The following is a 57,315-nucleotide window of genomic DNA, read 5'->3' as shown; positions in this document are numbered from 1 at the left end:
CCTGGCGAGCCTTCCACGAATGGATGCCCCTGGAGCCCAGCGAGGCAGTGGACGGCCGCCTGCATCGCGCAATCGCATACGGACCTCTGCTCGATGTCTTCGTGCTGGACATGCGTACGAACAAGGACGCCAACAACGCCAACGACGCCCCCGACGGCCGCGTCTTGGGCCCGGCACAAACGGCCTGGCTGATCGACGGCCTGCGGGCGTCGCGGGCCACCTGGAAGATCATTGCCAACAGTATGCCGCTGGGCCTCGTCGTCCCGGACGGGGAGCAGAAGCACACCTCGGCCTACGAAGGGCCCGCCAACGGCGACCCCGGCGCGCCGTCCGGTCGGGAAAACGAGATCGCCCGGGTGCTGTCGTCGATCAAGGCGAACCGAATTGCCAATGTGGTGTGGCTCACCGCGGATGTGCACTACACCGCGGCGCACCACTACTCGCCAGAGCGTGCGGCGTTCACCGATTTCGACGAGTTCTGGGAGTTCGTCTCCGGTCCCCTGAACGCGGGTGGCTTCGGCCCGAACGATCTGGATGCCACCTTCGGCCCGGAAGCGGTATTCGTCCACGCTCCGCCGGTGAAGAACAGCTCGCCACTGGACGGATTCCAACATTTCGGCGAGGTACGCATCGACGGCGCATCCGGCGAATTGACCGTGGACCTGTGCGATGCCAGCGGATCCGTGCTGTTCAGCAAGCGCCTCGCACCCGCGCCGACGTAACCGTCGAATTCGAGCGCGCGGCGCAGGCCCGGCTGTGGTTAGCTTCGTGCCATGAGCACGCCGCACACCGTCTTCAACACCCCGGAATACGTCCCACGCGACACCGCCGATGTCGTTCGTACAGTGAGGGATTCACGCGGGCGAGCAGAAAATTTGAAAGTGCACGGCGGCGAACCGGTCGACGAAGGCCTCGCCGTACCGGCGCAGCCGGCAGTGGTGTCACTGCGCCGAATGAACCACGTGCTGGACATCAATCTCGGCCGCCGCACGGTTCGGGTACAAGCGGGCGCCAAACTCGCCGACATCGATCGCACGCTCGGTGCGCATGGGCTCGGTCTGCCCATCGTCGGTGATCACCGCGATATCACCGCAGGCGGCTTCGCCTCGGTGGGCGGGGTCAGCACGGCGTCGCACAAACACGGCTTGTTCATCGACCACGTCGTCGACCTGGAGTACGTGGATGTCGACGGACGCATCGGGACCTGCGGGCGCTCACACCACGCCGAGCGCTTCCATCGCATCCTGGGCGCCGGCGGACGCGCGGGCATCATCACCGCACTGACCCTCGACACGATCGAGGTCGACAAGGACCATACCTGGCTGACCACCGCAGCCCACCGGTTCCTGGAATTCGACCTGTTCGTCGATCACGCACATGCCGAGATCGCCCGGCCGGGCAGCGCGGAGCTCCAGGTCGGTCGGTGGGTCGACACCGCGCCGCTGAAAGTCGCCCGGCCGGTCGGTACCGGTCACGTTCAGCTGGGCACCGTGCGTTTCGGCCAATGGTCGAGCCTGTCTCCCAGTTCGCCCACCCGATCGTTACGTGCCCGCCGCGAGGTGGGGTCGCGCGCGCGCAAGTCACTGGGCGCCATCGCCTCTGCCGCGGGAGGCAAAGCCGGCACCCCGGTGCGCAATGCGGCCGCCGGCGCGGTGTTGTTCACACCGAAAGTGCAGACGCTGCGTGACGCCGAATACTTGGCCGATACGGCCCTGAGCTCCTCCGAGCGTGGCCCGGCCTACCGGATGGGTGTTTTCGCGCCGTTGTCGAGCTACACGTCGGTGTTCCACCGCCTGCACGATCTGTTCGCCGGGCACCGGGAACGGACGGGCTGTTTCACCGTCATCACCGCGATGACCTACGGCGTACGATCGCGCTACCTGCAGGCCGAATCTGCTGCGCGTGGGCTACCTGCCGAAGATCACGGGCTGATCACGTTCACCTGTCGGCTGCGCCCCACGGCATTGCCCTCGGAATTGCTGCGCGACATCGTTTCCGGAGTCGAGGAGATCTGCCGCTCGGAGAACGCGCTGCGCTACACCGCCGAATAGCTCGCCGGCGCACCTCGGAGAGGCGTTCGGTCACCCGACGCCTCTCCTGCCGCTACCTCGCACACCTGGGACAGACGAGCGCCCCGCCGGATTCGGCGAGGCGCTCGAGAACTGCGGTACGAACCCTGTACGGTCAGTGCTTCTCCGGGCCGAGATGATACTCGAACACCAGACCGGAGGCGGCGACCAGCACGAGCACCACGCCGACCCCGATCAACCAGAACTGGAAGAACGCCGCACCGAGTGCGGCCACCGAAGCCGCGCCGGCCAGGCAGATGGGCCAGATGCTTCCGGGCGAGAAGAAGCCCAGGTCACCCGCACCATCGACGATCTCGGCATCCGCATAGTCCTCGGGACGCAAGTCGAGTCGACGCGCGACGAAACGGAAGTAGGTGCCGATGATCAGCGACAAGCCCGCGGTGAGGACCAACGCTGTGATACCTGCCCATTCGACGCCGGTGCGCGACTGTGCGGTGAAGTAGCCGTACACGATCGAAATAACGATGAAGAACAGCGTGAGCAGTTCGAAAATCCGCGCTTCGACCTTCATGTCAGATCATGTCCTCACTTGCTCGCGGCCGCGCTCTTGATGTCGCGCCTGGTCTCGAAAGGCGTAGTGGATGTCGCGACCGGCGATTCCCCGATGGCCGCGAGCGCCTCGGCATTGGTCTTGCCATCGCGGCGCGCATCCAGATACTCGGTGAACTTCTCCGGCGCGACCGCCCGAACCTCGAAGTTCATCATCGCGTGGTACGTACCACACATCTCCGCACATCGGCCGACGAACGCGCCTTCTTTCTCGATCTTGGTGATCTGGAAGACGTTGTCGGAATGATTTTCCTTCGGGTTCGGCATCACATCGCGCTTGAACAGGAACTCCGGCACCCAGAAGGCGTGCACCACATCCGCCGCGGCGAGTTGGAACTCGATCACCTTTCCGGTCGGCAACACCAACACCGGGATCTCGTTGCTGGAACCGACCGTTTCGACCTTGTTGTAGTGCAGGAAGGACAACACGTCGTTTTCCGGCTTGCCGTGGACCGGACCCGGCTGCGGGTGACCGTCCTCGCTCTGGCGCTCCTTGTATTGCTCGAGCTGCTCCTCGTTCAGCGCCTCACGCTCGGTATCGATGCCGTCGTATTGGTAGCCGCCGTCCTTGAAGTCGACGTTGCGGTAGCCGAACTTCCAGTTCCACTGGAAAGCGGTTACATCGACCGTGACGTCGGGATCGTCCACCTTTTCGTGCACATAGTTCTGCACGAGGACGGTCGACCAGAACAGACCCACGACGATGAGAACCGGGATGAACGTATAGACCAGCTCGAGCGGCACGTTGTAGCCGGTCTGCTTGGGGAACTCCGGCGAGTCGGGCTTCTTGCGGTGGAAGGTGACCGTCCAGAAGGTCAGGCCCCACACCAGCACGCCGATCGCGAGCGCCGCGATAACCGATCCGGTCCACAGTTCCCGCATGCGCGTGGCCTGCGGCGTAACCCCCGAGGGCCATCCGAATCGCAGCCACTCGTTGTCGATGGAGCAGCCCGAGACGAGCAGCGCGGTGATCCCCAACGATACCGCCAGCCCGGCCCGCCGAAGGATGCGGCCTTGCAGACCCGCTACGGGTCGTGCTCCGATCTCTTCGCTCGCCTTGTGCGCCACGCTCACGCCTTCCTGGTCGCCACACATTCCGACAGTGCACCGTCTGGGCTGCGATGGGCCCCGACGATACGTCCTAAGCTCGTTTCAGAACCCCTCCGGGCCGCCGCGTTCGCGTACGAACCGCCTGAGAGAGACCTGAGTACTACCCTGAGTACTACGCAGCGTAGACCAAACGAACGCCTCGGTTGTCGTCGGGTCGGCTTCGACCCGCCCCCGGCGCGCCCAGATCACCGTCACCAGCGCGTCCAATCCTGCACTGGAGACCCGTCGCCTCGGCGATCGCGGCGCCCGTGTGCGCGGCACACGGGCGCGGGCGTACGGCATACTCGGACACGAGTTTTCATCCCCGCGCGCTCCGTTCGATGGACGCGTACCCACCTATGAGAAACGAGGTTGCCTGCGCCGTGTGTGGACTGCTCGGATTCCTGGCATCGAACAAGGCCGCGCCCGACACGGTGGACCAGGTCTACAACGCGTTGCATTGTGTACGCCACCGCGGACCGGACGAGCGCGGCACCTGGCACGACCAGCACCTGGTCGTCGGCTTCAACCGTCTGTCGATCATCGATATCGAACACTCGCATCAGCCGCTGCGCTGGGGTCCACCCGAGGCCCCCGAGCGCTACGCCCTCACCTTCAACGGTGAGATCTACAACTATGTCGAGTTGCGCGCGCAGATCGAGCAGGCGCACGCCGCCGAGTTCGACGACCAACGAATTTTCCGGACCGAAGGTGACGGCGAAGCGATCGTCGCCGCGTTCCACTACTGGGGGCCAGCAGCCGTGCAGCGGTTGCGCGGCATGTTCGCCTTCGCCATTTGGGACACCGAGACTCGCGAACTGTTCCTCGCTCGCGATCCCTTCGGTATCAAGCCTTTGTTCCTGGCCACCGGTCCCGGCGGAACCGCGTTCGGCAGTGAAAAGAAGAGCCTGCTCGAACTGCTGCCCGCAGTGGGGCTGAACGATTCGTTGGACCCCCGGGCACTCGAGCACTACACGGTTCTGCAGTACGTACCGGAGCCGGAAACGCTGCACCGAGACATCGTCCGGCTCGAATCGGGCAGCTACGCCACGGTACGGCCCGGCGCCGAGCCGGCGACCATCCGCTACTTCACCCCGACGTTCCCAGTGCGTCCCTTCACTCCAGGCTCGGCGGCGAGCCGCTATCGCGAGATCGCGGCCGCCCTCGAGGACTCCGTCGCCAAACACATGCGCGCCGATGTGACGGTCGGCTCGTTCCTGTCCGGCGGGATCGATTCCACCGCGGTCGCAGCGCTGGCCATGCGGCACAACCCGAAGCTGATCACGTTCACCACCGGGTTCGAACGGGCGGGGTACTCCGAGGTCGACGTGGCCGCCGAGAGCGCCGCGGCGATCGGCGCACGGCATGTGGTGAAGGTGGTCTCCCCATCCGAGTTCATCCAAGCGATTCCCGAGATCGTCTGGTATCTCGACGACCCGGTCGCCGACCCGGCACTGGTCCCGCTGTACTTCGTCGCCAAGGAGGCGCGTAAACACGTCAAAGTGGTGCTCTCGGGCGAAGGCGCCGACGAGCTGTTCGGCGGCTATACCATCTACCGAGAGCCGCTGTCGTTGAAGCCGTTCGAAAAATTGCCCCGGCGACTGCGTGCGCTGGCCGGCGCACTGTCGGAGCGGATTCCGGAGGGCACCAGGGGCAAGAGTTTGTTGCATCGCGGTTCACTCACCTTGGAGCAGCGCTACTACGGAAACGCTCGCAGCTTCAGCGACGCCCAGCTGCGCGCGGTCCTGCGCGATTTCCGGCCGGAGTGGACACACCAGGATGTCACGGCACCGCTGTACGACCGCTCGCGCGGCTGGGACCCGGTGACGCGCATGCAGCACCTGGACCTGTTCACCTGGTTGCGGGGCGACATCTTGGTCAAGGCGGACAAAATGACAATGGCCAACTCACTGGAGCTGCGCGTACCGTTCCTGGACGCCGAGGTGTTGGCGGTTGCCGAGCGCCTGCCGTTCGATCAGAAGATCACCAAGGAGACCACGAAATACGCTCTCCGTCAGGCCTTGGGACAGATCGTCCCTCCGCATGTGCTCAACCGTGCCAAGCTGGGTTTCCCGGTCCCGCTTCGGCATTGGCTGCGCGGTACGGAACTGTACGACTGGGCCCAGCAACAGATCGTCGAATCGCGGACCGATCATCTTCTCGACAAGTCCGCGATCAGCGAGATGCTGGTAGCCCACCGGGCCGGTACCTCCGACCACAGCCGCAGGCTGTGGACGCTGCTGATGTTCATGGTGTGGCACGGCATCTTCGTCGAAGATCGGATCAAGCCCGACATCCAGGAACCCGTATACCCAGTTTCGCTGTAGCTGTGCGGCCGACCCCAGGTCGGCCGCACAGATCGGCTCAGAGCAACAGCTTGACCTCGGCGGCGGCCTCTGGCCCATAGGCCTCGGTCAGCCGCTGCAACGCCGCTTCCTTGTTCAACGTCCACTCCTGGGTGCCTGTCGTCTCCAGAACGAGCACCGCGATCAGCGAACCGAGTTGCGCCGACCGCGTCAAACTCAATCCGCCGGTATGGCCGGTGAGGAAGCCTGCGCGAAAAGCGTCACCGACACCAGTGGGTTCCACCTTCTGTGTCTCGGGGACCACCCCGACGGTCACCTCCGTGCCATCGGCATCGACGATCTGTACCCCGTCCGCACCCAGTGTGGTGACCCGAACGCCGACCTTCTGGGCGATCTCTTCCTCACTCAGACCGGTCTTCTGTAGCAACAGTGCCCATTCGTACTTGTTCGTGAAGAGGTAGGCGGCACCCTCGATCAACTGCACACATTGGTCACCGTCGAGACGCACGAGTTGCTGTGAAGGGTCCGCCGCGAACGGAATGCCCAACTCCCGGCACTCGGCAGTATGACGCAGCATCGCCTCGGGGTCGTTGGCGCCGATGAGCACCAGATCGAACGGGTGCGTTTCGGTCAGTTCGCATATCGAAATGTCTCGGGCTTCGACCATCGCGCCCGGATAGAAGGAGGCGATCTGTGCCATGTCGTCATCGGTGGTGCAGACGAACCGTGCGGTGTGTGCACTCTCGGAGACCAGCACCGCGGAGCAGTCGACTCCGTGCGACTCCAGCCATGCGCGGTAGTCGGCGAAATCGGCGCCGACGGCTCCGATCAACAGGGGCGCTTGATCGAGCAGACCCATCGCATAGCTGATGTTTCCACCGACACCACCCCGACGGACCTGCAGATCATCGACGAGGAAGCTCAGGGATACGTGATCGAGTTGATCGGCCAACAGCACATCGGCGAACCGGCCAGGGAAACGCATGAGGTGGTCGGTCGCGATCGAGGCGGAAATGGCGAGAGACACGTAACTGAGCCCTTCAACTGTAGGCGGCGGGCGGTGTGGGCCGGACCACGACCCCGATCTCACCGTAGCAATCTCGGCCCGAGAATCACTACGAAGTGTGCAGCCGCAACGGCCCCGTGCCCCGGCCGAAGGCCCGAGTCGGTTGGCCGGAAGCTCGAGTCAGTTGAAGGAATCACCGCACGCGCACGACCCCGTGGCATTCGGGTTGTCGATGGTGAAGCCCTGCTTTTCGATGGTGTCGACGAAGTCGATCGAGGCGCCCTGCACGTAGGGCGCACTCATCCGGTCGACGGCCAATGTCACGCCACCGAAGTCACCGGTCAGATCACCATCCAACGTGCGATCGTCGAAGAACAGCTGGTAGCGCAAGCCGGCACAGCCGCCCGGCTGTACTGCGATGCGCAGGGCCAAGTCGTCACGGCCCTCTTGGTCCAGCAGGGCCTTCGCCTTCGTGGCGGCAGCATCGGTCAGAGTCACACCGTGGGTGGCGGTCTCGTTCTGCACAGTCATGAACTCTCCTCCAGGAAGCCGTGGTCGACCCGTGAACCGGGCACGCGCCCGTGTCGATCAACACCACTCGGTGGGCCGCTATTCCCCATCTTGCCACCACCGGACCTCTGTGGGTATCCGGCATGCGCGACCTGCAACGTGGCGGGCGAACCGGACCGCGTTTCCCGGCCTATGGTGCATCGAATAGCCTGGTCGGTGTGAAGTTGTTCCGTCGCGGCGAGTCCAGTAGCACCGACGCGGCCGCCGAATCGACGGTGGCCACCGACGGTGGCTCGGCCGCAAACGCCCGCGCCACGGCGCCGACCGCCACCGCAGGTAAGGGGCGTCCCACCCCCAAACGCCGTGACGCGCAAGGCAAACGCCGCGGACCGGTGGCGCCTGCACCGATGACCGCCAAAGAAGCCCGAGCCCGGCGGCGGGCCGCACGTGGCAACAGACAGGATCGCAAGACGGCCGCGGCCGAGCGGCGCGCCGAGGCACAAGAGCGGCGCGCCCGCATGCTCGCCGGTGAAGACAAGTATCTGTTGCCGCGCGACAAGGGGCCGTTGCGCGCCTTCGTCCGCGACATCGTGGATGCACGACGCAATCTGGTCGGTCTGTTCATGCCGATGGCATTGGTGGTGATCCTGGTGTCGTTCGCCATGCCCGGGCTGCAGATCATCGCCACGCTGGTGATGCTGGTGATGCTGGTGTTCATGATCATCGAGGGCGTCCTGTTGGGCCGAATCGTGAACAACCGGGTCAGGGAACGATTCCCCGACACCACCGACACGGGGTACCGGCTGGGGTGGTATGCCTTCGTCCGCGCCTCGCAGATCCGGAAGATGCGGGCTCCCAAGCCACGAGTCGGCCCCGGCGACGCAGTCTGAATCCCTGGGGTGAGCTGCGAATGCTCCGGGCCGAGAGCACTCATGGCAGCAAGTGTCATCCACGCAATTTGCCGCCAATAATGTCATCGAGGCCGGTGTTCGCAAAAATTCGGCCAGTAGACTGGCTCCATGGTGTCGAAGGTCGCGGTGGTGCTGTCCGAGCGAATGGCCATGTTCGAATTCGGGGTCGTCTGTGAGGTTTTCGGCCTCGACCGCACCGCCGACGGACTGCCTGGATTCGACTTCCGGGTGTGCGGCGCCGAGCCAGGCGTCCCGTTGCGGACCACCAGCCCGGGAATCACGGTGACACCGGAGCATGGGCTCGCCGAGCTGACCCGGGCAGATCTGGTCGCCATTCCCGCGGCCGCGACCGACGGCGAATTCGATCCGCGGGTCGTCGCCGCCGTTCGTGCCGCCGCGGCGGACGCCACTGTGCTCACGGTCTGCTCCGGAGCGTTCCTCGCCGGCGAGGCGGGGCTACTCGACGGGCGCATGTGCACCACCCACTGGCGCTACGTGGCCGAACTCGCCGCCGCCTATCCGGAGGCGACCGTCGATCCGGACGTCTTGTTCGTCGACGAAGGTGACCTGATCACCAGCGCGGGAACCGCGGCGGGCATCGACGCCTGTCTGCACTTCGTTCGACGCGAACTCGGCCCCGCGGTCGCCAACGCGATCGCCCGGCGAATGGTGGTACCGCCACAACGTGACGGCGGGCAGCGGCAATTCATCGAACGTCCCGTGGTCGCCTGCGCCTCCGACAGCCTCCTGCCGATCCTGGAGTGGATGACCGACCATCTCGATCGCCCGCACACCATCGAGGAACTGGCCGCCCGGGCGACCATGTCCACCCGGACCTTCGCGCGCCGCTTCGCTGCCGAAACCGGAACCACCCCGATGAAATGGCTCACCAACCAGCGCATTCTGTATGCCGAACAACTGCTCGAGGAGACCGACCTCGGGCTCGAACCGATCGCCGCACGTTCGGGCTTCGGCTCCGGCGCGCTCCTGCGCCACCACTTCCAACGTCTGGTGGGCATCGCTCCCACCGAGTACCGTCGCCGCTTCGGCGCCGGACAGGATGCCACCCTGCAGACATCGGTCTGACTCGCGGACGTCGCAGTCCGTATCCCACCCCTGGCACACCTGCCCCGCCGAGGCGACCATCGCCCGACGATGCGACCGTATGCCGGCGCGACGTCGCCAGCGTCAACCGGCCGATTGATACCGTGCATTCGTGCCGCACAGCTCATCGCCCGCCACCCACCGCCGCACTCTCGTCCTCGGTGGCGCACGGTCCGGCAAGTCGGCGTTCGCAGAGGAACTGGCCGCCCGCGACGGCGGCGCCGTGCGATACGTGGCCACCGCGATACCCGACCCGGACGACCATGATTTCACAGCGCGAATCACCGAGCACCGCGACCGCCGACCGGTCGAATGGTCGACCATCGAAAGCGCCGATCTCGCGACTGTTCTCATCGAGTCACCGCAACCGCCGAACGAACCGGCCCTCACATTGGTCGACGACATCGGCACCTGGCTGACGGCGCGTCTCGACGCGCGCGAGGCATGGCAGGCGCCGCGTGGAACCATCGGCACGGATACCGACGCTCTGGTCGCAGCGGTCGGCGCCTACTGCGGCCCGCTGGTGATCGTGACGTCCGAAGTCGGCATGGGCGTCGTTCCCGCCACACGGTCGGGCCGCTTGTTCCGCGACGAGATAGGGCTGCTCAATCAGCGGCTGGCTCGAGTCTGCGACGAAGCCATCCTCGTTGTGGCCGGTTTGCCACAACGACTGAAGTAGCCGGGCCGACAGCGGGGCGCAACGGTGGCAAGATGAGACGGCGGCACCGTGCGGCGGCAGCACGATGGGACGAGCGAAAGCCGCCGTGCGACGACGTCGTCGGTTCCGTCGATACCGGAAAGGCTCGAGAGTGACGCACGAATTCGGACCAGTGGCGCCGCCGGACGCACAGCTTCGCGCTGCGGCCGAGCAGCGGCAGAGGCAACTGACCAAACCTGGTGGATCGCTGGGTCGATTGGAGCAACTCGGGAACTGGGTCACCGCCTGCCAGGGCGTATGCCCACCCAAACAGTTCGAACGCGCCCGAGTGGTGGTATTCGCCGGGGACCATGGTGTCGCACACCGCGGAGTGTCCGCATACCCGAGCGCGGTCACCGCACAGATGGTCGCCAACTTTCTCGATGGCGGTGCCGCGGTGAACGCGCTTGCCGCTGTCGCCGGTGCGACCGTGCGCGTGGCCGACATCTCCGTCGATGCCGACACCGACCCACAGGTGTCCAAGCACAAGGTGCGACGCTCCAGCGGGGCGATCGATCGCGAAGACGCGCTGACCGCCGCGGAGGTGCACGCCGCGCTCGACGCCGGCCGCGCGATCGCGGACGAGGAAATCGACGCCGGCGCCGATCTGTTGATCGCCGGTGATATGGGGATCGGTAACACCACACCCGCTGCCGTGCTCGTCGCGACCCTGACCAATACCGAGCCGGTCGCCGCCGTCGGCCGCGGCACCGGCATCGACGACGCGGGATGGGTGCGCAAGGTGGCCGCCATTCGAGACGCGATGTATCGCGCCCGCCCGGTGGTGAAGGACCCGGTCGAACTTCTCCGAGTCGCGGCCGGCGCCGACTTCGCTGCCGCGGCCGCGTTTCTGGCCCAGGCCGCCGCCCGCCGCACCCCGGTCATCTTGGATGGCGTGATCGTCACAGCAGCGGCGATGATCGCCGAGGATCTCGCGCAGGGCGCCAGCGCGTGGTGGTTGGCCGGTCACCGGTCGACCGAGCCAGCGCACGCCCTGGCACTGCGCCATCTACGCCTGGAACCATTGATCGACCTCGACCTGCGACTCGGCGAAGGCTCCGGCGCTCTCGCCGCACTACCCTTGCTTCGCTCGGCCGTGGCCACACTCACCGAGATGTCGACTTTCGCCGAAGCCGGCGTCAGTACCGTCGACGCCACACCGGCGGACCCGGCGCCGGAAACAGCCGACCCCGTGCCCGATTTGCGCAAGTGATCCGGACGCGCGCTGACCGGCTCGGCCTCCGCGATCCGGCCGCAGCGCTGACGGCCACCCCTCGAGGTCCCGGATGACCGGGATTCGGCTGGCGCTCTCGTGGCTGACGGTCCTGCCGGTCCACGGGCCGGCGCGCATCGACCGGAAGACCGCAGGTCGGGCGATCCAGTGGGCACCGGTGGTCGGCGCCCTGCTGGGCGCGTGGGCGACGGGTCTGCTGTGGCTACTCACCTGGGCGGGCGCGAGCCCTGGCGTGGCCGGGCTCTTGGTTGTCGGGGCATTGGCGTTGGCCACCAGAGGAATGCACCTCGATGGCCTGGCCGACACACTCGATGGACTCGGCAGCTACGGACCACCCGAGCACGCGCGCCGCATCATGAAGAGTGGCGCGGCCGGACCGTTCGGTGTCACGGGAATCGTATTCGCCGTAGGAGTGCAGGCCCTGGCGTTCGCCTCCTTGGCCGACTCGGGCCGGTGGCTCGCCGTGGCGCTCGCCGTGACGACCGGTCGGGTCGCCGCTGTGCTCGCCTGCCGGGGGATCGCCGCGGCCCCCGATACCGGGTTCGGTGTTCTGGTCGCGAACACCCAATCGGCACGCGGTGCGGCACTCTGGTCGATGGCGGCCGCCGCCGTGGCGGTCCTCGCCGTGCTCGACCGACCGTGGCTGGGTCCGGCTGCCATAGCTGCGGCACTCGTCGCCTCGGCGGTCCTGGTCCGCCACTGCGCACGCCGTTTCGGTGGACTCACCGGCGACGTTCTGGGCGCAGCGGTGGAAACCGCGGTGGGCACGACCGCAGTCGTCTTGTCGCTGTGCGACCACGTGTAGCGGGATTCACTGCTGCGTTGCGGGCACGTGGTGGCCGCGCGCGAGTCGCGCCGGTCGCGCAATAGGGTGGGCGGTATGTCTGAGCGCCTGTATTTCCGTCAACTGTTGTCGGGCCGCGACTACGCTGTGGGCGATCCGATCGCGACGCAGATGCGCAACTTCGCCTATCTGATCGGCGATCGGGAGACCGGCGAATGCGTCGTGGTCGATCCGGCGTACGCCGCGAGCGAACTGCTGGAGATCGCACAGCACGACGGCCTGCGGCTGTGTGGCGTACTCGCTACCCATCATCACCCCGACCACGTCGGTGGCACGATGCTCGGTTTCACCCTGCGAGGTGTACGCGAACTGTTGGAAAAGACAGATGTCCCGGTACATGTCAACACCATCGAGCTGCCCTGGGTGGCCAGCGTCACCGAGATCGGCGCCAGCGAGCTGACCGGGCACGAACACGGCGACACAGTCACCGTCGGCGCGTTCGACATCGAGCTGCTGCATACCCCCGGACACACCCCGGGCAGTCAGTGTTTCCTGTTCGACAACCGATTGATCGCCGGCGACACCCTGTTCGTCGACGGGTGCGGGCGCACCGACTTCCCCGGCGGCAATTCCGACGACATGTTCCGTAGCCTGCGCTACCTGGCCGGGCTACCCGGCGACCTGGTGGTCTATCCCGGCCACTGGTACTCCCAAGAACCCAGCGCGGCACTGTCGAGCATCCGGGACCAGAACTACGTCATGCGCCCACAAACCTTGCAGCAGTGGCACATGCTCATGCCGAGCTGACACTGCCTCGTTCCCGGCATCGGCCGGGGACGAGGCCTGCGCGGGCTCACATACGACGCATCCACCCGTGGATATCGGCGAAGGTGCCGCGTTGAATTCCGGTGAGCGTGTCGCGCAGGGCCATGGTGACCTCTCCCGGTTCGCCGCCACCGATGGTGAATTCGCCCGCCTCGGACCGGACCCAGCCGACCGGGGTGATCACCGCAGCAGTTCCACAACCGAAAACCTCGGTGATCTCGCCGGATTCGACACCCGTACGCCATTCCTCCACCGAGATCTTGCGCTCCTCGACCGGGAAACCGGAGTCGACGGCAAGGGAAAGCAACGAATCTCTGGTGATGCCCGGCAGCAGGGACCCGGACAGTTCCGGGGTGACCAGACGGGCTTCGGAACCGGACCCGAAGACGAAGAACAGATTGTTGGTGCCCATCTCCTCGACGTAGCGGCGCTCGCAGGCATCCAGCCAGACCACCTGATCACACTGCTCGCGGGAGGCCTCGGCCTGCGCCAACAGCGAGGCCGCGTAGTTGCCCGCCACCTTGGCTTCGCCGGTACCGCCGGGCGCAGCGCGGGTGTATTCGGTGGACAGCCAGACCCGCACCGGTTTCACACCACGCGGGAAGTACGCACCCGCAGGAGATCCCAGCAACAGGTAGGTGTAGGACATCGCGGGCCGCACACCCAGGCCTACCTCGGTAGCGAACATGAACGGACGCAGGTAGAGCGAATCCTCCCCACCCGCCGCAGGCACCCAGTCCCGATCGACATCGAGCAGTCGACGCACCGACTCGATGAACAATTCGTCCGGCAGTTCGGGCATCGCCATCCGTCGCGCCGACCGGCGAAACCGCGCGGCATTGGCGTCGATACGAAAGCAGGAGACGCTGCCGTCGTTCTGGCGGTAGGCCTTGAGGCCTTCGAAGATAACCTGGCCATAGTGGAACACCATCGTCGCGGGATCCAACGTCAACGACGCGTACGGCTGCACCGTGGCATTCGTCCAGGCGCCGTCGACGTAGTCGATCGAGACCATATGGTCGGTGAAGTGCCGTCCGAAACCCGGCGCCGCCAGAACATCGTGTCGCCGCTGCGCCGAAGTGGGCGCGGGGTGCGAAATATAGCTGAACTGAGCGGCAACGGTCATGCCGACGATCCTATCCACATCGATTGCGGCCATCCGCCCGCGGTGGACGCGACGCCGCTGCTGGCGGTGTACCGGGTGCAGGGCGGTCGAGCGGTCCGCGAACGCGGAAGACCTCCCACGAGACGCACCCGGCTACTTGGTGCTCGGCCGAACGAACGGAGGACGCAAGACCTCGCAACGAAGTCGTCGACCACGTACCTCCACCTCGACGTCGGCACCCGGCTCGATACCGGCCGCGGTGTCCAACAGTGCCAGCGCGATCCCGACCTCGAGGGTCGGCGAGAAGGTGCCGGAGGTGATTTCACCGATGTGCGCACCGGCATGGAACACTGCTTGCCCGGCACGGAGCACGCCACGATCGAGCGCTTTGAGTCCCAGCAGGATTCGGCGGAGTCCGGTCGACTTCTCCTGTTCCAGCGCGGTTTTGCCCCAGAAGTTCGGCTTCTTCCAACCGACCGCCCAGCCGCAGCGCGCCTGTAGCGGCGAGATGTCCACGGACAATTCGTGTCCGTGGAGTGGATAGCCCATCTCGGTGCGCAGGGTGTCGCGAGCACCCAGCCCGGCGACTCGACCGTCGGCAGCCTGCACACTCTCGACCAAAGCGCGAAACAGCGGCTCGGCATCGCCCCACCGGGGCAGCAGCTCGTAGCCATGCTCGCCGGTGTAGCCGGTGCGGCAAACCCGCACCGGGTTGCCCTGCCACTCGGCGTCGGTGTAGGCCATGTATTCCAGGTCCGTGGGCAGGCCCAGCGCGGTCAGTGTCTCGGTCGAGCGCGGCCCCTGCACGGCGAACACCGCGTGGTCGCGATGTTCGTCGGCGACAACCACTCCCTCGGGCGCGACCTTGCGCAGTTCCGTGACGACCGTCGCGGTATTGGCGGCGTTCGGAACCAAAAAGATCTCCTCGTCGCTCACATAGTAGGCGATGAGGTCGTCGAGCACGCCGCCATCGGGCGTGCAGCACAATGTGTATTGCGCCTTGCCCGGACGAATACGGGCGAGATCGTTGGTGAGCGCCGAGTTCACGAACGCCGCGGCTCCTGGCCCACGCACAGTGGCCTTGCCCAGGTGACTGACGTCGAATAGGCCGACCGTTGTGCGCACGGCACGATGCTCGGCCAGAGTCCCCGCGTAGGAGACCGGCATCTCCCAACCACTGAACGGCGCGAAGGCGGCACCCAGCTCCGCGTGCACGGCATGAATGGGTCCTCGCAACAGACTCGTCTCGGTCACCGATCGAGCTTATCCGGACCTGTACCCGCCCGCGGCAGCTCGGTCCGCGTCGGCCGCCTCGTTCTGTGCGCGGGCACGGTTCACCCAGAGGGTTCGGCGGCGAGTCCTCGTCCCGGCCGGTGGGGATCTGCAAACATCGCGGCGCAATCGCTGCACGACGTCGCGGTACACGCCTCGGATGCGACCGAATAGCCTGGGCCGATGACCGCAATTGCAGATCGCTCGCTCGGACCCGAACTGGCATGCACCGAAACCATCGGTGCGGACACCGATGTGCTCGTTGTCGGAGTGGCCGCCTCCGAGGATGGTCCCACCCTCGTGCCCGAGGACCTGTTCGGCACCGTACTCACCGCAGAGGTCCGTACGGACCTGCTCGACCAGCTCGGCGCGGTGGGCGCTCGGGGCAAGGCCGAAGAAGTGCGGCGAATCCCGGCCCCGGCCGGGTTGGACGACGTGTCCAGCGTGCTGGCCGTGGGTCTGGGCACCCTCGACGACCTCGACGCCGAGCAGATCCGCCGCTCGGCGGGGGTGGCTGCGCGCGCATTGACCGGCGCCGCGCGCGTGGTCACCACCTTGTCCGGACTCGACCTCGCCGCCACGGCCGAGGGCTTCTACCTGGGCGCCTATTCGTTCACCTCGTTCCGGTCGAGCAAGTCCGCACCCAAACCCGACGAACTCCCCATCGCCCGAGTCGATTTACTGGTACCCGAGCCAGGGTTCGGCGAGGAAGCGCTGTCCCGGGCGAGGCTGACCGCCGAAGCGGTGGCCACCGCGCGGGACTTCGTGAATACCCCGCCCAGTCATCTGTTCCCCGCCGAGTTCGCATCCCGGGCACAAGAGCTCGCCGAGGCGGCGGGTCTCACCGTCGAAGTACTCGATGAAAAGGCGCTCGAGGCCGCCGGCTACGGCGGCGTGCTCGGGGTCGGCAAGGGCTCGTCCCGCCCGCCCCGGCTGATCCGGATCAGCTATCAGGGCGGGCCGAAGAAGGTCGCGCTGGTCGGCAAGGGCATCACCTTCGACACCGGCGGCATCTCCATCAAGCCGGCGCAGAACATGGAGAACATGACTTCCGATATGGCAGGAGCCGCGGCGGTGATCGCCACGACGCTGCTCGCGGCTCGGCTGAGCCTGCCGCTCACCGTCACCGCCACGGTCCCGATGGCAGAGAACATGCCCTCGGCCACCGCTCAGCGCCCCGGTGACGTACTCACCCAATACGGCGGCACCACCGTCGAAGTGATCAACACCGATGCCGAAGGCCGCCTGATCCTGGCCGACGCCATGGTGCGGGCGGGCGAGGACGAGCCGGACTACCTCATCGACGTGGCCACGCTGACCGGCGCACAGATGTCTGCTCTGGGCACGCGCACGCCAGGGGTGATGGGTACCGAGGAGTTCCGCGACCGGGTCGCTCGGATCTCCCGGGAGGTCGGCGAGAACGGTTGGGCCATGCCACTTCCCAGCGAACTGCGAGCCGACCTGAACTCCAAGGTCGCCGACCTGGCCAACGTAGCGCCACATCGGTGGGGCGGCATGCTCTCGGCGGCATTGTTCCTGCGAGAATTCGTGCCCGAGAACGTGCAGTGGGCACACCTCGATGTCGCGGGCCCGGCATTCAACACCGGTGGCCCATTCGGCTATATCGGCAAGGGCGGCACCGGTGTCCCGGTGCGCACGCTGATCGCCGTCCTCGACGCCATCGCCACCGAGTGACGCCCCCGGGCGGCACGACCACCACCACCGAGTGACGCCCCCGGGCGGCACGACCACCACCACCGAGTGACGCCCCCGGGCGGCACGACCACCACCACCGAGTGACGGCCCCTGGGGCGGCACGACCACCGCGACAACGTCATCCCCGGGGCCGCACGGCGAGCAGTGCCCCGGGTTACAAGTCGCGCAAGTCTTGTTCGAATGCGCGACGCTGTTCTATGCGCTTGCGCGCGTCGTAATCGCGCATCCGCTGCGGGTACCCGGTCTTGTGCACGTCATAGACGGGAATACGCAAGTCCTTGGCCAACCGTTGCGCACCCCGTTCGCCAACGATCCGACGGGTCCATTCCCCGTCGGCGGCGATCAACACTACCGTGACATCTGTCACGGTAGTCTTCGGTTCGATATAACCCTCGACGCCCACGTGCGTACGCACCCACTCGCTCAGATAGCGAGCGACCTGCTTATCCGGCGAACCTCCATGTAGAGCGCCGACGCCACGGGTCGCGCCGCCACGGAAACGATCCAGCAATCCCAATGACGCCGACCTCCTTATCCCACACCGGAGAACGTTCACCACCGGTCTTTCCATAGTGCCAGCTCCGCGTTGTTCACTGCCCTGTGCTACACGACGGCCGGGCGAGTGCAAGGATGGACCACGGTACAAGAACCGCACGGATCTCCGGTGCCACGGACAATGATCAGTGGATTCCGGACGAGCGTCGCGACCGCGGCGGGCGTCCGCAGCGAGATCAACTGTTGTAGAACCCGTCGAGCAGTCAGAGGAGTCAACGGACATGGCCTTCTCCGTCCAGATGCCCGCTCTTGGTGAGAGCGTCACCGAGGGAACGGTGACCAGGTGGCTGAAGCAGGAAGGAGACATCGTAGAGGTCGACGAGCCGCTGCTCGAAGTCTCCACCGACAAGGTCGACACCGAAATCCCGTCGCCAGTGGCGGGTGTGCTGTCGAAGATCGTGGCTGCGGAAGACGATGTCATCGAGGTCGGTGGCGAGCTCGGCGTCATCGACGAGCCCGGAACGGTTGCCGCTTCCGCGCCGGCACCGGCGCCGGCAGCCGCTGTCCCCGCCCCCGAGCCGGAGGTCGTCGCGGCGCCGGCTGCGTCCGCACCACCGCCGGCCGCACAGGCCGCTCCGGTGGCGGCGGGCACTGCGGTGAACATGCCGGAGCTGGGCGAGTCGGTCACCGAAGGCACTGTCACCCGCTGGCTGAAGTCGGTCGGTGACCCGGTCGCACTCGACGAGCCACTGCTCGAGGTCTCCACCGACAAGGTCGACACGGAAATCCCGTCACCGGTTGCGGGCACCCTTCTCGGAATCACCGCGCAGGAAGACGACATCGTGCCGGTTGGCGGGCAACTCGGCGTGGTCGGTACCGCTTCCCCTGCAGCTGTCGCGCCGACACCTCCCCCGGCTCCGACTCCCGCGCCTCCTCCCGCTCCGGCCGCTGTTCCCACGCCTCCTCCCGCTCCAGCCGCTGCGGCAGCTTCGGCTCCGACTGTTCCCGCCCCCGCTGCTTCTGCCGCGGCCGAGTCGTCCAATGGTGCGACCCCGTACGTCACTCCGCTGGTCCGCAAGCTCGCCGAGGAGAACGGCGTCGATTTGACTGCGGTCACCGGGTCCGGCGTCGGCGGACGCATTCGTAAGCAAGACGTGCTCGCTGCTGCCGAAGCCAAGAAGGCTCCTGCACCGGCGCCAGCGCCGACCCAAGCGCCCTCCACACCCAGTGCTGCCCGCCCCCACTTGGCCCACCTGCGCGGTACTGTCCAGAAGGCCAACCGAATCCGGCAGATCACCGCGACCAAGACGCACGAATCGTTGCAGACCACCGCGCAACTCACTCAAGTGCACGAAGTCGACGTCACCAAGATCGCGGCGCTGCGCAGTCAGGCCAAGGCGGCGTTCAGCGAACGCGAGGGAGTCAAGCTGACCTTCCTGCCGTTCTTCGCGAAGGCGGTCGTCGAGGCGCTGGGAGTGCACCCGAACGTCAACGCCAGCTACGACGAGGCCACCAAGGAGATCACCTACCACGCGTCGGTACACCTCGGCATCGCCGTGGACACCGAGCAGGGATTGCTGTCTCCGGTGATCCACAACGCCAGCGATCTGTCGCTCACCGGCTTGGCGCGTGCTATCGCCGATATCGCCGATCGCGCGCGCAACGGCGGCCTCAAACCGGACGAGCTGGCCGGCGGCACGTTCACGATCACCAATATCGGCAGCGAAGGCGCCCTCCTGGACACCCCGATTCTGCTGCCCCCACAGGCGGCGATGCTCGGAACGGGCGCGATCGTCAAACGGCCGGTCGTGGTGACCGACGAAACCGGGAACGAGTCGATCGGCGTTCGGTCGATGTGCTATCTGCCACTCACCTACGACCACCGCCTGATCGATGGCGCGGATGCGGGCCGCTTCCTGACCACGATCCGCCACCGGCTCGAAGAGGCGGCATTCGAGGCAGATCTCGGCTTGTGAGGAAGGTGCCGCGGCGCATATGAAGGTCGTGATCGCCGGCTCGTCCGGGTTGATCGGGACGGCGCTTGTCGAGGCTTTGCGCCACGACGGGCACGAAGTCACTCGGCTGGTGCGTCGAAAGGCGACCCGGCCTGACGAATTCGCCTGGTATCCCGCCCGCGCCCATGTGGACGAGCGGGCACTGCACGGTGCCGATGCCCTGGTCAACCTCTGCGGCGCCAACGTCGGGCGCCGCCGGTGGACCGGCAGCTTCAAGCAGGAGTTGCGCGACAGCCGGATCACTCCCACCGACGTGTTGGCCAGCACGGTCGCTGCAGCGAACGTACCGGTACTGCTCAATGCCAGCGGCGTGCACTACTACGGCGGAGACACCGACGACCGGGTCGTCGACGAAACCTCGCCGGCGGGTTCGAGCTTCCTCGCTACCCTGTGCCGCGATTGGGAGGCTGCGACCGCGCCCGCGACCGAGGCAGGGGTACGCACCGTGCTCTTGCGCAGCGCCGCTGTCGTGTCGCGCGCTGGTGGCCTGCTCGCCGCCCTGCAGCCGTTGTATTCGGTCGGGTTGGGCGGACGACTGGGCAACGGCCGCCAGTATTTGCCGTGGATTTCGATGGCAGACGAGATCGGGGCAATACTGTTCGCACTCACCCACGACAGCATCTCCGGCCCGATCAATCTCGTCGGACCGGCGCCGGTGACCAACGCCGAGTTCAGTCGCGCGCTGGGGCGAGCGCTGCATCGCCCCACACCCTTCGTGGTGCCTGCGGTCGCGTTGCGCGTGCTGGCCGGCGAAATCGCGCAAGAGGCGATGTTGTCGGGCCCCAGGGCGATTCCTACAGCACTGGAGGCGGCCGGGTACCGGTTCCAGCACCCAACCATCGGGGCCGCGCTGACGGCGGCCGTGGCCCGCACCACTCGCTGAAGACCGACCCGTGATCCGCTGCTCACGAGCCGGGCGGGCGGCGGTCGCCATTTCGGGGTGATGGATCGGGTCGTGTCGGTGGGCGTAGCGTCGTGATTGTGAACAACACGCGCACGACCTCGTCCGCTCGATTCGATACTGCCCCGGTGGTAGTCGAAGATCTGGGGCTCATCGACTACCACGCGGCGTGGAACCTGCAGCGCACCATCGCTGCTGCGCGAGCCGAAGGCGATGGAGCCGATCACCTGCTGCTGCTCGAACATCCCGCGGTGTTCACCGCGGGCCGGCGAACCGACGCCGCGGACCTGCCGGTCGACGGCAGCCCGGTAGTACACGTGGACCGCGGCGGCAAGATCACCTGGCACGGCCCGGGGCAGCTGGTGGGGTATCCGATCGTGCGACTGGCCGAACCGATCGACGTCCTCGACTATGTGCGTCGCCTCGAAGAAGCGCTGATCACGGTGTGCTTGGGCCTCGGCCTCGACTGCGGGCGAGTCGAGGGCCGTTCGGGTGTCTGGTTACCCGCGACCGACATCGACCCCGAGCGCAAGATCGCCGCGATCGGCGTACGCGTGCAACGCGGCGTCGCCCTACACGGCATTTCGATCAACTGCGATTCCGCGATGGACGGCTTCCAAGCCATCGTCCCGTGCGGCATTCACGATGCGGGTGTGACCACAATGACTCGCGAACTCGGACGCCACGTGACAGTGTCCGAGATCAAGCCGCTGGTCGCCGATGCCATCGTTCGAGCGCTCGACGGCGATCTCGTGGTCACCGAGCGGGTCGCCTCACATCCCGCGGCCACGGGCAGCGCTCGACCCCGCTCGACCGCCACGGTCCGCTCCACCGCCACGGCGTAGAGTCGAGCACGTGACCTCAGTCGACACCCCGACGCCCCACAACGCGCCAGTACCCCACGGCCGCAAACTCCTCCGCATCGAAGCGCGCAATGCGCAAACTCCGATCGAGCGCAAGCCGAGGTGGATCCGCACCCGCGCCACAATGGGGCCCGAATACTCCGAGCTGAAGGGGTTGGTGAAACGCGAAGGCTTGCACACCGTCTGCGAGGAGGCAGGCTGCCCCAACATTTTCGAATGTTGGGAAGACCGTGAGGCCACCTTCCTGATCGGCGGCGAGCAGTGCACGCGCCGTTGCGATTTCTGCCAGATCGACACCGGCAAGCCCGCCGCGCTCGACCGCGACGAGCCGCGCCGAGTCGCAGAAAGCGTGCAGGCCATGGGCTTGCGCTACTCCACCATTACAGGTGTCGCCCGCGACGATCTCGCCGACGGCGGCGCCTGGCTGTACGCCGAAACGGTCCGCGCTATCAAGCGTTCCAATCCGAACACCGGCGTCGAACTGCTCATCCCGGACTTCAACGCCGACCCCGATCAGCTCGCCGAGGTCTTCGCCTCCCGCCCGGAAGTGCTGGCGCACAATCTCGAGACGGTGCCGCGGGTGTTCAAACGCATCCGCCCCGCATTCCGCTACGAGCGCTCCCTGGCGGTGCTCACCGCTGCCCGCGACGCGGGCTTGGTCACCAAATCCAACCTCATCCTAGGCATGGGCGAAACTCCTGAGGAAGTCACTCGGGCCATGCGTGACCTGCACGAGGCCGGGTGCGACATCCTCACCATCACGCAGTATCTTCGCCCCTCGCCGCGTCATCACCCCGTCGATCGCTGGGTGAAACCGGAGGAGTTCGTCGAACACTCCAGCATGGCGGAGGACATCGGCTTCGCAGGCGTCATGGCGGGTCCGCTGGTTCGTTCCTCGTATCGGGCCGGGCGCCTCTACGCCCAGGCCATGGCGCACCATGGTCGGGAAATACCTTCCGAGATGGCCCATCTCGGCGAGGAAGGCACCGCCTCGCAAGAGGCGAGTTCCGTCCTGGCTCGCTTCGGTTCCTGAGCCGAATCCTCCACCCCTACACTTTCGCGGCAACGTCGGAACGCGGCGAATGCTGTGCGGCGTCGGCTAATACATGAGTTGACACAGGCCGTACCCCTGTGGTGGGTGTCACCTACATATGCGAGTGCCCGCTGGCCAAAAGCAACAGGACGAGCGGAGCAATCACGATCACCGATCGGTGTGACAGAAACACCTCGTCTGCCCGAAAGTAACGACTGGCCTTCCATCCACGACGTCTTTGACGATCCCCGATTCACCGGGGCCGTCCACCACTCGTCGGCGAGAAACGGAAATCGGGACATGACACTTCGCGAGTACTTTGCGCGCCATCGCCTCGCTTCGGCACTTGTCGCGCCGGCCATACTGGGAGTGGCGGCGATCGTCGCCGGCTCGCTGGCCGTGACCACCGCGCCACGCACCGATGAGACACAGCTCACAACGTCGGTGACGGAATGCCGCGATATGGTCACCATCTCGGTGGCAGGCCGAGGCGACACACCCGCCGCGGAAACCACGAAGCTGCTCGTCGGAGCCAATGGCGAGGCCCTGCCCGCCGCGCTGTCGGATGACCATCACAGCGAGTGGGTCGACCCAGTGGTCGACGCGCCTGCCGCTGCTGTCGATCCCGACGCGTACGCGGCTGTCTACATCGCGTACCCGGCGAACATGGCCACCTACGAAGACGCCGTTACCACCGGTGTGGCCAATGCCGAGCAGGTGATGCGTGAAATCTCTGTGGCATGCCCGGACACCAGGTTCTCGATCGTCGGATACAGCGAAGGCGCTGATGTCGTCCGCCGTGTCGCGCAAAATATCGGACATCAGGAGTCCGACGACAGCGGTGGATACGGGATCGTCGACCCCGCCGATGTGGTCGGTGTCGTCATCCTCGCCGACGCGGGTCGTTCCGCGGGAGAAGGGCCGTTCCCCGGCGCGCAAGACCCGTTCAGCAATCCAGACGGCTTCGACCAGGCGTATCAGGACGGCGCGAATCCGGTACCGGGTCAGGGCGCACTGCCGGACACCAGTGGTGACTTCGGTGCACTGAACGGCAAGATCGCTTCGTTCTGTTCCGACGGCGATCTCACGTGCGCGGCGCCGGAAAACATCTCCTTGCTGCAATTGGTGGTCAATGTGGGCAGGCAGTTGAACGTCGACGCGCTCGAAAGCGAAGGACTCACCCCGGCAACAGGACAAGACGTCGCCGTCGTCCTGGGTCGGATCGCGGTGTCGGCGTTCTCGGACATTCGGTCGCAGCCGAACTGGATGCAGAGCGACGAGACCTTTCTCGAGGTGCTGCTCAGAGTGTCCGATCCGACATACACGCCCGGAGAAACACCGAACACACCGGTGAAGTCGGAGTCGATCGCCACCGACGACATGTCGCCGCTCGCCTATCTGCCGCAGAAGGTGTTGAACGAGGTCATCGGTCTCATCGTTACGAACCAGAACACGATCCCGGTGATCATGAGCGACCCCTACCAACTCACCCTCGGGCCGGACGGGTCCGGCAACCACTTCAATTACTGGCGTGATGCGGACCCGGACGAAGGCAAGCCGCTGACCTCCGCCGAATACGCGGCCGCTTGGCTCACTCACCTGGCGAAGCAGGCACAGGCGGGTGAGCCGGTCGACACATCCGCCCAGCCCGAAAAGGCGGACCTCGTTGCCGTTTACCAGGCCGTGGCGGCTTCCACGACGACGCCGACGAGCACACCGACCAGCAGTGTGGTCCCGTCCTCGAAGACCACCGCTCCCACCGAGGTCAGCGACTCCTCGACGACCCGGACATCGAAGACTTCGGTGCCGTCTTCGGTCGCCGCACCTACGGACACCACCACCGCGAAATCCGCGACACCCACCACGACCGAGTCCGCAACACCCAGCACAGCGGAGTCCACGACACCCACCACAGCGGAGTCCACGACACCCAGCACAGCAGAGTCCGCAACACCCACCACGACCAGCTCTGCAGCACCTACTACGACGGAACCCACAGAAACCGCAACGCCCACCACCGCAGTACCGACCACGACCGAACCCGCAGAGCCCGGTGCCACAGAACCCACTACCGGCACGAGTGCACCGACGTCGAGTAGCTGACCAGGTGGTTCGATCGTTGGGCTGCTCTGGAGCCAGGGAGGCGACAGCGGTGTAGCACCGGACCTGCAAGAGCGGTCGCGAAAACCACACCCGACCGGCGCGCCTCCGGGGAGTATTCACCCCACTGGACAACTCATCCTCGACCCAACGCGCCGGCCGACCAAAACGCCACTTACCATGGCGTACCGCCTGGCCTCACCTCGACTTCGGCCGTGACGATTCCGCACCACCTCGTTTCATTGGGGTCGATACATATCGTCGCCTCGAATCGAGGCGACGGACTCATGCACGAATCCCCTTGTGCCCATTGCTGCGGCCAATCGCAATCTTGCGCGGCTTGGCCTGGGCTAGTTTCCGGTCGGGGTGATCCGGCCCTACCGTGAGGTCGATGGCATCGATCCCTCGGGTCGAAGGTCGGTATACCGCGCTTGCCGAGATGGCGTGTTCAGCTGATGCGGGTGTCGTAGCTGTCGCGATTGGCGAGTACTTCGTTCATATGTGCCTCGGCCCAGTCTTTGATACCGCGCATCAGGTGGTGGAGCGAGAGACCGAGGTCGGTCAATGCGTAGGTGACCGTCGTCGGCACGGTCGGGGTTACGGTCCGGGTGAGCAGGCCGTCGCGTTCGAGGGAGCGCAGTGTCTGTGTGAGCATCTTCTGGCTGACCCCGGCGAGCCGACGCGATAGTTCGGAGTACCGCATCGACCGCGGCTCGCCGACACGGTCGCCGCCGGGATGGGGACCGTCGCTGCCGAGCGCGGCCAGGATCAGCGCGACCCACTTGTCGGAGATCCGGTCGAGCAGTTGACGGCTGGGGCAGCCCGCCAAGAACGCGTTGTAGTCAGCCTGCGCGTGTGCCCGCTTCTGGGCCGCTGTCTGAGTCGGCACGCACCGCTCCTTCCTACCAAGGGGTGGTCTGCGCGCCGACAATGCACGCTTGCGCACCGCGCCCAAACGCGCGCCTCGCACTGGATAGCCGGTTCCCATTCGCCGCCCCTGAGCCGTTCGCGGGCGGCTATACCGCCACACCTGCGCCGATGCGCCCCGCGCGGTCGCCGACTCCAGCGTGCTGCTCCGATTCACCGATTCGTGGACGCGAGGTGACGCCCAGTGGGAAGGTGGACATACCGCAGGTGTCGGCAAGGAAGCGAGACACATGGTGGACAAGGCCAATGGAGCAGCCGCGGGCAGCGGCACGTTAGCAGCGGACAGTCCCGAGCAGATCCGCAACGTCGTTCTGGTCGGCCACAGCGGATCGGGCAAGACCACGCTGGTCGATGCCATGGCGCTCACCGCACGGGCGGTGAACCGCGCCGGGCGCGTCGAAGACGGCACCTCGTTGTCGGACTTCGATGAGATCGAGCAACGCCAGCACCGCTCGGTGCAGCTGTCGGTGGTCCCGGTGGAGTGGGCGGGAACGAAGATCAACCTTCTGGACACGCCAGGGTATGCCGACTTCGTCGGCGAGTTGCGCGCGGGCCTGCGCGCCGCCGATGCGGCACTGTTCGTCATCTCGGCGGCCGAAGGAGCTGCCGGTATCGCCGGGGCAACCCGGGCGCTATGGGAAGAGTGCGCCGCGGTCGGGATGCCGCGCGCGATCGTGATCACCCACCTGGACACCGCGCGCGACGAGTTCGACGTGATGACCCAGACCTGTCAAGCCGTCCTGGGCGGCGCATCGCCCGACAACATCTTGCCGCTGCACCTTCCGGTGTACGGTCCGAGGAACCCGGACGGTCACCGACTCGTCACCGGAATGGTCGAGTTGCTGCCGCACTGTATCGGCGACTATTCCTCGGGCGAAGAGGTGCACAACGACCCCACACCCGACCAGATGCCCGCACTGGAACAAGCGCGCAATCGGCTGATCGAGGGCATCATCGCCGAGAGCGAGGACGAGACCCTGATGGAGCACTACTTGGAGGGCGGCGAGGTCGAACTGCCGACGCTCGTCGCCGACCTCGAGCAGGCCGTCGCCCGCGGCAGCTTCCATCCGGTACTGTTCGCCGCACCCGCTCCCGAAGGCGCCAAACAGGGCTTGGGGACCGTCGAACTACTCGAGCTCATCACCAACAGCTTCCCCACGCCCGCCGAACACATCGTCCTCGCCAGCAACGATTCCGAACCGCATCCACTGCGATGCGATCCGAACGGCGAGTTGGCCGCGGAGGTCATTCGCACGGCGTCCGATCCGTACGTGGGCCGGGTGTCACTGGTCCGGGTGTTCTCCGGCACGCTGCACGCTGACCAGACCGTGCATGTCAGCGGTCACGGCCTCGAGGATCGGGGGCACGCGAGTCACGAAGTGGACGAACGAATCGGCGCGATCTCCGCCCCCTTCGGCAAGCAGCAGCGTCCACTCGGCCACGCAATCGCGGGCGATATCGCCTACGTGACCAAACTCGGTCATGCGGAGACGGGCGACACGGTCTCCTCCACCGACAACCCGCTGCGGATCGACCCATGGCCGATGCCGGACCCACTGCTGCCGGTCGCTATTCGCGCGCACAGCAAGTCCGACGAGGACAAACTCTCTCAGAGCCTCGCTCGACTCGCCGCCGAAGACCCGACCCTGCGACTCGAACACAATGCGCAAACCCATCAGTTGGTTCTGTGGTGCTTGGGTGAAGCGCATCGTGACGTCGCCGTGGAGCGCCTGCGGACCCGGTTCGGTGTGCAGGTCGATGCGGTGGACCACAGGGTGGCGTTGCGAGAAACCTTCGCGGCGAAGGCGACTGGACGCGGCAGACATGTCAAGCAATCCGGCGGCCATGGACAGTTCGCCGTCTGCGAGATCGGCGTCGACCCGCTGCCGCAAGGGTCCGGGATCGAGTTCGTGGACAAGGTGGTCGGCGGAGTGGTTCCGCGACAATTCATTCCGTCTGTAGAGAAGGGGATTCGCGCGCAGGCAGCGCGTGGGCTGACTGCCGGATATCCGCTCGTGGACGTGCGAGTCACCTTGTTCGACGGCAAAGCCCATTCCGTCGACTCTTCCGATGCCGCGTTCCAGACCGCCGGCGCGCTCGCCCTCCGCGCGGCGGCGGCAACCGCGGGGACCAAAGTGTTGGAACCACTCGCCGAGGTCTGGGTGGTGATCGCCGACGACTACGTCGGTCCGGTGCTGAGCGACTTGTCCGGCCGACGCGGGCGCGTCCTCGGCACCGAACCACATGGCCTCGGTCGAACCCGGATCCATGCCGAAGTTCCCGAGTTGGAACTCAGCCGCTATGCCATCGACCTGCGCTCGCTGTCCCATGGAACCGGAGATTTCACTCGCACGTACGCGCGCCACGAGCCGATGCCGAATCAACTCGCCACCTCGATGCGAGGGGCGCCCACCGGCTCCTGAAACAGTCGGGTGGCCCATGGGTCACCCGATGGTGGGGTCCCCTCTGGCGCGTCGTCGAACTGCACCTCGAGCCATGTCGGTTGCCAGTGGCCGCGGCTGTGATCGCAGCAGCTGAGCGAGAGCGCCGATCCAACCCATCCCAGCGCCGTACGGCGGGCGGTCGGCGGCGAAGCCGCGGCCGGTACTGCCTCTGGAGACACCTCACGAGCGTGCTCTGATCGGCACCATGGTTGACATATTCCTTTATAGGAATACTATGTCTGCCATGGCACGAGCAGCAACCACGTCGGATGCGTTCAACGCGATCGCCGAGCCACAACGTCGAGACATCTTGGCGCTGCTGCGCGCGGGCGAGCGGCCGGTGACCGACCTGGCCGAGCACCTGGGTATGAGCCAGCCGCGCGCGTCCAAGCACCTACGAGTGCTCCGGGAGGTGGGGCTGGTGCGAGTCCGCGAGGCGGGCAAGCAGCGTCTCTACCGTCTGGACGCCCGCGGGCTGCGGCCGGTCCACGAGTGGCTCGGCGGATTCGAGCAGTTTTGGAATGAGAGTTTCGATCGGCTGGACGCCTACGTGCGAAACCTCGAGCAGACACAGCAGGAGGAGTGACCGATGACACAGGCAAGGTACAAAACGGGGACGGAGCCAGCGACGACCGACCGAGAGATCGTGATCTCGCGGGTCGTCGACGCTCCACGGGAGCTGGTGTTCGAGGCGTTCACCCACGTCCGACACCTGTCTCAGTGGTGGGGTCCGAACGGATTCACCACCACGACGCGGTCGTTCGAGTTCCGCAAAGACGGAGTCTGGGACTTCGTGATGCACGGGCCGGACGGGACCGACTACTCCGAGTGGATCACCTGGACCGAGATCGTCCCGCCCGAGTGGATCGCGTTGCTGCACGGCGAGTCCCGCGACGACCCGAACGCCTTCGAGACGACACTGACTTTCGTGCCGCACGGCGCCGCAACCCGGATCGTGATGCGCACGGTCTTCCCCACCAAACAACTTCGCGACCGTGCCGCAGAGCAGTATCACGCCATCGAGGGCGGCGAGCAGACGCTGAGCAACTTAGCAGCCCACGTCGCCGAGATCGCCCGGGAGAGGGAGGGCCGATGATGGCCGGGAAAGTGTTCTTCAGCGTGTCGATGTCGCTGGACGGCTTCAGCGCGCCCGAGTCGATGGAAGGCATACTCGCCACACCCGAGCAGCGGAAACAGGACCCGAGGCTGGAGCACTGGGTGGCGCAGTGGATGCAACTGCAGGCGTGGATCTTCCCACAGCGGCACTTCCGGGAGAACCTCCACCTCGGCGAAGGCGGCGAAGAAGGTCGCGACAACGACATCGTGCGAGAGACGTTCGAGCGCACCGGCGCGAGCATCATGGGCAAACGCATGTTCGAACTCGGCGAGAAGGCATGGCCAGAGGAACCACCCTTCCACACCCCGGTGTTCGTCGTCACCCACCAGCAGCGCGCCCCCTGGAAACGACTGGGCGGGACCACCTTCTACTTCGTCGATGACGGAATCCACAGCGCGCTGAGCCAAGCCCGCGAGGCCGCCGGCCACCGGGACGTCCGTATCGCCGGTGGCAGCGAAACGATCCTGCAGTACCTGAATGCCGGCCTGGTCGATGAGTTCTCGATCGCGCTTTCACCAGTGCTCTTCGGCGCTGGTACCCGCCTGTTCGACGGCGTGGACGCATCCCGGATCGCCCTGGAGCCGATTCGTTCGGAGCCGTCGCCGCGGGCAACTCACTTGACCTACACCGTGCACACACGGTAGCCGCGCCACCATTCCACCTGGACAACCCGAGCCCCACGGCGCATACGCTCGAATCGGTAAGCCATCGAGGCCAACTATGCACAACCGAGAAGTAGCAATCCGCGAACGCCGTGTCGGCTCGTCGACCACGACCGGAACACTGTCGAAAGATGTCCGCATTTCGGTGCCTGATCCGGATAGGGCTTCGCGAAGTCCTATCCGGAGTCATAGATAACTCCTCGAGTGTGCTGTAGGGTCGCCGCTGAAAACACATGTTTCTTTCTGTTGGAACAGGACCTGATGAAGACCTTGCTCACCACCGCGTTTGCCTGCGGTGTGGTTCTCCTCGGCACCGCCGGATGCAGTAGCGAAAGCGAATCACCGAACGACCCCAGCACGACGAACACCCCGGTGTCGTCGAGCGCTCCGGCGGTAGAGACCGAAGCCCCAACCCCGAGCGTAGCCCCGCCGCCGAGTCCAGCACCGGAGCCCGCACCCCTCCCAGCGGAGCAACCCGCGCCTGATGGAGCCGAACAACCCGCTCCGCTGACGGAAGACCCTCCGCCGCCCGCAGCTGTCCCCGCACCGCAACAGCCGGCACAACAGCCGCCACCAAAGATCGAGACGCCACCTGAGCCTGCGCCAACGCTCACCGATCCCGGATTCGAACCGCGCGCCGGCTACTGACAGACAGAAACATGTCGACCAACACACGCACTCGCTATTTCTCGTCGTGGATCGTGGCGGTAATGGCGACCGTTGCCGCCGCAATCGGAGTACCCCAGGCAACCGCGACGCCCACCCAGGTACACCCCGAGGGAAGCAAACTCGTCGTACTAGGAGATTCTTTCGCCGCCAACGGTTTCCGCTTCTGGGCGGATGCGGAGGAATGCCTGCACGGGCCCACCTCCTGGCCCACACAGTTGAGCGAATTGATGGGCGTCTCCGGTACCGCCGACTTCCGAGACGAGTCGTGCTCGGGCGCGGCGATCAATGCCACCGTCGGCTACTCATTGGTGCGAGAAGCGATCAATGCCGACAAGGCCGGTGCGTTCGGGCCACGCACCGAACTGGTCGCCGTGCAGATCGGACTCAACGACAGCTGGGGCGACCTTCACAACACGACCCTGTGGGGCTCACTGCTACCCTGCGTGTTCAATCTAACCGATGGGTGCGGACTCGAAGCAGCCGAACAAGGCCGCCTCACCGACTTCCGCGGTGTTTCCGGCGCTCACTACGCCGAACGGATCCGCGAGGTGGTTCAGTACATACGCTACTACGCGCCCCAGGCGCGGATCGTACTGGTCGGCTACCCCGAATTCTTTCCGCCCCAAAAGGATTCCGTCTGCGTAACCGTGCTCGGCGTCGGGGCCTACGTACAGCCGAGAGGCGAGGGGCTGATCGCGTATTTCGATCGCATCGACGCCGCCCAGCGAGAAGCCGCAGCGCTGCTCGACATCGAGTTCTTCGACACCAGAAGGAGTACGCGCGGACACGGGTTGTGTACGGACGATCCCTGGCTGAACGGCCTCGTCGACCCGCGGGCGGACGCGTTCGGGATTCCATTCCATCCATCGGCGCACGGCGATTCGGTGGTCGCTCAGGGATTGTACGAGCGGTTCGGCAGGTGAGCACGGGGGTCGATCTCCGTGCCACCTTGCCGGACCCGGCACGGGCCCGTCCTGCGCTGCCGTCACTGACCGGTGCGCGCTGGTGGGCGGCGTTCGCGGTATTTCTCCTGCACGCCTTGGTGTTTCTGCCGGTGTATCCGTTCCAGAAATCCGAGCTGTTTCGCTGGATTCACCACGTTGTGCCGATGCAACTGGGCGCGGCAGGAGTCACGTTCTTCTTCGTGTTGTCCGGGTTCATCATCTATTGGTCTTTCCGGCCCGGTAATTCGGTGGTGCGTTTCTACTGGCGCCGGGTACTGAAGATCTATCCGACCCATCTGGTCGCGGCACTGGCGTTCGTCGTCGTGGCGAGCGTGCCATTGTCACGCCTGGTGGTGTGGGTGCCGAACATCTTGCTGGTTCACACCTGGGTCCCGAAGTGGACAACGGTCGGCGGACTCAATGTGCCGTCCTGGTCACTCGGCGCGGAAGTGCTTTTCTACCTGTGTTTTCCACTCGCCTTACCCTTGGTGCGGCGGATTCGCGGGGATCGAGTGCTGCTGGCGATCGCCGTTGTGCTGGCTGCGATTCTGGTGCTGCACACCGTGTACTACCTGTGGGCGCCAGGGCCGAAAGGAATCGAGAATGCGTTCGCGCCTCGACTGGTGCCCGGCGACGTCTCGCCGTTCTTCGAGCTGCATGCTTCCCCGGCCTGGTTCGCGCAATCCGATATCCCGGTGGCCCTGTCCTATTGGCTCAGCTACACCTTCCCGGTCTCGCGGCTGCCCGAATTCTTCCTCGGGGTACTGGCGGCCCGGCTGGTGCTCGAGGGACGCTGGCGCACGACCCGCCTGCTGTGGCCGCTGCTGGCGCTGACCGTCAGCTTCGGGCTGACCTGGGTGGTACCGGTGAACTACAAGATGTCGGCGCTCATGGTGGCGCCGATGACCGCGGTCGTGGCCACACTCGCAGCCCGGGATCTTGCTGGGATTCGCGGACTGAACGCCTCGCCACGCATGGTCTGGCTCGGCAATATCTCCTTCGCCTTCTACCTGATCCAGTTTCCGGTGATGGTGCTGATCACACGCCTGTTCATCGGGGGGCGACAGTTCGGCCCGCTGGGCTGGCTCGGCTTCGCGGCGATGAGTCTGATCGTCGCGACAGCAGCTGCCGCGGTGATCTATCACTGGGTGGATGACCCGCTCATGCGCCGCTTCTCGGGGCGGCGCCGCGCCCCCGATGTCCCGGTGCCGACTACCTGATCGACATCGACCGACCCTGCCTCACGCCGTGGAACCGGGCGGCCGTACCGGCGCCTCGGGTTGCACCTCGGCAAGGACCAGATGCGAACCCCTGGGCATAGAGACCACCGCGACCACGGCGGCAGCCACATCGCTCGCGGGCACCATGTTCATATGCCTGAAGAATCCCCACGCGGTCCAGTCCTGCAGCAACGGGCCGAGGATCTGCGGATCGGTATCCGTACCCATCCCGGTGGCGGTAGGCCCGGGCCGGACCACGCAGGTGCGAATGCCGGTGCCCTCCAGTTCCATCCGCATTGCCTGGGCCATGGCCTCCAGCCCCGCTTTGGCCGCGCTATAGGCGCCCATCCACGGCCGCGGGGCCAGCGCACTATCCGAGCTGATCAGCACGACATCGCCCCGTTGCCTGCGCAACATGCCCGGTAGCACCTGGTGCACGAGGCGCTGGGCGCCACCGAGATGTAGCTGCACCTGCCGCAGAAAACGTTCCGGATCCATGGCATGCACCGGGGAGAACTCGATTTCACCGGCACTGGCCACCAAGATTTCGGCCGGGCCCAGCGCCCGTTCCGCGGCGCCGACGAATTCCTCGATCGAATCCGGTTCGGTGACATCGAGGGGATGGGCAAAGACCTCACCGCCTTTCGCACGGATCGTCTCTGCTATCGGCGCACATCGCTCGATTCGACGCGCTCCGATGGCCACCGGGTGACCGATGCCGGCCAACGCCTCGGCTGTGGCTGCGCCGATCCCCGATGATCCACCGGATACGAGTGCGAGGCGCCGGTCCTGATGAGGCGTGAATCCGTCCATCACCGGGTCTCCACCGCAACCGGAAGATGCGCGAAGCCACGCACGTTGGTCGAATGCACCCGGCGAATCCCCTCGGGCACGAGATCGTAGGCGTGGACACGGGCGACGAATTCGGTCAATGCGACGCGCGCTTCCATCCGCGCCAGATGTGCCCCGAGGCAGTAGTGCACGCCCGCACCGAAGCTCGCCAGGCCCGTGGTGGCGGACCGATCGATGCGGTAGCTGTCTGCGTCGTCGAACACCTGTGGATCGCGGTTGGCCGACCCGACCAGCAGCAGTACCTTCGACCCGGCCGGAATCGTTGCGTCGTGGTAGGCGAGATCGGTGGTCGCCGTGCGCGCAAGAATCTGCGTGGAGGTGTCGTATCGCAATGTTTCTTCCACCCAAGCGGGCACCAGACCGGGGTCGGCGCGCACTTTCGCATACTCCCCTGGGTTGCTAGCGCTCCAATACAGCGCATTGCCCAGCAGTTTGGCGGTGGTCTCGTTACCGGCCACCACCATCAGGAACAGGAAACCGACGATCTCTGCGTCGGTCAATCGGTCACCACCGGTGTCGGCGTCCAGCAGCGCCGAGGTCATGTCCTCCCGTCGCGTGCGTTTGCGATCGGCCACCAATTCGGTGTAGTAGTCGAACAGTTGGGCGGTCGCCTCCACGGCCGCGGGCGGGACATCGAGCACCCCGTCCTCGCGATGCACCACCAGATCCGCCAATCGGCGCACCTGCGCACGGTCTGCCTGCGGCACCCCGACCAGTTCCGAGATCACATCCATCGGCAGTTTGGCCGCGACGTTCTCGACCCAATCGAACACCCCGCCGGCCAGCAACGGCTCCAGATACGACAGCGTCAGTTCCCGGATCCAGTTCTCCATCGTCCCCACCCGCGCGGGCGTGAATGCTTTGAACACCAGCCGGCGCAACCGCATATGCTGCGGATCGTCCATGGCCAGAAACGACATCGCATGGTGGGCATGCGGACCCCACGCCACCGGATCCAGGGATACTCCGTTCGCGTTCGACAGTCTGTTGCTGTCACGGAACGCTCCGACTACATCCGCATGGCGCGACAGCGCCCAGAATTCCAGCGCCGGGCTGTAATACACCGGGGCTTCTTCGCGCAGGCGCCGATAGGTTGGATACGGGTCCTCGTGGAAGGTGTAGTCGTACGGATCGAACACCAAAGGTCCCGCAGCAACAGTCATCACCGACACCTCGGATTCGATAACGTGTTCTCATCGGAGCATCCCCGATGCCCACCTGCCCGATTCCGACGCCTGGACAGGTGTCTGGACTGTAACACCCCCTTCGCAATCTGACAATGTTTCCGCAGGAAACGGCCGTCGAAACCATCGCCGGAACGCACGAGTCCACAACGAAATGCCTGCCTGGATCCCATTCGCCCAACCGAAAGAAATTGCAACGCGTTCTTGCTTCAACCTTCGTCCAGGACTACATTTCTGTACAGATGTCCAGACACGAAGGGGTGAATGGTGACCACCCTGGTGCCCACCGAGGGATCCCGCCTGCTGATCGACGGCAAGATGACCGAGGGCGGCGGCGGTCTCTTCGCGACCATCACCCCCGCGACGGAGGAAGTCCTCGGCCAGGTTGCGAACGCGAACGCAGCCGATCTCGACGCGGCGATAGACGCCGCGCGCACAGCGTTCGACGAGACCGGCTGGTCACGGGAGCACGCCTTCCGTGCCCGCTGTCTGTTGCAGCTGCGCGACGCACTGCAGACGCATGTCGAGCAACTGCGCGAGGTGACCATTGCAGAAGCCGGCGCGCCCGCGATGCTCACCACAGGCCCGCAACTGGAAGGTCCGATCACCGATCTCGGCTATGCGGCCGGCCTGGCCGAAACATACACCTGGGAAACCGATCTCGGCATCGCGACGCCGATGGGGATCAGAACACACCGCACGCTCCGGCGCGAGCCGATCGGCGTGGTCGGCGCGATCACGCCGGGAAACTTCCCGCATCAGATCGGCTTCGCGAAGCTCGGTCCCGCGCTCGCAGCCGGAAACACCGTCGTGCTCAAACCCTCCCCGGACACTCCGTGGTGCGCCGCGGCGGTCGGGGAGATCATTGCCGCGGAAACCGACATACCACCCGGCGTGGTGAACATCGTCACCTCGGCCGACGCCACGCTCGGCAGCAGACTGACCGAGGACCCGCGGGTCGATATGATCAGCTTCACCGGTTCGACTGCCGTGGGCCGCAGGGTTATGGCGGCTGCCTCGGCCACCGTGAAGAAGACATTCCTGGAGCTGGGAGGCAAATCCGCGTTCATCGTTCTCGACGATGCCGATGTCGCCGCCGCCTGCTCGGTGGCGGCCTTCTCGGTATGCGTCCACGCCGGGCAAGGGTGCGCGCTCGCAACCAGGCTGCTGGTGCCGCGCGCCCGCTACGACGAAGCCGTGCATGCCGCCGCCACCACCCTCGGTGGGATCACACCGGGTGATCCTGCCGATCCCCGCACGGTGTGCGGACCGCTCATCTCCGGCGAGCACCGCGCCAGAGTCGAACGGTATCTCGACATGGCCCGCGCCGAAGGCGGCCGGATCGTCGTCGGCGGCAGCCGGCCAGCGCACCTCGAGCGCGGATTCTTCATCGAACCCACGCTGATCGCCGGACTGCCCGGCACTGCGGCACCGGTGCGGGAGGAGATCTTCGGGCCGGTTCTGGTGATCGTCCCGCACGACGGCGACGAGGATGCCGTCCGCATCGCCAACGACTCCCCCTATGGGTTGTCCGGCTCGGTGTGGGGCACAGATAGCCACCGCATCCGGCGGGTGACCGAGGGCGTGCGCACCGGAACCCTGAGCGTCAATGGCGGCATCTGGTACAGCTCCGACGCCCCCTTCGGCGGCTACAAACAATCGGGCATCGGCCGGGAGATGGGTGTCATGGGTTTCGAGGAGTACCTCGAAACCAAACTCATCGCCACCGCCGCATGACCGAGAGGAGATCCACACCATGGCTCGCTTCACCGGCAGATCCGCAATAGTCACCGGCGCCGCACGCGGCATCGGCGCGGCCTATGCCCGCGCTTTGGCCGCCGAAGGCGCCGCGGTGGTCGTCGCGGACCAGAACACCGAGGACGGTTCCGCAGTCGCTGCGAAGATCGTCGCCGATGGCGGCACAGCGAAATTCTCTCCCGTCGACGTCTCCGATCCCGAATCCGCCGCGGCACTGGCCGATTTCGTTGTGGCCGAATTCGGCGGAATCGATCATCTGGTCAACAATGCAGCGATCTATGGCGACATGAAGCTGAACCTGCTGTTGACCGTGCCCTGGGACTACTACCGAAAGTTCATGAGCGTGAACATGGATGGGGCGCTGATCATGACCCGCGCCGTCTGGCCGCATATGTCCGCACGCGGCAGCGGGTCGATCGTCAACCAATCATCCACCGCGGCATGGCTGTATTCCAGCTTCTACGGACTGGCCAAGGCCGGTGTCAATGGACTGACCCAGCAATTGGCTGCCGAACTCGGCGGATCCGGCATCCGGATCAATGCCATCGCTCCAGGGCCGATCGATACCGAAGCCACCAAGGCGGTGACTCCCGCGGCGATCGTCGACGAGATCGTCGCGCGCTTACCCCTCAAACGCATGGGTACACCAGCCGATCTCGTCGGTGCGTGCTTGTATCTGCTGTCGGACGAGGCGAGCTGGGTCACCGGGCAGATATTCAATATCGACGGCGGTCAGATCATCCGGTCATGAACGAACGAATCGGATTCCTCGGCCTCGGCAGCATCGGTGCGCCGATGGCTCGACGCCTGTTGCAATGGCCAGGCGCACTCACGGTGTGCGATATCCGGGCGACCGCGGTCGAGCCGTTCGCCGCCTCCGGCGCCGGTGTGGCCTGCTCCCCCGCCGAGCTGGCCGCGCAGGCAACGATCATTTCGGTCGCTGTCGTCGATGACGAACAGGTCCGCCGAGTGCTCACCGGACCGGACGGGCTGCTGCAGGCGGCCGTACCGGGAACTGTGGTGGCGGTGCATTCGACGATCGGCGATCGCACCGCCACCGAGCTGTCTGCGATCTGCGACCGGCAGGGGGTCGAATTCATGGACGCTCCGGTCAGTGGTGGCGCGCCGGGAGCGACGCGCGGCACGCTTGCGGTGATGGTGGGCGGCAGCATCGCGGCGTTCGAGCGGTCGCGTGCACCGTTCGGCTGTTTTGCCGATCTCATCGTGCATGCCGGACCGGTCGGTGCGGGCACGCGCATGAAACTGGCGCGCAACTTGGTGCACTTCGTCTCGTTCACCGCCGCCACCGAGGCACAACGGCTCGCCGAAGCAGCCGGCTTGGACATCACTACGCTCGGCACAGTGGTACGGCATTCCGATTCGGTCACCGGCGGCCCCGGCGCCATCATGCTGCGAGATTCCACAGCGCCGATCGCAGCGGACGACTTCTGGCTGTCGATCCTGCGGCATGTGCGCGATCTCGGAGAAAAAGACCTCGGCCTCGCCCTGGAACTGGGTGAACGGCTCGGCACCCCACTACCGCTGGCCGAACTCGCCTTGGGTCGACTCGGGCCCGGACTCGGAGTCGGAACGGGCGAAACTGCATCGGAAAGGGATTCCAGATGAGCGACGACGACTCCGCCGCGACCGTGCGGCAACGTGGACTGGCCAAAATGGCCGAGGTATACGGCACCGAGTTCCAGGACTACCCCAGTGCGCACTTCGCCGTCACCGCCGACCACCTCTTCGCCGAAATCTGGTCCCGACCTGGGCTCAGCATCCGTGACCGCAGGCTGCTGCTACTCGGCGCGCTCACTGCCCAAGGAGCCATCGATACCGCAGGAATCCAGATCGGGGCGGCACTACGCAACGGCGAACTCACCGAAGATCAACTGCACGAGATCGCAGTGTTCCTTTGTCACTATGTGGGCTGGCCCAACGGCACCAAGCTCGACCTGCTGGTGGGCACGATCGCAGCACAACAAAGGAAAGAGGCCGCCCGCGCCCAGCCAGCGCCCACCGAGCCTTGACCCACGGCGATTTCACCTGCCTCGCCGGCATCGTCTGGCTTTCAGCGGCAACTCCGTCAGCCGTGAAGCGCCGGCTACCCGTGCAGGGTAGCATCTAGACATATGTCCGAACCCGATTCCATGATGCTCGAGGCAACTCGGCGCAGGCTCTCCGGCAAACAAGCCAACACCGTGGACAGGCTGACCCGCGCCGCGGTACAGGTGCTCGCGCAGGAAGGGTTCGCTGGCCTGACCATCCGGATGGTCGCCGCGTCGGCAGGCGTCGGCACTGCCACCGCATATACCTACTTCTCTTCCAAAGAGCATCTGGTCGCCGAAATATTCTGGCGTCGGCTGGTTTCATCGCCGTCGCCGGCCAGCCAGAATCCGGACCCGGTGGTGCGCGTCGTCACCGAACTTCGGAATATTGCACTGCTGGTGGCCGACGAGCGCGAACTCTCCGGTGCGGTGACCAGCGCCCTGCTGGGGCGCGACCCCGATGTCGAGCATCTGCGCGATCGGATCGGGAGTGAGATCCGCCGGCGCATCGTGCACGCGCTCGGCCCGGAGCCGGACCCGGAGGTGGTCGAATCGTTGCAGCTGCTCTATGCAGGCGCCCTCGTCCGCGCGGGCATGGGCTATGCATCCTATGCCGAGATCGCCGACCGGATAGAGAAGTCCGCGCTACTCATCCTGCGCTAGGCAGCAGCCCGGCACGATTAATAGAAATCCGGGACGAGAGGGACGCCGCGGTCGGAGTGGATCACGCCGAACAGGTTCGCCAACGGTTGAATTATCGCCGCACGTGTGTCGTCGTAGTATCCGATGAGAATACCGACTGTCGCCATTCTGCGTTCATCGATCTTACGGTAGACGACACCACCCGAACCGAGACATATCAACTGACCCAACTGAGGGTTGGTATCGATCTCTTTGGCGTCGGCGATACCTGGGCCATGCGGAGGCATGAGCTGAGGGGCAGCGCCTGCTGAACCTCTGGGCGAGCTGGGAGGGTTCCGGCGGCCACTACCTCCCGCGTAATCGACGTCGTAACCGGCGCCCAGCACAGTAAGAGGTGGCTGATGCGAAGCATGCAGCAGCTACTGAAAACCCTTACGAAACTGGAGGTTCGAACGATGTCGCGCTACGAACGAGCGGCCGACCGATTCTTCGCCGCGTGGAACGCATCCGACGAGGACATTCGAGCGAAGGCGGTCGCTGCGGCGTGGACCGAGGACGCTGTGTACCTCGACCCGAAGATCGATACCAGCGGGCACGACCAGCTCGCAGCGGCCATTGGAGGAGTACTCGCCCAGCTTCCCGGCTACGAGTTTCGTCGGGTCGGTGCGGTCGACGGCCACCACGACGTGGCACGGTTCTCCTGGGAGTTGGTCTCGCTCGCCGATGGCAGTGCCCCGGCCGCGGGTACCGATGTGATCACTCTCGGTGACGACGACCGAATCACTCGCGTGGTCGGGTTCCTCGATCGAGAACTGGCGGCCTAAGACCCGCCACGGTGATCGTGCGTCCAGCGTGGTGCTGCCAGTGGCGGTACCACGCGCCACGGACCTCGTCGGTGTGATCGGGTCGCACTCCTGGCCCGGCGGCCTCGGCGCTGGACGCCGCTGTAGCCGATGACCTGGTCCACTTCGAAACTATGCTGATCCGACGTTCTCACGCATCGGCAGGACACAAGCCACTGATCATGGAGAAAGTCGTGAAGATAGCACGCAGTCTGCACGACCCGGATGTTCTCGATCATGCGCAGTACGACGGGGACAAGCCCGGTGGCCTATACGAGAGCTTCTACCAACGCGCCAATCATCCGACAAAGCCGCTCGCGTTCTGGATCCGCTACACCGTATTCGTTCCGAAAGGGCGGCCCGAAGCCGCGATCGGCGAACTCTGGTTCGTGTTCTTCGACGGCGAAACCGGTGAGCACACGGTGATGAAGGAGGAATTCCCGATCGCCGAGTGCTCGTTCTCGACGAACTCTTTCGACGTGCGAATCGGCGAGGCGGTGCTGACACCGGGCCGTTTGGTCGGCGGGGGCGAAGCGGCGGGCGGCCGGTCCACCTGGGATCTGTCGTACAAGTCGGCGCACCCACCGGTGTTGTTGCAACCACGGCTGGCGTACTCTCTGGAGTTTCCCAAGGCCAAGAGCCTGGTCGCGCACCCGCTAGCGGTGTTCGACGGCGTGCTGACGGTGGACGGTCGCGAGATCCCCATCCGGGACTGGGTGGGTAGCCAAAACCACAACTGGGGTTCCGCGCACACCGACAAATATGCGTTCGCCCAGGTCGCGGGCTTCAATGAGGATCCGGAAGGGTTCTTGGAGATCGCAACCGCTCAGGTCCGGCTGGCCGGCCCGGTCCACACACCGTGGGTCACCATGCTGGTGTTGCGTTCCCACGGCCGGGAATACGACATGTCCTCGTTGCTGCGCGCCTTCCGCCACCGAGCGAAGTACTCGTACTTCGAATGGACATTCACCGCCGAGAACGATCGGGCTCGGATCTCGGGGCGGATCTCCGCGCCACGCGAAGCGTTCGTGGGGCTCGTCTATTACAACCCCTCCGGCGGCATCAAGCATTGCCTGAACACCAAGATCGGCCGGTGTGAACTCCAGGTCGCCGACAAGACCGACGGCCGGGAATTCACCCTCACCACTGCTCATCGCGCCTTGTTCGAAATCCTGACAGACGACCGCCGCCACGGAATCACGATTCGCGCGTGACCGCCTGAGAGCAGGCCCCAGGATGCGATACGCGGCGGCAAGGCGATGCTCGACACGTAGGCGCATCCACAACTGGATACGGGCGAGTCCACCCGCCTCGTGATCGTGTCTGCGACCACGGAACGGATGGACTCGACACCGTCTACTGCGGACGAAGCAGGCCAATCGGACCCATTCGTGCCGTTCGGGCTTACACGTCGTAGTAGAGCTCGGACTGAAAGCTGGACATTTGCAGCGTTGGCGATCGCTGACTGCGGTGGCTCTGAACTGCGGTTTCTCCGTCGTACCGTTGGCTGGCATCGGCCCTCGGTGGCGGCACTGCGTGTGAACTGCGTGTGAGAGCCGCACAGGTGCGCCGTGCTGTGGCACTCGTGCGTGCCGACCGGGCATCCTGGGACGGTCGGCAGTTGACCAAAAAGGGGGCTGAGGCGTGGATGCGATCAACGTCGGAGTCGTTGGATTCCGTTGGGGTTGTTGGAAATGTGGGGAATCCGTCCGGTGCGTTGTGGGGCCGTACCGGTACGGCGACAACCAGATCCCGGTGGGAGATCGCGCGTTGCTCATCGCTCGCGAGATCCTGGATAAGGCAGGCAAAGGCGATATCACCGAGCATCTGGTGCCATCCCGCTATGCGGATGGGACGCGTGGGGATCTCGCGTCCCACTGCGCGAGCTGCGGTGCCGTGCAGGGCAACTTCTACGTCCATCAAGAGGCATTGAACGCCCTCATCGACTCGGCTGGGGACATCCAGATTCTTGACCTGCTCGCGGATGGCACATGTGACGCGGGGATGTGGTCGAAACTGGTGGCAGACGAGTGGTTGGAGGCAATCTTCTTCTAGCCGTCTGACTGGACTGCACGCGTGTTGGCCCTGCTCTGGGTTGGCCTGCGCATACAGGGGGCTGGCTACCCGCCTGCCCCATAAGGCCTGCCCTTCTCGCGTAGAGGCTCCGGGGTCAAGGGTGGCGAATGCCATCACGCAGTGACGCCGTAGGCGCCCTTAACGCTGGAGGGGCGCGGGAACACAATGCAGGCCAACCCAGAGCAGGGCCACGCGGCCGAAGGTCGCGCAATGCCACCCAGAGGCAGGGGTTTCGCAACCTGCCACACTCCACGTATGGATGTCTGCCGCCGGATTCGTTCAGCAATCCATCCGCGCAGGTCACGAACCAGCAAGTGCAGGTGAGGGTTCGTCGCTATGGGACGATTAGCGCGTGACCGTTCTCGAACTATCGGATGAGTGGCAGGTCCGCGACGATTCGGGAAGCTCGCCCGAAGACTTCTTCCCTGCGGCGCTTCGCGAGATCAAGTTGGAGCTGAGCCCCGACCATGAGCTGTCGGGGCAGGTTGTTCGCATCGAGGCACGCTACTGGCCCGCCGACGACGTCATCGTCAGCCTGATTGACGGCGAGTTCGCCTTGATTCACCCGACGTGGTCGGGACATGTCGAATTGCCACCGTGGCCGAAGGCATTTCGACTTGGGTATGCGGTCATGGCTTCGCGGGCGATATCGGAGTGGGAACAGTGGCATTGACATCATCAACTCCGCAGACGGGCAGTACCACGGCCAGTCAACCGGGCAGAGCGTCGGCGGATTCGTGTGCGACTGCGGGACGGCTCTCATCGTGCCCACACTTCTCGGTTATCGAATATCAGCCATCTCGGTTCAGGCGGTGACGGAGCAGCGCGTGGCCGCCGCACCGGCGCGCCGGCGGGCGGAGCCTGCGGAGCCCAGCCGCTGCGGGCCGTAGTGCGGCGGCGGCGCGCAGCGCCGTCGCCCTTGATACCTATGGGCACCTGTGGCCGGATACGGACGAGTCCACCCGTCTCGTGATCGCGTCTGTGATCGCGGAACGGATGGACTCGACGTCGCCTACTGCGTATGAACTGCGTACGAAGCGGGCCAAGTAGGCCCATTCGCGCAGGTCAGGCTTACACGTCGTAGTAGAGCTCGAACTCGTACGGGTGCGGACGCAGGTTCACCGGCGCGATCTCGTTGTCGCGCTTGAGGCCGATCCAGGTCTCGATCAGATCCTCGGTGAAGACATTGCCCTCGGTGAGGTAGTCGTGGTCGGCCTCGAGACGGTCGATGACCGAGGACAGGTTGGTGGGGGCCTGCGGGATGTTCTTGGCCTCTTCCGGCGGGAGTTCGTAGAGGTCCTTGTCGACCGGAGCCATCGGCTCGATCTTCTTCTTGATGCCGTCCAGGCCGGCCATCATCATGGCGGCGAAAGCCAGGTACGGGTTGCCCGACGAGTCCGGCGCCCGGAACTCGAGACGCTTGGCCTTCGGGTTGTTGCCGGTGACCGGGATACGGACGGCGGCGGAGCGGTTGCGCTGCGAGTACACCAGGTTGATCGGGGCCTCGAAGCCCGGGACCAGGCGGTGGTAGGAGTTCACCGTGGGGTTGGTGAAGGCCAGCAGCGACGGGGCGTGGTGCAGGATGCCGCCGATGTAGTGGCGCGCCAGGTCCGACAGACCGCCGTAGCCGGCCTCGTCGTGGAACAGCGGCTTGCCGTCCTTCCACAGCGACTGGTGCACGTGCATGCCCGAGCCGTTGTCGCCGAACAGCGGCTTCGGCATGAAGGTCACCGTCTTGCCCTCGGCCCAGGCGGTGTTCTTGACGATGTACTTGAACAGCTGCAGATCATCGGCCGCCTGCAGCAGGGTGCTGAACTTGTAGTTGATCTCGGCCTGGCCGGCGGTACCGACCTCGTGGTGGCCGCGCTCCAGCTCGAAGCCGGCGTTCTGCAGGTTCGTCGAGATCTTGTCGCGCAGGTCCACGTAGTGGTCGTAGGGCGCGACGGGGAAGTAGCCGCCCTTGTTGCGCACCTTGTAGCCGCGGTTGCGGGTACCGTCCGGGTTGAATTCCGCGCCGGTGTTCCAGGAGCCCGAGATCGACTCGATCTCGTAGAAGGCGCCGTTCATGGCCGAGTCGTAGCGGATCGAGTCGAAGATGTAGAACTCCGCCTCGGGACCGAAGTAGGCGGTGTCGGCGATGCCGGTGGAGCGCAGGTACTCCTCCGCCTTGCGCGCGACGTTACGAGGGTCGCGGCTGTAGGCCTCCCGGGTGAACGGGTCGTGCACGAAGAAGTTGAGGTTCAGCGTCTTGGCGAGGCGGAACGGGTCCACGCGCGCGGTGCTGAAATCGGGCAGCAGGAGCATGTCCGACTCGTCGATCGACTGGAACCCGCGCACGGAGGAACCGTCGAACGCCAGGCCATCTTCGGCGAGGTCGGTGGTGAACGCCTTCGCCGGGATCGAGAAGTGCTGTTGCACACCGGGAAGATCGCAGAAGCGGATGTCGACGTATTCGACATCCTCATCCGCCATGAACTTGATGACCTCGTCGGCCGTGCTGAACGTCACGTGTTCTCCTAATGGATCGGTTCCCAGCCGGTGCCGTCGCCTGGGGTCGTCGCGAGCAGACGCTATGGATTTCGTATTTCCCTGCAGTCAAGGCCATGTTTCGCCAGTGTTACGGCTACCTCTTAGCAGCTGGCCATGGCCTCGTGAGAGCCCGCTGGGGCCCGAACTGCATCGTAGTCCTGCCTCAACCGGGTGTCCGCAGTGGCAATAGGCGGCTACGCGGCGCCGGACGCCCGAATGGGCGGACATATCCTGGAGACATGGCACGCATCACCGGCTCCTGGCTTTCCGGACCAACGGCTGATCCTGGGGACTCGGCGTCTCAGCGGTTCCGCGGCGAGCTGCTCGGGCTGCCCGAAAGCGGGGCAGGCTCCGTGACCGGTATGGGCCGTCGGATCGCCGCGTTGTTCGTGGACTGGATGATCGCACTGGGCATCGCAGCGCTGATTGCACGGAGCGCGGCAGTGTCGAATCTGACGCTGCTGGTCTGGTTCGTCATCGGCATCGGTGCGGTCTCGTTGTTCGGCTTCACGCCGGGGCAATACTTCCTGCGGCTGCGAACGGTCCGTATCGACGCGCCGGCGCCGGTCGGATTCGTCCGTGCCCTGGCCAGGCAGGTGTTGCTGCTCTTCGTCGTGCCGGCGTTGTTCACCGACGCCGACGGGCGCGGCATGCACGACCGGGCGACGGGCACCGCGCTGGTGCATGCACGCTGAGTGGCGCCTGTCCCTCGAGAAGCTCAGCGACGCCGGATCGTGCGCTGCATGCCGCGCATCTTGGCTCCTGTGGGCATCGGACCCTTCGGTAAGGCGGGCCCTCCCCGCGCGCTCAGCGCTGCCAGTCGACCTTCGATGAGATCCATACGTTTGGTGTTGATGTTGCGAGGCAGCTTGGTCAGGTAACGCTGCAGCTCTTTGAGCGGAACCTGCCCCTCGTCGTTGCCGATGACGATGTCGTAGATCGGGGTATCGCCGATCAGGCGCGCGGTGCGCTTCTTCTCCTGCGCCAACAACGACTTCACCCGCTGCGGCGAGCCCTCGGCGACCAGTACCACGCCAGGCATACCGATCACCCGGTGCACCGCGTCGAGCTGCGTGGTCGCAGCGATGCCATTGCTCACCCGCCACTTCCCCTGCATGTTGTCCAGCACCCAGGCCGCAGCTCCGGCTTGGCCCTCCGCCTTCCGATAGACGTTCTTCTGCACGCGCCGGCCGAAGATGATGAAGGCGATCAGTGCGCCGAGCACCACGCCCAGCGGTACCAGAAACCAGGTCAGCCCGACGATCAGCCCGATGATCACAGCGACGGCGACGCTGGCCAGCACGGCGCCGATCATCAACGGCAGCAGCAGCTTGTCTTCCTTACGCTGCATCTGGAACGCCTGCCACAGTTGCCTGCGGCGTTCTTTGGACTGCTGTTTGCGGGCCGCTTTCGCCGCAGCCTTCGCTTCCTTGGAGGGCTTACCTGCTGCCATGTCTCTACACAATAGTGCCCAGGTAGTCGCGGTTCCGTGCTGGGAGTTCGCCTGATCAATTCCCACGACGGCGGGCAATCGCCCCTAGCACGGTGAGGTCCAGATCACCGGATGCCTCGGTCCATCCTGCGGCGTGCAGGTCCACTGGAGCGATCACGCCGAGGGCGTCACGCAGGCCGACGACAACCGAATGCGCGAATTCGCGCATGTTGTTCGCGCCGATCGGCCAGAACAATGTCTTGGTCCAGTTCTCGGTGTCGAGACGCAGCGCCGGCTCCCGCCACCCGAGTGCACGCAATTCCCGCGCGGCGTCGGCCGGGATGGGATGGCTCAGATAGTGGCTTCCAGCCAGCTCGGCGGACAACTTGATGTCGTACTGAACGAACTGGACATACCGATTTCCGGATGCGGCGATGATCAGCGTCGCGCGGGAGGGCAACTCCGACAGACAGTGCGCCAGCGCTTGGACGAACCGTTCCCACTCCGCCGTCGCCGACTCACTCATTGTTCCCCCGCGCATCGGCACTCGTCCCATGATACGCCAGCCCGTGTGCGGCGGCAGGCGGATCACGGTGCCGCATACCCGGTTCGGCGCGCCATTACGCGCCGTCCGCACCACGAACGAGGGAGCGAACATCTACCCTGAGCGGTGACCCGTGCAGACCAGAGAACGAGTGCGGCGCACTCCGATTCCAGCACAGACCGAGGCGACGATGCCGATGAACCTGCCGACCCGCAGCGACGCGACGATGACGCAACCAGTCGACGACCCCACCGCCGAACGTCTGGCCGCCGCCTTGCGCTGCGCGACCGTGTCCGCCGACGACCCACACCGCCTCGATACCACGGCATTCGATCGCCTCGATGCCCATCTGCGCCAATCCTTCCCACTGGTGCACGCCGAACTCGAACTGCGGCGGTTCGGACCCAGCAGGCTCTACCGATGGCCCGGCACGGAACCGACCGGAGTCGCAGCCATCCTGCTGGCGCATCAAGACGTGGTGCCGGTGGACGATCCGCAACGGTGGACACATCCGCCGTTCGCCGGTGTGGTCGACGACGAATACATTTGGGGTCGCGGCGCGATCGACGACAAGAGCCGCGTGCTCGCCGCATTGGAAGCGGTCGAGTCGGCCCTCGCCGACGGCCTGCGGCCCCGACGAACGATCTATCTGGCGTTCGGGCACGACGAGGAGGTCTTCGGCGGCGACGGCGCCGTCCCCATGGCCGAACACCTGCGGCAGGCGGGCGTGTACGCGGATCTCTTGCTCGACGAGGGTGGGGTGATCACCGCAGACGTGATCGAGGGGGTGCGGCAGCCGGTGGCGACGATCATGCTCGGCGAGAAGGGGTACGCCACGGTCCGGTTGTCGGTCACCGACACGGGTGGACATTCGTCCATGCCGGGCACGCAAACGGCGATCGGCCGGATCGCGCGCGCGGTGCACCGGATTCAGACACATCCGATGCCGCTGCGCCTGACCCCGGTGATCGCGGACATGCTGCACAGGCTGCGCACCGTGATGCACGGGCCGCGTGGACACCTGCTGGGGCTTGCCCGTATCGCGCCTTCGCTGATCACCCGGGTGATGGCGACCCAACCGCAGACCGCGGCGCTGGTGCGCACCACCACCGCGCCCACAGTGATACGCGGCGGAGTGCGGGCGAACGTACTACCGGCCCAGGCAGAGGCCCTGGTGAACTTCCGTATCCTGCCAGGAGATTCGGTTGCCGCGGTACTGCGGCATTGCCGGAAGGTCGTGCGCGACCCGCAGGTGCGATTCGACGTGGTGGGGACGGCCACCGAGCCCTCCACGGTCACCGCGCCCGGTCCTGCTTTCGACCTGGTCGCCGACCTCGCGCGCGCGGTCGTCCCGGGCATCGCGGTGACCACCGGCCTCGTTCCGGGCGCGACCGACTCCCGGCACTATGCCGACCTGGCGCTCACGCGGTGCAATTTTGCCCCGGTTGTGCTGGACGAGCGTGACCTCGCCTCGATCCATGGAACCGACGAGCGCCTCTCGCGGGTCAACTACGCTCGACTCATCACGTTCAACCGGCGGCTGATCGAGTACTTCGCGACGACCGGCACGCCACAGACGTCAGGAGCCGATTCATGAGCAGCGAGCCCGCGGCCGGCAACAGCGCCCCCTCCGAGCCACCCGCCACGTCCCCGGTCCGCACCCAGTCCGGCACGCTCGCCCGCAGCGGCGGCATCGTCTGGCGCGCGTGGCTGCCGAACGACGCTGCTCAGGGCGTGATCGTGCTGGTACACGGCGTGGCCGAACATTCCGGTCGTTACACCCACGTCGGGCAGCACTTGGTCGCCGCGGGGTTCGCGGTCTACGCGCCCGATCACCTCGGCCACGGCAAGTCCGCGGGCGGGAAGGCCAATATCGGTTCGATGGACAGCGCGGCCGACAATGTCGCCGCCATGCTGGCCTACGCTGCAGGCGAGCACCCCGGCGTGCCGCGCTTCCTGGTCGCTCACTCGATGGGCAGCCTGATCACTCTGCATCTGGCCACTCGGGCACCGATCGATGTCGAAGGCATCGTGCTGTCCGCACCACCGTTGGACATTCCGATCGGCAACCCGCTGCAACGCCTACTGGCACCTGTGCTGAGCAAGCTCACCCCGAATCTCGGTGCGAAGAAACTGGATTCGTCGATGATCAGCCGCGATCCTGCCGTGGTCGCGGCCTACGACAACGATCCACTGGTGTATCGCGGCATGCTGCCCGTTCGTACCGGCGCCGAGATCATGAACGCCACCGTCGTGGTCAAGCAGCGGCTGGCGAAACTCACCGCGCCGCTGTTGGTGCTGCACGGTACTGCCGACGCGATCGCCGCGCCGTCCAGTTCCGACCTCATCGAGCGGGGCTCGGGATCGAAGGATGTCACCGTGATCCGCTACGAGGGCCTCTATCACGAGGTATTCAACGAGCCCGAGCAGGAGAAGGTGCTCAACGACGTGATCACCTGGCTGCACGCGCACTGCACCGGGCGGTAGCGCGAGTGGTCACGCCGTTGCGGGCATGGTCGGTACAACCTTCTCCGCCAGTGTCCGAGCCAGCTCGCACGAATCGATACTCCCCGTATCCCGATTCGATGGAGGGTTGTTCAGGTTGAATTCGAGGCTGCCGCCGTTCATCTCCACATTCACCGTGCACGCCTCTTGGATGTACGGGCCATCGAACTGACGCGTCGACACTGCCCGACGCCCATCGATCGTGAAATCCCGCGTTTCCGCAAAGCCCTTCGAACGCACTACGTCGACGGTCAGATTGGTAGCCCGAATACTCACCGCGTACCCGTTCGTGCGAACCCACGCACAACCCCGCCATCGGACTCCGCCGCTTTTTCTGTTGGTGGGAGTTCTCTTGCTATGCAGTTTTTCCGATGCGAGCACGCTCTCGGGTATGTCCGTGCACGGGTCGTAGGCACTGGGTACCTGCGAGGCGATCGACGATCGAGAGGATGTCCCAGCGGGCGCCGCGACGCCCCGTTCGGTCCCGCACCCAGCGACCAGGACCACTGCACTGGTCACCCACAGCCCAGTACGAATAGCCCTGCTACCGAACACCGTACGATCTCCCTGTGCTGCATCGGACACGACCGTTGCGGCCGGCCCGCCCCTTCCGGCCCAACACCCCTACTACCGCTGAGCGTGTTGCCCACCGCAGAAGAAGGGACTCAAAGACCCGGTTACCTGGCTGGACGTACACCACACCGGGCGGTATCGATCGCGACCACGCAGCTGCCCACCCGGGGGGTGTTGCGCATGGCCGGCCCTGGTAGTCGCCGGATTCTACCAAGTGAAGGTTTCGTCGTCGGCCATACGCTGTGTCGCTTCATCGATCCAGGCTGTGAATCTATTGACGAGATCCGCGGGCGTGGTGGGAGATACCGTGATGTGGGCTCCGGTCACTTCGGTGTAGCGACCGTCATCGGTGATGTCGCGCCATTGCAGGACGTTCTGGGGTGCGGATACGGAGTTGACGGACCCGGTCAACAACCCAGCGCTGCCGCCGCCATCGGCGGGACGGCCTAGCAAGCGCTGATACCGCTCGCGCGGGGTATTGCGAGCGACGTCCTCGAAATAGCTGTTGGTCTGGAATCGCAGGTCCTCGGGATGGAACGTTGCCGCAGGATGTGCACCCGGCAGGCACTCCGGGATCAGCCGCACGAGGCGAGCGGCGAGTTCCTCTGGGCTGGATATCTCGATCCTGATCGCACCATCGTTCCCCCCGGACGCTGATTGAAACAGTGTCACCGAGTGATACACGTTGGTGGCCCCGACGATCCGATAGATCCGAACACTGCCGTCGTTGCCCTTGTGCTTTGTTGTGCCACCGAGGATCTCGATCCGCACAGTCGAAGTGCTCAACGTGTGCATGGCCAGCTCGATGTGCTCGAGTTCGTCGAACGGGTAGCGTTCGCGCACCGTGATCCGGTGCGCGTCGAACTCGTCACGTAGTCCGAAACGACTGTGGTAGTGCAACGGGTTGGGAAACCGGTCATTCGCATCCCCGTACCAGAGGGCAGCGAAATCATCCGGATCGAGTGTCCATGCCGTCATTCGATGATCCGATCGAGGAAAGTTGGTCAGCTATCTCTGCGGTCGCCGCCGATCACACCACCGGGCACCGTCTTCGGCATCTCGCCGAGCAGTTCGTCGGTGTTTTCCTGGGTGACAAGGTAGTCGGGAGTCGTACGGTTCGACTCGTAATCGGACTTGCCGCCACCGGCACCCATTCCCGGCCCCATCATGCCCGGTGTCGCCGCACCACGACCCGACACAGCCGCAGCACCCGCGCCACCGGAGGCGGAACGCACTCCAGAAGCCCCACCCGGCATCCCAGCTCCACCCGGCCCCCCGGGAGCACCCCGCACACCTGAGCCACTGGACGCTCCAGGACCACCGAATCCTCCGGCCCCCGCACGCCCACCGGAACTACCGGACATCCCAGATCCACCGGGTACCCCGGTCCCCCCACGCCCACCAGGCATCCCCAGCACTCCGGAACCACCTGGCCCACCGAGCGCACCAGGACCACCGGCCGGACTTGCGCCACCGGGTATGTTGCGACCCGACGTGGATCCACGATCCTCGGAACCAGCCAACGCATTCGACACACCGGGCTCGGCACCCGCCGCCGTCGTCCTGGTCGGGTCATCACCCGCAACGGCAGTGCCCGGTTCGGCCCCTGCCGGAGTAACCTCGTCTGGGACGGAGGAAGTCCAGGCCGGATCCTGCGTCCCGACAGGTGTGGAGGATCCAGCCGGCTCCGACGCACCCTCATTTCCATCGAGGTCGTCAGAACCAACCGAACCTCGTGGACCTACAGTATTCGGAGGGTTGCCGCCGCCCGTACCGTCTGGTCCTGACCCCGCAATATCCAACGGTTGCGTCGGATCCAAGGCAACCGGCAGCACGGGCACCCGCGCATCGACGCCGCTGAAGCGGGCAACGTAGTTGCTCCGCATGGCCTCCCGGGCACCCTGCTCCGCCTCGTTGCGGGAACGCTCCTCCTCCGCGGCGCGCGGCGGCCAAACATTCGCCGTCCATGAATGGTCGGCGTAGTCCGGGATCGCGTTGCGCGTAGCGACCACCGCTTCAACGGATTCGGTGATCGTGTACGCCAGCTGAGTCAATGCCGGCTCGAGCGTACGGGCGTCATCGGTATAGCGTTTGATCGCATCTTTGGCCGCATCTGCCGCCGCACCTTCCCATGCCTGCCCGATGGACTCGACCATCGCACGCGCGAACGTCTCCACTCCCTGGTCCCACCATGAGGCCACATGCGCGTACTTTTCCGCGGCGTCTTGAGCGTCCCCGTAGTCGTCCAGGGCGCCGAACGATTCTTTGATCTCCTGGTGTGACCAGCTGTGCGGGTTCTCGCCGCCTCCGGGAATCCGTTTAGGCTCGTTCTGATGCATCCGACAACCTCACATCTCTAGCTTGTCCACATAGCACACCTGCACAGGCCCGAAGGATCGCTCTGGAGCAGGTGGTCGTGCCGGTAGTGTTGCTTCCACTTCGCGATATCGTGCAGCCCATTCGGCGTCCTGCTGCATGAAGCGATCCCGAACCGCGCGCAGCAGATCCTGGATGCCTTCAACTACCCGGTAGTGAGATTCCATCACCTCGTAGACGCTGTTCTGCGAACCACGGGCCTTCTCACGGTAGCGCTCTACCATGGTCTGACCCGAAATCAACTCCTTGCCCCCTTGACCACAATTCCCTTCTCCCAAGCCCCACAGCTCCTGACCAGCGATCTCGGTCGCAACCTGCTGGATGTCCTGGATCCTGTTCTTGAAGAACTCGCAATCGCGGTCGATGTTCACGAACTGTTGCGGTTCCATCCGCACCCGCAGCCGTCCCTCCCGCGCCTCATCGACCAAGTTCGCCAAGGGCCGAGGTGGCTTGTCTTCACTCATGACTGTCATCCCTCCCGATGAGTTCGTGCGATCAAGTGGTCACGCCGTTGCTGGCATGGTCGGTACAACCTTCTCCGCCAGTGTCCGAGCCAGCTCGCACGAATCGATACTCCCCGTATCTCGCCTGGACGGAGGGTTGTTCAGGTTGAATTCGAGGCTGCCGCCGTTCATCTCCACATCCACCGTGCACGCCTCTTGGATGTATGGGCCATCGAACTGACGCGTCGACACTGCCCGACGCCCATCGATCGTGAACTCCCGCGTTTCCGCAAAGCCCTTCGAACGCACTACGTCGACAGTCAGATTGGTAGCCCGAATACTCACCGCGTACCCGTTCGTGCGAACCCACGCACAACCCCGCCATCGGACTCCGCCGCTTGCCCTACTGGTGGCAGTTCTCTTGCTATGCAGTCCTTCCGATGCGAGCACGCTCTCCGGTATGTCCGTGCACGGGTCGTAGGCACTGGGCACCTGCGAGGCGATCGACGATCGAGAGGATGTCGCAGCGGGCGCCGCGACGCCCCGTTCGGTCCCGCACCCAGCGACCAGGACCACCGCACCAGCCACCCACATCCCAGTGCGAATAGCATTGCCACGGAACACTGTACGATCCCCCTATGCCGCCTCGGACGTGACCTTGGAGCAGGCACGACTGCTCCGCCCTCGTTGCTGCTGAGCGTAGCCCACCGTCGACGACGTGAGCAATCGATTCCCGCCTGAATAGACCCCGATAGATGGCGCGCTGCAGACACGACCCGCCATCTTCTCACCAAGCACTATGGCTGGGTTCTACCAAGGGAGGAACTCGCCGATACTCCTGGGGGGAGTCGAACACGCTGCTATTTCACACCGAGCTGGAAGTCGAATTCGCCATCATTAGCTCCGGCGATGAACGCCGACCATTCGATCTCATTGAACCGCAGTCGGATGTCAGAAGTAGTAACCAAGGTGTCGCCGCCGTCCCGCTCGACCTGCGCGGCACCGTTTGTGCTGGCCAGACCTTCACAGGCCTCACGGATGAATGTTGACCACTCATCGACGGTGAACTCGATGACTCCGTGATCGTGGTGCTTCGCATGACGAACGAAGACACTGCCTGCCGAGGGGGCCACGTCCACGCAGCCCTCGCCATTTCCGCTGTAGCTGGAGGTCCGCCAAGATCGATGATCTGCGACAGTCATGCGCGCTCCTCTATTCCAAGTTTCGCCAACCGGCTTCTGATGGCTTCAACAGAGTCGGATTCCGACAGCGCGGCAGCACAGAGCCGATCTGTGGCCATCTTATATAGCTGTACCTGCTCTTCTTCCTGGATGTAAAGCGCGCCGGCGGGATACTCGACGTACCCGATGCTTCTGGCGCTGTCGAAGTTCAAGACGATGAAGTCGCCGTCGAGTCCGTCGTGAACAGCCACGCCGACTGGCATGACATGTAGCTCCACTGTGGGAAGCTCAATGACGCGCAGCAGGTGCTCCAGCTGAGAACCCATGACCGAGGGGCCACCCGCGACACGGTCCAGGACGTACTCTTCGATGACCACCCGCAGCCTGAGAGGCCGTTCTCCGGTCAATCGCTGCCGAGCCATACGGCCACGTACCACTGCGGGCGCATCAGCTGGCGGTACACGGAGGTGACCCTCCAGAAGCGCCGCAGCGTATTCAGCCGTCTGAAGCTGCCCAGGTAGGTGCATCGACGTATAGCAGAACTGACTGTCTGCTAGTCCTTCCAGCCCAACGAAGGTCTTGAACCAATCTGGGAACACAGCACTGAACGGTGCCCACCATGTTGTCCGATCTGCCTGCGAGGCAAGCGAAGAGATCCGCTCGATTTGGGAGGGATCGGCACCGTAGAACTTCAGAAGCACCATCACCTCGGCCTGCTGCTGCGTCGACTTGCCGCTTTCCAGATAGTTGATCTTTGTCGCTGTGCAATCGAGCTGGCTTCCCGCCTGCGTTTGCGAAACCCCAGCTCGCTCACGAGCGACCTTCAGTTCTCGACCGATCAGAAACCGCAGCGCATTCGGGTCGGCCCGCCTGTCCGTACCACTCACATCGACCCCTCCATCCGCGCGACGTCCGACAGCACTCTAGTTGGTCTACCGAGACCAACTTCGAATGTATTGCGCCATGTAAATTTACACGCTAGTTTATCTTTAGATATAGGGCGTGTAGCACTCGGCAGCTCCGAGTACTGGAAAGCCCGAGACCAGCAGGGGGTGTGGTTCGTGCGTGTTTTGAGACCCGAGGATCGACAGAGACTCCAGTCGAGTAACGACGGCAGTCACGGTCGCGACGCCTTCCATCCCAGCGCAACGACGAAAGCGGTTCCGCCTCGGCGTAACCACCCGGGTGCCCACTCGCCATCCAATGCCGAACCAGCAGCCCGGTGCGGTAGGCCGCGGTCACTCGCCCGAAAGCGACTCATACGAACGCTATGGAAAGCACACCCCCGCAAAAGCTTTCATGCCGGGTTGCCTCAGGGAAGCTACCTGCGAGAGGTTCGGCGATGAGACCACAGCTGCACGGCTACATGCGATTGCCGCTCATCGAGGATGGGCTTGACACGGTCATGCGCACGTTCGTGGATTTTGCGTCACACCATGGATTTCGGTTGTGCCGAGTGTTCCAAGAAGTCGATCCACCAGCGAGTCTGCTGTGGTTTCTGGTGCAACAGGTGGATCGGGAATCCGGCGGAAGACTCGTGGCTCAGCTACACGAGGTAGCCCGCCGTGACGCGATCGACCTACCCCGGCTACTACGCGGAAGTCCCCCGCGGGACAGGGCATTACGAGCCCTACTCGCTGCGGTGAACGGTAGCGGCGGATACGTCGTCGTGCCGTCGCCGCGGCATCTCGAAGGGCTGGCCGAACCGAGAGAGCTCCTGGTGCGGCGAATGTCGCGGATGCATCCGCCGGTGGGCGTGCTGTATCTCGATGCCGTCGCCGGCGCGTCACGCTCGCCCGACCACCGTCGGTCGGACCAGGTGCCAGGCGATGTGGGTGTCGTCGGGGAATTCACGGTCAAGGCGTTCGGCCTGGCGGTGGAGATCGCGCGGTTGAACACCCATATCCACCTGTCCCGCGCCGGATCGAGCGACGTGATCGAGCAGGCCGATGCGATCGTCCGCGAGTTCGTTCGCACCGCAGTGGATGTCGCATCGGCGTCGGGTGCGACGAACGTGCTGACCGTGCGGCTGATCCGGCGACCGGATACGTTGCGAATGGAATTCACCGAGACACGTGAACACGCCGACGAACCGGTCGATACCCTCGTGCGTCGGTATTGCGCCGGCGTCACTCGGTCTCGGTCGATCACCGGAGGCACCGTCACGCGGTGCGAGCTTCCCTTGGCGCGCACTGTTCCCCACGAGCACAGTAGCGCGGCACCGACGCCGACCCAGACCGCTCGCACCACCGGAAGCCTCGACGACGAGCGGGGACTCCGGTGAAGGCGTACGGGATCGTGCGCGGCGATCGCTCCGGCCGACACACCACCGCACACGTGCACGCAATCCGCACCCTCGCCCGGCACAAAGACTTCGATCTACACAGAATCTTCGTGCGAGACTCCGACGCGGACTTCGGGCTGTTGCTGGCCACGCTCGGCACATCCGGAACCGTCACGCTCGTGGTGCCCTCGGTGTTGCATGTCACCGGCTGGCTCGACGTGATGCGGCGCAACGCAGACGTGTGGACCGTGCTTCCACCTACCTGCTGGCCACGACACCCGGACACGCCGTCGTGACAGAGTGCCACCTGACAGTCGAATTCGAAAACGGTCCGGCGCTGCACTATCGCGCCGAAGAACACGTCGCCCGTGCTTTCGCGGCGGCAGCCCACGCGCAGCGACTGGCATGGGTGACCATCGACCACCTGGTGACCCCGGATCTGCCGCCACTGCCCTGCGCCCGATTGTGGCTGCCATGACCGGATCGTTGTGGCCACACCAACTGGATGCGGTCACCAAGATCTGCGCGGCCCTGCACGATTGCGGTCGCGCGACCGCGGTTGCGGCGTGCGGCACCGGCAAGACGGTCATCGGCGCCGAGTGCTCGGCACGGCTGGCGCCCAACGGGCCTGTTCTCGTGCTCGTACCGACGCTCGAACTGCTGTCCCAAGCGGCACAAACCTATTCGACACACCTTGGACCGGCAACCGGCCCGATCCTCGCGGTCTGCGGAGACCGGACAGCGGCCGACGCGGCAACGAAGCTCCACGCGGAGTCCACTGGGAGCCCACCCCGGGTGGGCACCGATCCAGCCGACCTGGCGCAGGTGCTCGGCGACGGCAGGCGGGCCACGGTATTGGCCACCTACGCGAGCCTGCCCGTCATCCTGGCTGCACATGCCGAATACGGACTCCCACAGTGGGATTTGCTGGTGGCCGACGAGGCCCATCGCACGGCCGGAACGAAAGGACAGTGGACGCGAGTCCACGACGATCGTCGGATACCGGCTCGGCGGCGGCTGTATCTGACCGCCACACCTCGGATCATGACCGTCGGCGGTGACGACATCGTCAGCATGGACGATCCGACGGTATTCGGCCCTCGGGTCTTCCATCTTCCGTTCGCCACCGCAATCGAAGCCGGGCTGCTGGCCGACTATCGAGTGGCGGTGGTGACGGTCACCGACACCGACGTCGCCGAACTCACCACCGCGCACCGGGTGGTGCGAGTCGCAGGTCGCGCGGTGACTGCACGAACCCTCGCCATGCAGATCGCTTTGGCAAAAGCGGTACGCGACTATCGGTTGCGCCGGGTCATCACCTACCACGGGCGAGTGGCAGCGGCAGCTCGCTTCGCCGCGGGACTGGATGCGGCAATCGACCTGCTGCCTGCCGAGGAGAAACCGCCATGGCCGGTGCGTGCCCATAGCGTCAGCGGCGACATGACATCCCAACAGCGC

Annotated in this window: 58 protein-coding genes (2 of these 58 only partly in view); 37 read left to right on the top strand and 21 right to left on the bottom strand. The window is 65.3% G+C overall.

Translation table 11 applies throughout. The features are described 5' to 3' along the window. Positions 1-722: the final stretch of an alkaline phosphatase gene (locus K940_RS0110105; protein ID WP_036528117.1), read on the top strand. It extends 850 nt beyond the left edge of the window; 722 of the gene's 1,572 nt are visible here — the last part of the coding sequence; its start codon lies beyond the left edge, outside the window; its stop codon occupies positions 720-722. Between the two features lie 51 nt (positions 723-773). Next, the gene (locus tag K940_RS0110100; protein ID WP_028477432.1) at positions 774-2,051 is read left to right on the top strand and encodes an FAD-binding oxidoreductase; all 1,278 of its coding nucleotides are present in this window, start codon (positions 774-776) and stop codon (positions 2,049-2,051) included. 133 nt (positions 2,052-2,184) lie between these two features. Here the strand turns inward: K940_RS0110100 and K940_RS0110095 are convergent, their stop codons facing one another. Both K940_RS0110095 and K940_RS0110090 read right to left on the bottom strand, forming a co-directional pair. After that, the gene (locus K940_RS0110095; protein ID WP_028477431.1) at positions 2,185-2,601 is read right to left on the bottom strand and encodes a cytochrome c oxidase subunit 4; all 417 of its coding nucleotides are present in this window, start codon (positions 2,599-2,601) and stop codon (positions 2,185-2,187) included. Between the two features lie 14 nt (positions 2,602-2,615). After that, the gene (locus K940_RS0110090) at positions 2,616-3,707 is read right to left on the bottom strand and encodes a cytochrome c oxidase subunit II (protein ID WP_231390307.1); all 1,092 of its coding nucleotides are present in this window, start codon (positions 3,705-3,707) and stop codon (positions 2,616-2,618) included. A 404-nt stretch (positions 3,708-4,111) separates the two neighbouring features. Between K940_RS0110090 and asnB the strand changes: the two genes are divergently transcribed. Next, complete coding sequence (asnB, locus tag K940_RS0110085) at positions 4,112-6,055, top strand: asparagine synthase (glutamine-hydrolyzing) (RefSeq protein WP_028477429.1); 1,944 nt, start codon at positions 4,112-4,114, stop codon at positions 6,053-6,055. A 37-nt stretch (positions 6,056-6,092) separates the two neighbouring features. Here asnB and K940_RS0110080 read toward each other — a convergent pair whose 3' ends face one another. Together K940_RS0110080 and K940_RS0110075 are read right to left on the bottom strand one after the other, a co-directional pair. Next, on the bottom strand, positions 6,093-7,019 hold the full coding sequence (locus K940_RS0110080) for a carbohydrate kinase family protein (RefSeq protein WP_369797491.1): 927 nt from the start codon (positions 7,017-7,019) through the stop codon (positions 6,093-6,095). 201 nt (positions 7,020-7,220) lie between these two features. After that, a complete protein-coding gene (locus K940_RS0110075; protein ID WP_028477427.1) occupies positions 7,221-7,571 on the bottom strand; it encodes an iron-sulfur cluster assembly accessory protein in 351 nt (116 codons plus the stop codon). A gap of 197 nt (positions 7,572-7,768) precedes the next feature. Here K940_RS0110075 and K940_RS0110070 point away from each other — a divergent pair, with 197 nt between their 5' ends. The 6 genes from K940_RS0110070 to K940_RS0110045 all read left to right on the top strand — a co-directional run bounded on the left by K940_RS0110070 (position 7,769) and on the right by K940_RS0110045 (position 13,087). After that, positions 7,769-8,440 carry a DUF3043 domain-containing protein gene (locus K940_RS0110070; RefSeq protein WP_028477426.1) on the top strand — a complete coding sequence of 224 codons (672 nt, stop codon included), beginning with the start codon at positions 7,769-7,771 and terminating at the stop codon, positions 8,438-8,440. A gap of 129 nt (positions 8,441-8,569) precedes the next feature. Continuing rightward, positions 8,570-9,547, top strand: a complete 978-nt coding sequence (locus K940_RS0110065; protein WP_028477425.1) for a helix-turn-helix domain-containing protein — start codon at positions 8,570-8,572, stop codon at positions 9,545-9,547. Between the two features lie 130 nt (positions 9,548-9,677). Continuing rightward, positions 9,678-10,244: a bifunctional adenosylcobinamide kinase/adenosylcobinamide-phosphate guanylyltransferase gene (cobU, locus tag K940_RS0110060; protein ID WP_028477424.1), complete on the top strand. Its 567-nt coding sequence runs from the start codon at positions 9,678-9,680 to the stop codon at positions 10,242-10,244. A 130-nt stretch (positions 10,245-10,374) separates the two neighbouring features. Then, on the top strand, positions 10,375-11,475 hold the full coding sequence (cobT, locus tag K940_RS0110055; protein WP_028477423.1) for a nicotinate-nucleotide--dimethylbenzimidazole phosphoribosyltransferase: 1,101 nt from the start codon (positions 10,375-10,377) through the stop codon (positions 11,473-11,475). A 73-nt stretch (positions 11,476-11,548) separates the two neighbouring features. Further along, positions 11,549-12,301, top strand: a complete 753-nt coding sequence (locus K940_RS0110050; protein ID WP_028477422.1) for an adenosylcobinamide-GDP ribazoletransferase — start codon at positions 11,549-11,551, stop codon at positions 12,299-12,301. Between the two features lie 75 nt (positions 12,302-12,376). Then, positions 12,377-13,087 (top strand): MBL fold metallo-hydrolase, encoded by a 711-nt coding sequence (locus K940_RS0110045; RefSeq protein ID WP_028477421.1) that lies wholly within the window; start codon positions 12,377-12,379, stop codon positions 13,085-13,087. A gap of 46 nt (positions 13,088-13,133) precedes the next feature. Here the strand turns inward: K940_RS0110045 and K940_RS0110040 are convergent, their stop codons facing one another. Beyond that, the gene (locus K940_RS0110040; protein ID WP_028477420.1) at positions 13,134-14,231 is read right to left on the bottom strand and encodes a branched-chain amino acid aminotransferase; all 1,098 of its coding nucleotides are present in this window, start codon (positions 14,229-14,231) and stop codon (positions 13,134-13,136) included. A gap of 132 nt (positions 14,232-14,363) precedes the next feature. Beyond that, a complete protein-coding gene (gcvT, locus tag K940_RS0110035; protein ID WP_028477419.1) occupies positions 14,364-15,464 on the bottom strand; it encodes a glycine cleavage system aminomethyltransferase GcvT in 1,101 nt (366 codons plus the stop codon). Between the two features lie 201 nt (positions 15,465-15,665). Here gcvT and K940_RS0110030 point away from each other — a divergent pair, with 201 nt between their 5' ends. Continuing rightward, on the top strand, positions 15,666-17,177 hold the full coding sequence (locus tag K940_RS0110030) for a leucyl aminopeptidase (RefSeq protein ID WP_028477418.1): 1,512 nt from the start codon (positions 15,666-15,668) through the stop codon (positions 17,175-17,177). Between the two features lie 175 nt (positions 17,178-17,352). On the opposite strand, the gene K940_RS0110025 is transcribed toward K940_RS0110030, so the two are convergent. Next, positions 17,353-17,715, bottom strand: a complete 363-nt coding sequence (locus K940_RS0110025; protein WP_028477417.1) for a hypothetical protein — start codon at positions 17,713-17,715, stop codon at positions 17,353-17,355. Between the two features lie 259 nt (positions 17,716-17,974). Between K940_RS0110025 and sucB the strand changes: the two genes are divergently transcribed. The 5 genes from sucB (at position 17,975) to K940_RS27740 (ending at position 24,608) form a co-directional block, all read left to right on the top strand. After that, on the top strand, positions 17,975-19,669 hold the full coding sequence (gene sucB, locus K940_RS0110015; protein ID WP_028477416.1) for a 2-oxoglutarate dehydrogenase, E2 component, dihydrolipoamide succinyltransferase: 1,695 nt from the start codon (positions 17,975-17,977) through the stop codon (positions 19,667-19,669). Positions 19,670-19,688: 19 nt separating this feature from the next. After that, positions 19,689-20,591 carry a TIGR01777 family oxidoreductase gene (locus K940_RS0110010; RefSeq protein ID WP_028477415.1) on the top strand — a complete coding sequence of 301 codons (903 nt, stop codon included), beginning with the start codon at positions 19,689-19,691 and terminating at the stop codon, positions 20,589-20,591. Between the two features lie 98 nt (positions 20,592-20,689). Continuing rightward, positions 20,690-21,454 carry a lipoyl(octanoyl) transferase LipB gene (lipB, locus tag K940_RS0110005; RefSeq protein ID WP_028477414.1) on the top strand — a complete coding sequence of 255 codons (765 nt, stop codon included), beginning with the start codon at positions 20,690-20,692 and terminating at the stop codon, positions 21,452-21,454. 10 nt (positions 21,455-21,464) lie between these two features. Continuing rightward, positions 21,465-22,505, top strand: a complete 1,041-nt coding sequence (gene lipA / locus K940_RS0110000; RefSeq protein WP_028477413.1) for a lipoyl synthase — start codon at positions 21,465-21,467, stop codon at positions 22,503-22,505. Between the two features lie 300 nt (positions 22,506-22,805). Next, positions 22,806-24,608 (top strand): cutinase family protein, encoded by a 1,803-nt coding sequence (locus K940_RS27740; RefSeq protein ID WP_081706260.1) that lies wholly within the window; start codon positions 22,806-22,808, stop codon positions 24,606-24,608. Positions 24,609-25,053: 445 nt separating this feature from the next. Here the strand turns inward: K940_RS27740 and K940_RS0109990 are convergent, their stop codons facing one another. Further along, complete coding sequence (locus K940_RS0109990; protein WP_028477412.1) at positions 25,054-25,494, bottom strand: helix-turn-helix domain-containing protein; 441 nt, start codon at positions 25,492-25,494, stop codon at positions 25,054-25,056. Between the two features lie 268 nt (positions 25,495-25,762). Between K940_RS0109990 and K940_RS0109985 the strand changes: the two genes are divergently transcribed. The 6 genes from K940_RS0109985 (at position 25,763) to K940_RS27730 (ending at position 32,588) form a co-directional block, all read left to right on the top strand. Beyond that, entirely contained in the window at positions 25,763-27,955 is a 2,193-nt protein-coding gene (locus tag K940_RS0109985; RefSeq protein WP_028477411.1) for an elongation factor G-like protein EF-G2, read from the top strand. 265 nt (positions 27,956-28,220) lie between these two features. Further along, the gene (locus tag K940_RS0109980; protein ID WP_028477410.1) at positions 28,221-28,562 is read left to right on the top strand and encodes a helix-turn-helix transcriptional regulator; all 342 of its coding nucleotides are present in this window, start codon (positions 28,221-28,223) and stop codon (positions 28,560-28,562) included. Between the two features lie 3 nt (positions 28,563-28,565). Continuing rightward, the gene (locus tag K940_RS0109975; protein WP_028477409.1) at positions 28,566-29,072 is read left to right on the top strand and encodes an SRPBCC family protein; all 507 of its coding nucleotides are present in this window, start codon (positions 28,566-28,568) and stop codon (positions 29,070-29,072) included. Continuing rightward, positions 29,069-29,737, top strand: a complete 669-nt coding sequence (locus K940_RS0109970) for a dihydrofolate reductase family protein (protein WP_231390306.1) — start codon at positions 29,069-29,071, stop codon at positions 29,735-29,737. Before K940_RS0109975 ends, K940_RS0109970 begins: the two co-directional genes overlap by 4 nt. Positions 29,738-30,414: 677 nt before the next feature. Beyond that, positions 30,415-31,347 (top strand): SGNH/GDSL hydrolase family protein, encoded by a 933-nt coding sequence (locus K940_RS27735; RefSeq protein WP_051407058.1) that lies wholly within the window; start codon positions 30,415-30,417, stop codon positions 31,345-31,347. After that, positions 31,344-32,588: an acyltransferase gene (locus K940_RS27730; RefSeq protein ID WP_051407057.1), complete on the top strand. Its 1,245-nt coding sequence runs from the start codon at positions 31,344-31,346 to the stop codon at positions 32,586-32,588. Before K940_RS27735 ends, K940_RS27730 begins: the two co-directional genes overlap by 4 nt. A gap of 21 nt (positions 32,589-32,609) precedes the next feature. Here the strand turns inward: K940_RS27730 and K940_RS0109955 are convergent, their stop codons facing one another. Continuing rightward, positions 32,610-33,401 carry an SDR family oxidoreductase gene (locus tag K940_RS0109955; RefSeq protein ID WP_028477407.1) on the bottom strand — a complete coding sequence of 264 codons (792 nt, stop codon included), beginning with the start codon at positions 33,399-33,401 and terminating at the stop codon, positions 32,610-32,612. Next, on the bottom strand, positions 33,401-34,603 hold the full coding sequence (locus tag K940_RS0109950; protein ID WP_028477406.1) for a cytochrome P450: 1,203 nt from the start codon (positions 34,601-34,603) through the stop codon (positions 33,401-33,403). Before K940_RS0109950 ends, K940_RS0109955 begins: the two co-directional genes overlap by 1 nt. A 285-nt stretch (positions 34,604-34,888) precedes the next feature. Here K940_RS0109950 and K940_RS0109945 point away from each other — a divergent pair, with 285 nt between their 5' ends. From K940_RS0109945 to K940_RS0109925, 5 genes are all read left to right on the top strand, one after another. After that, positions 34,889-36,361: an aldehyde dehydrogenase gene (locus tag K940_RS0109945; RefSeq protein ID WP_036528114.1), complete on the top strand. Its 1,473-nt coding sequence runs from the start codon at positions 34,889-34,891 to the stop codon at positions 36,359-36,361. A 19-nt stretch (positions 36,362-36,380) separates the two neighbouring features. Then, positions 36,381-37,133, top strand: coding sequence for an SDR family oxidoreductase (locus K940_RS0109940; protein ID WP_028477404.1), 753 nt, complete (start codon positions 36,381-36,383; stop codon positions 37,131-37,133). Further along, entirely contained in the window at positions 37,130-38,008 is an 879-nt protein-coding gene (locus tag K940_RS0109935; RefSeq protein WP_028477403.1) for an NAD(P)-dependent oxidoreductase, read from the top strand. Before K940_RS0109940 ends, K940_RS0109935 begins: the two co-directional genes overlap by 4 nt. After that, positions 38,005-38,412 carry a carboxymuconolactone decarboxylase family protein gene (locus tag K940_RS0109930; RefSeq protein ID WP_028477402.1) on the top strand — a complete coding sequence of 136 codons (408 nt, stop codon included), beginning with the start codon at positions 38,005-38,007 and terminating at the stop codon, positions 38,410-38,412. The genes K940_RS0109935 and K940_RS0109930 overlap by 4 nt, the downstream gene beginning before the upstream one ends. Before the next feature lie 102 nt (positions 38,413-38,514). Further along, complete coding sequence (locus K940_RS0109925) at positions 38,515-39,093, top strand: TetR/AcrR family transcriptional regulator (RefSeq protein ID WP_028477401.1); 579 nt, start codon at positions 38,515-38,517, stop codon at positions 39,091-39,093. Positions 39,094-39,110: 17 nt separating this feature from the next. On the opposite strand, the gene K940_RS32925 is transcribed toward K940_RS0109925, so the two are convergent. Further along, on the bottom strand, positions 39,111-39,359 hold the full coding sequence (locus K940_RS32925; RefSeq protein ID WP_028477400.1) for a hypothetical protein: 249 nt from the start codon (positions 39,357-39,359) through the stop codon (positions 39,111-39,113). A 168-nt stretch (positions 39,360-39,527) separates the two neighbouring features. Between K940_RS32925 and K940_RS0109915 the strand changes: the two genes are divergently transcribed. From K940_RS0109915 to K940_RS27725, 4 genes are all read left to right on the top strand, one after another. Further along, complete coding sequence (locus K940_RS0109915; RefSeq protein WP_028477399.1) at positions 39,528-39,896, top strand: nuclear transport factor 2 family protein; 369 nt, start codon at positions 39,528-39,530, stop codon at positions 39,894-39,896. A 212-nt stretch (positions 39,897-40,108) separates the two neighbouring features. After that, the gene (locus K940_RS0109910; protein WP_196812157.1) at positions 40,109-41,128 is read left to right on the top strand and encodes a hypothetical protein; all 1,020 of its coding nucleotides are present in this window, start codon (positions 40,109-40,111) and stop codon (positions 41,126-41,128) included. Between the two features lie 505 nt (positions 41,129-41,633). After that, positions 41,634-41,969, top strand: coding sequence for a hypothetical protein (locus tag K940_RS0109905; RefSeq protein WP_028477397.1), 336 nt, complete (start codon positions 41,634-41,636; stop codon positions 41,967-41,969). 373 nt (positions 41,970-42,342) lie between these two features. Further along, the gene (locus tag K940_RS27725; RefSeq protein WP_036528111.1) at positions 42,343-42,663 is read left to right on the top strand and encodes a hypothetical protein; all 321 of its coding nucleotides are present in this window, start codon (positions 42,343-42,345) and stop codon (positions 42,661-42,663) included. A gap of 398 nt (positions 42,664-43,061) precedes the next feature. On the opposite strand, the gene glnA is transcribed toward K940_RS27725, so the two are convergent. Next, the gene (gene glnA / locus K940_RS0109895; protein WP_028477396.1) at positions 43,062-44,498 is read right to left on the bottom strand and encodes a type I glutamate--ammonia ligase; all 1,437 of its coding nucleotides are present in this window, start codon (positions 44,496-44,498) and stop codon (positions 43,062-43,064) included. A 260-nt stretch (positions 44,499-44,758) separates the two neighbouring features. Here glnA and K940_RS0109890 point away from each other — a divergent pair, with 260 nt between their 5' ends. Continuing rightward, complete coding sequence (locus K940_RS0109890; protein ID WP_028477395.1) at positions 44,759-45,214, top strand: RDD family protein; 456 nt, start codon at positions 44,759-44,761, stop codon at positions 45,212-45,214. 23 nt (positions 45,215-45,237) lie between these two features. On the opposite strand, the gene K940_RS0109885 is transcribed toward K940_RS0109890, so the two are convergent. After that, complete coding sequence (locus K940_RS0109885) at positions 45,238-45,972, bottom strand: DUF4191 domain-containing protein (RefSeq protein ID WP_028477394.1); 735 nt, start codon at positions 45,970-45,972, stop codon at positions 45,238-45,240. 55 nt (positions 45,973-46,027) lie between these two features. Continuing rightward, positions 46,028-46,477, bottom strand: a complete 450-nt coding sequence (locus tag K940_RS30720) for a hypothetical protein (protein WP_028477393.1) — start codon at positions 46,475-46,477, stop codon at positions 46,028-46,030. Positions 46,478-46,691: 214 nt separating this feature from the next. On the opposite strand from K940_RS30720, the gene K940_RS0109875 reads away from it, so the two are divergent. Then, on the top strand, positions 46,692-48,092 hold the full coding sequence (locus K940_RS0109875; protein WP_231390305.1) for a M20/M25/M40 family metallo-hydrolase: 1,401 nt from the start codon (positions 46,692-46,694) through the stop codon (positions 48,090-48,092). After that, positions 48,089-48,982, top strand: coding sequence for an alpha/beta hydrolase (locus K940_RS27715; protein WP_051407056.1), 894 nt, complete (start codon positions 48,089-48,091; stop codon positions 48,980-48,982). The genes K940_RS0109875 and K940_RS27715 overlap by 4 nt, the downstream gene beginning before the upstream one ends. A 9-nt stretch (positions 48,983-48,991) precedes the next feature. On the opposite strand, the gene K940_RS27710 is transcribed toward K940_RS27715, so the two are convergent. The 7 genes from K940_RS27710 to K940_RS0109835 all read right to left on the bottom strand — a co-directional run bounded on the left by K940_RS27710 (position 48,992) and on the right by K940_RS0109835 (position 54,460). Continuing rightward, positions 48,992-49,507 carry a DUF3558 domain-containing protein gene (locus K940_RS27710; RefSeq protein ID WP_231390314.1) on the bottom strand — a complete coding sequence of 172 codons (516 nt, stop codon included), beginning with the start codon at positions 49,505-49,507 and terminating at the stop codon, positions 48,992-48,994. A gap of 273 nt (positions 49,508-49,780) precedes the next feature. After that, complete coding sequence (locus tag K940_RS0109860; protein WP_028477391.1) at positions 49,781-50,551, bottom strand: ESX secretion-associated protein EspG; 771 nt, start codon at positions 50,549-50,551, stop codon at positions 49,781-49,783. Between the two features lie 26 nt (positions 50,552-50,577). Next, positions 50,578-51,912 (bottom strand): hypothetical protein, encoded by a 1,335-nt coding sequence (locus K940_RS0109855; RefSeq protein WP_028477390.1) that lies wholly within the window; start codon positions 51,910-51,912, stop codon positions 50,578-50,580. Positions 51,913-51,921: 9 nt separating this feature from the next. Further along, positions 51,922-52,413: a hypothetical protein gene (locus K940_RS27705; protein ID WP_081706258.1), complete on the bottom strand. Its 492-nt coding sequence runs from the start codon at positions 52,411-52,413 to the stop codon at positions 51,922-51,924. A 39-nt stretch (positions 52,414-52,452) separates the two neighbouring features. Then, positions 52,453-52,986, bottom strand: coding sequence for a DUF3558 domain-containing protein (locus tag K940_RS27700; protein ID WP_051407053.1), 534 nt, complete (start codon positions 52,984-52,986; stop codon positions 52,453-52,455). 266 nt (positions 52,987-53,252) lie between these two features. Beyond that, positions 53,253-53,594, bottom strand: coding sequence for a DUF397 domain-containing protein (locus tag K940_RS0109840; RefSeq protein ID WP_028477389.1), 342 nt, complete (start codon positions 53,592-53,594; stop codon positions 53,253-53,255). Continuing rightward, a complete protein-coding gene (locus tag K940_RS0109835; protein WP_028477388.1) occupies positions 53,591-54,460 on the bottom strand; it encodes a helix-turn-helix transcriptional regulator in 870 nt (289 codons plus the stop codon). Before K940_RS0109835 ends, K940_RS0109840 begins: the two co-directional genes overlap by 4 nt. A 455-nt stretch (positions 54,461-54,915) precedes the next feature. Here K940_RS0109835 and K940_RS0109830 point away from each other — a divergent pair, with 455 nt between their 5' ends. The 4 genes in view from K940_RS0109830 to K940_RS0109815 are tightly spaced (each overlapping or abutting the next) and all read left to right on the top strand, a layout consistent with a single transcriptional unit that may run on beyond the window. Further along, positions 54,916-55,857 (top strand): hypothetical protein, encoded by a 942-nt coding sequence (locus K940_RS0109830; protein WP_028477387.1) that lies wholly within the window; start codon positions 54,916-54,918, stop codon positions 55,855-55,857. Beyond that, entirely contained in the window at positions 55,854-56,153 is a 300-nt protein-coding gene (locus K940_RS0109825) for a hypothetical protein (RefSeq protein ID WP_028477386.1), read from the top strand. Before K940_RS0109830 ends, K940_RS0109825 begins: the two co-directional genes overlap by 4 nt. Then, positions 56,150-56,335, top strand: a complete 186-nt coding sequence (locus K940_RS32920; protein ID WP_028477385.1) for a hypothetical protein — start codon at positions 56,150-56,152, stop codon at positions 56,333-56,335. Before K940_RS0109825 ends, K940_RS32920 begins: the two co-directional genes overlap by 4 nt. Then, positions 56,332-57,315 carry the start of a DEAD/DEAH box helicase gene (locus K940_RS0109815; protein WP_028477384.1) on the top strand. 1,362 nt of this gene lie beyond the right edge of the window, so 984 of the gene's 2,346 nt are visible here — the first part of the coding sequence; it begins with the start codon at positions 56,332-56,334; the stop codon falls past the right edge of the window. The genes K940_RS32920 and K940_RS0109815 overlap by 4 nt, the downstream gene beginning before the upstream one ends.

It is taken from the genome of Nocardia sp. CNY236, from assembly GCF_000482385.1.
Lineage (GTDB): Bacteria > Actinomycetota > Actinomycetes > Mycobacteriales > Mycobacteriaceae > Nocardia.
Note: the sequence above shows the minus strand (reverse complement) of the source record. Positions and strands in the feature narration are given on the sequence as shown.

Bases quoted from the DNA above. Each gene is read 5' to 3' on its own strand.
- K940_RS0110100 (WP_028477432.1), top strand. From the start codon at position 774: ATGAGCACGCCGCACACCGTCTTCAACACCCCGGAATACGTCCCACGC.
- K940_RS0110095 (WP_028477431.1), bottom strand. From the start codon at position 2,601: ATGAAGGTCGAAGCGCGGATTTTCGAACTGCTCACGCTGTTCTTCATC.
- K940_RS0110080 (WP_369797491.1), bottom strand. From the start codon at position 7,019: ATGCGTTTCCCTGGCCGGTTCGCCGATGTGCTGTTGGCCGATCAACTC.
- K940_RS0110075 (WP_028477427.1), bottom strand. From the start codon at position 7,571: ATGACTGTGCAGAACGAGACCGCCACCCACGGTGTGACTCTGACCGAT.
- K940_RS0110065 (WP_028477425.1), top strand. From the start codon at position 8,570: ATGGTGTCGAAGGTCGCGGTGGTGCTGTCCGAGCGAATGGCCATGTTC.
- K940_RS0110050 (WP_028477422.1), top strand. From the start codon at position 11,549: ATGACCGGGATTCGGCTGGCGCTCTCGTGGCTGACGGTCCTGCCGGTC.
- K940_RS0110045 (WP_028477421.1), top strand. From the start codon at position 12,377: ATGTCTGAGCGCCTGTATTTCCGTCAACTGTTGTCGGGCCGCGACTAC.
- K940_RS0110040 (WP_028477420.1), bottom strand. From the start codon at position 14,231: ATGACCGTTGCCGCTCAGTTCAGCTATATTTCGCACCCCGCGCCCACT.
- K940_RS0110030 (WP_028477418.1), top strand. From the start codon at position 15,666: ATGACCGCAATTGCAGATCGCTCGCTCGGACCCGAACTGGCATGCACC.
- sucB (WP_028477416.1), top strand. From the start codon at position 17,975: ATGGCCTTCTCCGTCCAGATGCCCGCTCTTGGTGAGAGCGTCACCGAG.
- K940_RS0110010 (WP_028477415.1), top strand. From the start codon at position 19,689: ATGAAGGTCGTGATCGCCGGCTCGTCCGGGTTGATCGGGACGGCGCTT.
- K940_RS27740 (WP_081706260.1), top strand. From the start codon at position 22,806: ATGACACTTCGCGAGTACTTTGCGCGCCATCGCCTCGCTTCGGCACTT.
- K940_RS0109985 (WP_028477411.1), top strand. From the start codon at position 25,763: ATGGTGGACAAGGCCAATGGAGCAGCCGCGGGCAGCGGCACGTTAGCA.
- K940_RS0109980 (WP_028477410.1), top strand. From the start codon at position 28,221: ATGGCACGAGCAGCAACCACGTCGGATGCGTTCAACGCGATCGCCGAG.
- K940_RS0109975 (WP_028477409.1), top strand. From the start codon at position 28,566: ATGACACAGGCAAGGTACAAAACGGGGACGGAGCCAGCGACGACCGAC.
- K940_RS0109970 (WP_231390306.1), top strand. From the start codon at position 29,069: ATGATGGCCGGGAAAGTGTTCTTCAGCGTGTCGATGTCGCTGGACGGC.
- K940_RS27735 (WP_051407058.1), top strand. From the start codon at position 30,415: ATGTCGACCAACACACGCACTCGCTATTTCTCGTCGTGGATCGTGGCG.
- K940_RS0109955 (WP_028477407.1), bottom strand. From the start codon at position 33,401: ATGGACGGATTCACGCCTCATCAGGACCGGCGCCTCGCACTCGTATCC.
- K940_RS0109950 (WP_028477406.1), bottom strand. From the start codon at position 34,603: ATGACTGTTGCTGCGGGACCTTTGGTGTTCGATCCGTACGACTACACC.
- K940_RS0109945 (WP_036528114.1), top strand. From the start codon at position 34,889: ATGGTGACCACCCTGGTGCCCACCGAGGGATCCCGCCTGCTGATCGAC.
- K940_RS0109940 (WP_028477404.1), top strand. From the start codon at position 36,381: ATGGCTCGCTTCACCGGCAGATCCGCAATAGTCACCGGCGCCGCACGC.
- K940_RS0109935 (WP_028477403.1), top strand. From the start codon at position 37,130: ATGAACGAACGAATCGGATTCCTCGGCCTCGGCAGCATCGGTGCGCCG.
- K940_RS0109930 (WP_028477402.1), top strand. From the start codon at position 38,005: ATGAGCGACGACGACTCCGCCGCGACCGTGCGGCAACGTGGACTGGCC.
- K940_RS0109925 (WP_028477401.1), top strand. From the start codon at position 38,515: ATGTCCGAACCCGATTCCATGATGCTCGAGGCAACTCGGCGCAGGCTC.
- K940_RS32925 (WP_028477400.1), bottom strand. From the start codon at position 39,359: ATGCCTCCGCATGGCCCAGGTATCGCCGACGCCAAAGAGATCGATACC.
- K940_RS0109915 (WP_028477399.1), top strand. From the start codon at position 39,528: ATGTCGCGCTACGAACGAGCGGCCGACCGATTCTTCGCCGCGTGGAAC.
- K940_RS0109890 (WP_028477395.1), top strand. From the start codon at position 44,759: ATGGCACGCATCACCGGCTCCTGGCTTTCCGGACCAACGGCTGATCCT.
- K940_RS0109885 (WP_028477394.1), bottom strand. From the start codon at position 45,972: ATGGCAGCAGGTAAGCCCTCCAAGGAAGCGAAGGCTGCGGCGAAAGCG.
- K940_RS30720 (WP_028477393.1), bottom strand. From the start codon at position 46,477: ATGAGTGAGTCGGCGACGGCGGAGTGGGAACGGTTCGTCCAAGCGCTG.
- K940_RS0109875 (WP_231390305.1), top strand. From the start codon at position 46,692: ATGAACCTGCCGACCCGCAGCGACGCGACGATGACGCAACCAGTCGAC.
- K940_RS27715 (WP_051407056.1), top strand. From the start codon at position 48,089: ATGAGCAGCGAGCCCGCGGCCGGCAACAGCGCCCCCTCCGAGCCACCC.
- K940_RS0109860 (WP_028477391.1), bottom strand. From the start codon at position 50,551: ATGACGGCATGGACACTCGATCCGGATGATTTCGCTGCCCTCTGGTAC.
- K940_RS0109855 (WP_028477390.1), bottom strand. From the start codon at position 51,912: ATGCATCAGAACGAGCCTAAACGGATTCCCGGAGGCGGCGAGAACCCG.
- K940_RS27705 (WP_081706258.1), bottom strand. From the start codon at position 52,413: ATGAGTGAAGACAAGCCACCTCGGCCCTTGGCGAACTTGGTCGATGAG.
- K940_RS27700 (WP_051407053.1), bottom strand. From the start codon at position 52,986: ATGTGGGTGGCTGGTGCGGTGGTCCTGGTCGCTGGGTGCGGGACCGAA.
- K940_RS0109840 (WP_028477389.1), bottom strand. From the start codon at position 53,594: ATGACTGTCGCAGATCATCGATCTTGGCGGACCTCCAGCTACAGCGGA.
- K940_RS0109830 (WP_028477387.1), top strand. From the start codon at position 54,916: ATGAGACCACAGCTGCACGGCTACATGCGATTGCCGCTCATCGAGGAT.